The 45,184-nt window shown below is 68.9% G+C and carries 39 protein-coding genes; 20 read left to right on the top strand and 19 right to left on the bottom strand.

The genetic code is table 11. The annotated features are described in order from the left end of the window. Positions 1-405: hypothetical protein (locus LAO51_07500; protein ID MBZ5638589.1), on the top strand; the 405-nt coding region annotated here is incomplete at its 5' end. Between the two features lie 21 nt (positions 406-426). On the opposite strand, the gene LAO51_07495 is transcribed toward LAO51_07500, so the two are convergent. Further along, entirely contained in the window at positions 427-1,017 is a 591-nt protein-coding gene (locus LAO51_07495) for an RES family NAD+ phosphorylase (protein MBZ5638588.1), read from the bottom strand. Between the two features lie 360 nt (positions 1,018-1,377). After that, positions 1,378-2,268, bottom strand: a complete 891-nt coding sequence (locus LAO51_07490) for an alpha/beta hydrolase (protein MBZ5638587.1) — start codon at positions 2,266-2,268, stop codon at positions 1,378-1,380. A gap of 94 nt (positions 2,269-2,362) precedes the next feature. Between LAO51_07490 and LAO51_07485 the strand changes: the two genes are divergently transcribed. After that, on the top strand, positions 2,363-3,511 hold the full coding sequence (locus LAO51_07485; protein ID MBZ5638586.1) for a hypothetical protein: 1,149 nt from the start codon (positions 2,363-2,365) through the stop codon (positions 3,509-3,511). Positions 3,512-3,600: 89 nt separating this feature from the next. After that, positions 3,601-4,989, top strand: a complete 1,389-nt coding sequence (locus tag LAO51_07480; GenBank protein MBZ5638585.1) for a M23 family metallopeptidase — start codon at positions 3,601-3,603, stop codon at positions 4,987-4,989. A gap of 10 nt (positions 4,990-4,999) precedes the next feature. On the opposite strand, the gene LAO51_07475 is transcribed toward LAO51_07480, so the two are convergent. From LAO51_07475 to rfbB, 4 genes are all read right to left on the bottom strand, one after another. Then, the gene (locus LAO51_07475; protein MBZ5638584.1) at positions 5,000-6,313 is read right to left on the bottom strand and encodes a TonB family protein; all 1,314 of its coding nucleotides are present in this window, start codon (positions 6,311-6,313) and stop codon (positions 5,000-5,002) included. 231 nt (positions 6,314-6,544) lie between these two features. Beyond that, positions 6,545-6,880 (bottom strand): cupin domain-containing protein, encoded by a 336-nt coding sequence (locus LAO51_07470; protein ID MBZ5638583.1) that lies wholly within the window; start codon positions 6,878-6,880, stop codon positions 6,545-6,547. A gap of 40 nt (positions 6,881-6,920) precedes the next feature. Continuing rightward, the gene (rfbA, locus tag LAO51_07465) at positions 6,921-7,793 is read right to left on the bottom strand and encodes a glucose-1-phosphate thymidylyltransferase RfbA (GenBank protein MBZ5638582.1); all 873 of its coding nucleotides are present in this window, start codon (positions 7,791-7,793) and stop codon (positions 6,921-6,923) included. Continuing rightward, entirely contained in the window at positions 7,790-8,896 is a 1,107-nt protein-coding gene (gene rfbB / locus LAO51_07460) for a dTDP-glucose 4,6-dehydratase (GenBank protein MBZ5638581.1), read from the bottom strand. The genes rfbA and rfbB overlap by 4 nt, the downstream gene beginning before the upstream one ends. 162 nt (positions 8,897-9,058) lie before the next feature. Here rfbB and LAO51_07455 point away from each other — a divergent pair, with 162 nt between their 5' ends. The 4 genes from LAO51_07455 to LAO51_07440 all read left to right on the top strand — a co-directional run bounded on the left by LAO51_07455 (position 9,059) and on the right by LAO51_07440 (position 12,682). After that, entirely contained in the window at positions 9,059-10,162 is a 1,104-nt protein-coding gene (locus LAO51_07455) for an aminopeptidase (protein MBZ5638580.1), read from the top strand. A gap of 33 nt (positions 10,163-10,195) precedes the next feature. Beyond that, entirely contained in the window at positions 10,196-11,356 is a 1,161-nt protein-coding gene (alr, locus tag LAO51_07450) for an alanine racemase (protein ID MBZ5638579.1), read from the top strand. A gap of 111 nt (positions 11,357-11,467) precedes the next feature. Then, positions 11,468-11,950, top strand: coding sequence for a UPF0158 family protein (locus LAO51_07445; protein ID MBZ5638578.1), 483 nt, complete (start codon positions 11,468-11,470; stop codon positions 11,948-11,950). A gap of 435 nt (positions 11,951-12,385) precedes the next feature. Beyond that, positions 12,386-12,682, top strand: coding sequence for a DUF4143 domain-containing protein (locus LAO51_07440; GenBank protein ID MBZ5638577.1), 297 nt, complete (start codon positions 12,386-12,388; stop codon positions 12,680-12,682). A gap of 113 nt (positions 12,683-12,795) precedes the next feature. Here LAO51_07440 and LAO51_07435 read toward each other — a convergent pair whose 3' ends face one another. From LAO51_07435 to LAO51_07425, 3 genes are all read right to left on the bottom strand, one after another. Beyond that, positions 12,796-13,239 carry a bleomycin resistance family protein gene (locus tag LAO51_07435; protein ID MBZ5638576.1) on the bottom strand — a complete coding sequence of 148 codons (444 nt, stop codon included), beginning with the start codon at positions 13,237-13,239 and terminating at the stop codon, positions 12,796-12,798. Positions 13,240-13,469: 230 nt separating this feature from the next. Beyond that, positions 13,470-13,823, bottom strand: a complete 354-nt coding sequence (locus LAO51_07430; protein MBZ5638575.1) for a DUF86 domain-containing protein — start codon at positions 13,821-13,823, stop codon at positions 13,470-13,472. Continuing rightward, positions 13,804-14,115, bottom strand: coding sequence for a nucleotidyltransferase family protein (locus LAO51_07425; GenBank protein MBZ5638574.1), 312 nt, complete (start codon positions 14,113-14,115; stop codon positions 13,804-13,806). The genes LAO51_07430 and LAO51_07425 overlap by 20 nt, the downstream gene beginning before the upstream one ends. Before the next feature lie 400 nt (positions 14,116-14,515). Between LAO51_07425 and LAO51_07420 the strand changes: the two genes are divergently transcribed. The 3 genes from LAO51_07420 (at position 14,516) to LAO51_07410 (ending at position 16,390) form a co-directional block, all read left to right on the top strand. Next, positions 14,516-15,541, top strand: a complete 1,026-nt coding sequence (locus LAO51_07420) for a hypothetical protein (protein MBZ5638573.1) — start codon at positions 14,516-14,518, stop codon at positions 15,539-15,541. A gap of 370 nt (positions 15,542-15,911) precedes the next feature. After that, a complete protein-coding gene (locus tag LAO51_07415) occupies positions 15,912-16,193 on the top strand; it encodes a hypothetical protein (protein ID MBZ5638572.1) in 282 nt (93 codons plus the stop codon). Next, positions 16,190-16,390 (top strand): hypothetical protein, encoded by a 201-nt coding sequence (locus LAO51_07410; protein ID MBZ5638571.1) that lies wholly within the window; start codon positions 16,190-16,192, stop codon positions 16,388-16,390. Before LAO51_07415 ends, LAO51_07410 begins: the two co-directional genes overlap by 4 nt. Before the next feature lie 484 nt (positions 16,391-16,874). Here LAO51_07410 and LAO51_07405 read toward each other — a convergent pair whose 3' ends face one another. Next, positions 16,875-17,774 (bottom strand): hypothetical protein, encoded by a 900-nt coding sequence (locus LAO51_07405; GenBank protein MBZ5638570.1) that lies wholly within the window; start codon positions 17,772-17,774, stop codon positions 16,875-16,877. Between the two features lie 592 nt (positions 17,775-18,366). On the opposite strand from LAO51_07405, the gene LAO51_07400 reads away from it, so the two are divergent. The 3 genes from LAO51_07400 to LAO51_07390 all read left to right on the top strand — a co-directional run bounded on the left by LAO51_07400 (position 18,367) and on the right by LAO51_07390 (position 21,336). Further along, a complete protein-coding gene (locus LAO51_07400; GenBank protein ID MBZ5638569.1) occupies positions 18,367-19,335 on the top strand; it encodes a hypothetical protein in 969 nt (322 codons plus the stop codon). A gap of 101 nt (positions 19,336-19,436) precedes the next feature. Beyond that, complete coding sequence (locus tag LAO51_07395; protein ID MBZ5638568.1) at positions 19,437-20,282, top strand: type II secretion system protein GspG; 846 nt, start codon at positions 19,437-19,439, stop codon at positions 20,280-20,282. Between the two features lie 151 nt (positions 20,283-20,433). Continuing rightward, positions 20,434-21,336, top strand: coding sequence for a hypothetical protein (locus tag LAO51_07390; GenBank protein ID MBZ5638567.1), 903 nt, complete (start codon positions 20,434-20,436; stop codon positions 21,334-21,336). A gap of 337 nt (positions 21,337-21,673) precedes the next feature. On the opposite strand, the gene LAO51_07385 is transcribed toward LAO51_07390, so the two are convergent. From LAO51_07385 to dprA, 4 genes are all read right to left on the bottom strand, one after another. After that, complete coding sequence (locus tag LAO51_07385) at positions 21,674-23,335, bottom strand: ChbG/HpnK family deacetylase (protein ID MBZ5638566.1); 1,662 nt, start codon at positions 23,333-23,335, stop codon at positions 21,674-21,676. Then, the gene (locus LAO51_07380; GenBank protein MBZ5638565.1) at positions 23,332-24,963 is read right to left on the bottom strand and encodes a glycosyltransferase family 39 protein; all 1,632 of its coding nucleotides are present in this window, start codon (positions 24,961-24,963) and stop codon (positions 23,332-23,334) included. Before LAO51_07380 ends, LAO51_07385 begins: the two co-directional genes overlap by 4 nt. A 126-nt stretch (positions 24,964-25,089) precedes the next feature. Then, entirely contained in the window at positions 25,090-27,648 is a 2,559-nt protein-coding gene (gene topA, locus LAO51_07375; GenBank protein ID MBZ5638564.1) for a type I DNA topoisomerase, read from the bottom strand. 3 nt (positions 27,649-27,651) lie between these two features. Next, positions 27,652-28,791, bottom strand: coding sequence for a DNA-processing protein DprA (gene dprA / locus LAO51_07370; GenBank protein MBZ5638563.1), 1,140 nt, complete (start codon positions 28,789-28,791; stop codon positions 27,652-27,654). Between the two features lie 228 nt (positions 28,792-29,019). Between dprA and LAO51_07365 the strand changes: the two genes are divergently transcribed. The 3 genes from LAO51_07365 to LAO51_07355 are packed head-to-tail and all read left to right on the top strand — an operon-like array spanning position 29,020 to position 32,110. After that, the gene (locus LAO51_07365; GenBank protein MBZ5638562.1) at positions 29,020-29,418 is read left to right on the top strand and encodes a response regulator; all 399 of its coding nucleotides are present in this window, start codon (positions 29,020-29,022) and stop codon (positions 29,416-29,418) included. Next, entirely contained in the window at positions 29,418-30,656 is a 1,239-nt protein-coding gene (locus tag LAO51_07360; protein MBZ5638561.1) for a HEAT repeat domain-containing protein, read from the top strand. The genes LAO51_07365 and LAO51_07360 overlap by 1 nt, the downstream gene beginning before the upstream one ends. A 5-nt stretch (positions 30,657-30,661) precedes the next feature. Then, positions 30,662-32,110, top strand: a complete 1,449-nt coding sequence (locus tag LAO51_07355; GenBank protein ID MBZ5638560.1) for a glycosyltransferase — start codon at positions 30,662-30,664, stop codon at positions 32,108-32,110. Between the two features lie 34 nt (positions 32,111-32,144). Here LAO51_07355 and LAO51_07350 read toward each other — a convergent pair whose 3' ends face one another. The 5 genes from LAO51_07350 to LAO51_07330 form a co-directional block, all read right to left on the bottom strand. Next, positions 32,145-34,679 carry a sulfatase-like hydrolase/transferase gene (locus tag LAO51_07350; GenBank protein MBZ5638559.1) on the bottom strand — a complete coding sequence of 845 codons (2,535 nt, stop codon included), beginning with the start codon at positions 34,677-34,679 and terminating at the stop codon, positions 32,145-32,147. After that, on the bottom strand, positions 34,676-35,560 hold the full coding sequence (locus LAO51_07345) for a tetratricopeptide repeat protein (protein ID MBZ5638558.1): 885 nt from the start codon (positions 35,558-35,560) through the stop codon (positions 34,676-34,678). The genes LAO51_07350 and LAO51_07345 overlap by 4 nt, the downstream gene beginning before the upstream one ends. A gap of 5 nt (positions 35,561-35,565) precedes the next feature. Beyond that, positions 35,566-36,804, bottom strand: coding sequence for a YaiO family outer membrane beta-barrel protein (locus LAO51_07340; protein ID MBZ5638557.1), 1,239 nt, complete (start codon positions 36,802-36,804; stop codon positions 35,566-35,568). Between the two features lie 156 nt (positions 36,805-36,960). Then, the gene (locus LAO51_07335; GenBank protein ID MBZ5638556.1) at positions 36,961-38,868 is read right to left on the bottom strand and encodes a lipase maturation factor family protein; all 1,908 of its coding nucleotides are present in this window, start codon (positions 38,866-38,868) and stop codon (positions 36,961-36,963) included. 87 nt (positions 38,869-38,955) lie between these two features. Continuing rightward, on the bottom strand, positions 38,956-39,267 hold the full coding sequence (locus LAO51_07330; protein ID MBZ5638555.1) for a hypothetical protein: 312 nt from the start codon (positions 39,265-39,267) through the stop codon (positions 38,956-38,958). Between the two features lie 154 nt (positions 39,268-39,421). On the opposite strand from LAO51_07330, the gene LAO51_07325 reads away from it, so the two are divergent. The 4 genes from LAO51_07325 to lsrF form a co-directional block, all read left to right on the top strand. Then, complete coding sequence (locus tag LAO51_07325) at positions 39,422-40,546, top strand: N(4)-(beta-N-acetylglucosaminyl)-L-asparaginase (GenBank protein MBZ5638554.1); 1,125 nt, start codon at positions 39,422-39,424, stop codon at positions 40,544-40,546. Positions 40,547-40,577: 31 nt separating this feature from the next. After that, positions 40,578-43,532, top strand: coding sequence for a hypothetical protein (locus tag LAO51_07320; protein MBZ5638553.1), 2,955 nt, complete (start codon positions 40,578-40,580; stop codon positions 43,530-43,532). A 309-nt stretch (positions 43,533-43,841) separates the two neighbouring features. Further along, positions 43,842-44,408 carry a DUF421 domain-containing protein gene (locus LAO51_07315; GenBank protein ID MBZ5638552.1) on the top strand — a complete coding sequence of 189 codons (567 nt, stop codon included), beginning with the start codon at positions 43,842-43,844 and terminating at the stop codon, positions 44,406-44,408. Position 44,409: 1 nt separating this feature from the next. Further along, positions 44,410-45,184 (top strand): 3-hydroxy-5-phosphonooxypentane-2,4-dione thiolase (gene lsrF, locus LAO51_07310; protein MBZ5638551.1); only part of this gene is annotated, 775 nt, incomplete at its 3' end.

The raw sequence follows: 45,184 nt of genomic DNA, 5'->3' as shown, positions 1-45,184 counted from the left end.
ACGCAGAACGGCGACGGGCGGACCTTCAGGAGAGGAGACCTCGCGGACGAGATCATCCTGCACGGACCGGGCCAGAGGGTGGCCTACGTCACCGACCTCGGCTTCACACCCGAGAATTTCGAGGCCGTGGCCGCCTTGGCCCGGGACGCGGACCTCCTGGTCTGCGAGGCGGCGTTCCTGCACGAGGACGAGGCGCTGGCCCGAGCGCGGAAGCACCTGACCGCGCGGCAGTCCGGGGAGCTGGCCCGCGCGGCGGGTGCTTCGCGGCTCGCTCCGTTCCATCTCTCGCCGCGCTACCAGGGACGCGAGCAGGAGCTGCTCGACGAGGCCGCGAGCGCGTTCGGCGGCCCGGTCCTGGTCCTGACGTCGGAGGCGCTTCGGGAGGGAGCGCCTCCGGACCCTTGACCCGGGTGCTACCGTCTCCGCTCAGGTCCTAGGGAGCAGCCTCGGATCCGGCTCGAACGCGGTCACGCCAACGACCGCGAGCCGCCCCGCGTCCTCATGGAGCGGGTTGAGCAGGTAGTTCCTCTCGGACGGGATCACGGCCGACGGGACGCGGAGCACGGCCGAGCGCTTCTCCCTGAGCCACTTCGCGCCGAGCTGCTGCAGCCTGCGCGGCGCGGGGATGCTCCGCCAGTCGCGGGGGAGCGCCGCGACGGGAAGCTCCGCCACCTTCAGGCCATCGGGGATCTCGATCTCGATCGCCACGAGGTCCGGGGGAACTTGATCGACTCCGGCGTGGACCAGCACCTCCAGCGCGGCCAGCGAAAGGGTGGCCGACGTGTAGACGATCCGGGACCCCCTCTCGTGCCAGCGGCCGGCGACGAGGGTCCCGCCCTTCCCCCAGAGCGGCTCCGCGGAGTACGGCCTTCTGCAGAGCCGCCAGACGCGCACTAGCTGAAGATACCGTGGTTGATACGCTCCAGGACTTCCTCGACCTGACGTTCCCCGATCGCCGTGTCGAGGAGGCGGAGCGGCGGGGCGTCGCCGAGCGCGCGGTTCGGCTGGGTGAGCCATCCCTTGGCCTTGTCCAGCGACCCGAGGACGTCCGCGGCCACGAGCGTCACGTAGGCCAGGCGGTAGAGCCGGTCCGACTCGGCGGGGGCGAGCCGCCGCGCGACCTTCCTGCGGGCCAGCGTGCGCGGGGCCACGCCGAGGAGCCGCGTGACCTCGCCGGCGCGGACCGAGAGCACGCGGACGAGCGCCTCGAGAGCGGCGTAGGGAAGCCCCTTCCTTACCACGTCGAGCATCTCCCCGGCATCGGAGAAGCTCCGGTGGAACACCCGCCTGCCGCCGAGCAGGGCGGCGACCTTGCGGGTCTCCTCCGTCTGGAGTCTTGCCATATGGCAATAATATATCGCCAAATGGCCGCGGCCGCTAGCGCGGTCGGGCCGCCCGCGCCCTCGCGAGGAGTTCCCGCAGCGCGTCCACCACCTTCTCCGGCGCATCGCGCTGCATCATCTCCCCGCTCTCCTCGAGCACGACGAGCTTGCCGTTCGTGGAGAGCGCAGCCAGCCGCCGGCCCTCCTCGATCGCCTTCTTCTGGTACGTGGTGGCGTCGGCCGCGAGGATCGGGCTCGGCCGGGCGGCGCCGACGACGAGGAGCGGCAGCGAGCCGAGCGACGTGACGCGCGCCGCCTGCCCGGCCGATTCCCGGAGCAGCATCTCCTCTTCGGAGGCCATGGCTTGGAATCTCGCGGCCCGGCTCCGGTCGGCGGCGTACGGGGACGCGAGCATCTGCCGGGCCACGTGCTCATACTGCGCCCGCTGCGACTCCCGGAACGCGCGCACCTTCGCCCCCTCTTTTCCCGAGATCCACCCCAGGGGGAGCGGGTGGAGCAGGGCGAGGCCCGCGAGGAGATCCCGGTGAGCTCCCGCGAGGACGCAGGCGTCGAGGGCGCCCAGCGAGTGCCCCACGAGCAGATAGGGAGGATGCTCCCCGGCGGCGGCGAGGAGCTTCACGAGGTCCTCCCCCTCGCGCTTCGCGTCGCGCGGAAAGGGGCCGGGCTCGCTGGCGCCGTAACCGGCGCGCTCGTACTGGCACACTCGCGCGTCGTGCCGCAGGCCTTCCACCACGCGCGTCCATTCCCGCGGGTCGGCGCCCAGGCCCACGTCGATCACCACGGTCGGGGTGGCGGACCCGTCGCAGCTGATCCAGAGCCTGTGCCCCCCCGCGTCGACGAGACGTCCGTGCACCTCCAAGGCGCGGACATGTCCGCCGAGGACCGGGGCGGCCAGGAGGCCGATGACCAGGAAGGTTCTTCGCACGGCAGGCTCCCTCGATTCGGCTCGAGCCGGATTGAATTGTTCGCGAATCAGCCGCGTTCCGCAAGGTAGAATGGTCCTCGATGGGAGCCGCCTCGTGAAGAACACGCTGCGCTGGAGCTGGCCGATCCTGCTCGCGGTGCTGGTTCTCCTCGTGCCCTGGATGATCCACGACCTGCGGCCGAGCCGCGTCCTGGACGTCGCCGTGCTGGACAAGACGGTCCCGTTCGAGGACCGGATCGAGCACCGCTCGCTGTTCTGGCTCCTGAACTACCTGAAGATCGTCAAGCCGGACGGCGCCGGGTACGACCGCGACCGCGATTACCTCGGCTCGTTCCCCGGCCCGGTCCCCGGCGATCCTCCCGCGAGAACCGTCGATCTCACCTCCGAGCGAGCCCGCCGCGCCGACCTCGTCTACCTCGCCGACACGTATGGGGTGTACCGCAAGGACCTCGAGTCCGGCCCCGCGATGAAGGCCGCGCTGGAGCGGAGCCCGGCGATCTACGGCGGGCTCACGCTCGCCGAGGCCGAGGCGGCGCGCGCCGCGCTGGCCTCCGGAAAGACGTTGATCGCCGAGTTCAACACCCTCGGCAGCCCCACGGGCTCCGAGGCACGGGCAACCCTCGAGGGAGCCCTCGGGGTCCGCTGGACCCGGTGGATCGGCCGGTACTTCGGGAGGCTCGAGGATCGGGAGGAGGTTCCCGAGTGGCTCCGCCGCGACTACGAGCGTGAGTGGGGCCGGAGGTGGGAGTTCACGGGACCCGGCTACGTGCTGCTCCAGGACGACGACCACTGCGAGGTGCTGCGGGTAGGCGTCGAGTCGCCCCGTGTCGCCCTGAGGCTGGAGCACGTGAAGCCGTCCGATCCGGTCCTCGAAGACTCCTCGGACGGAACGTCCTATCCGTACTGGTTCGACGTCGTGGAGGCCGCCGCCGGCACGGAGGTGCTCGCGAGCTTCCGCTGGCACCTCGAGCCGGCCGGTCTCGCGCGGCTCGCAGCGCGAAAGCTCCCGCAGGTCTTCCCGGCGGTGACGCGGCGCAGGGCGCCGGGGCGCGGCGCCGCCTGGTACTTCGCCGGCGACTTCGCGGACAACCCGATGCCGGACGGGCCGGTGCCCTTCGCGGGATACCTCGCCGCCCGGCGATGGATCGAGGCGCTCAAGCTCTCCCCGTCCGAGCTCGAGTTCTACTGGCGCTTCTACGCGCCGATGATGGCCCGCCTGATCGAAGGCGTCCCGCGCCGTTGAGACTTCCGCGCCGAGGGGCTAGAGTCATCCGCCGGCAGCCGGCCGTGGAGGGATTCCCTTCCGAGGCCGCCCGCCGCGGGAGACCGTCCATGCATCGCAGCGAATCCGGCCGCGTCCTCGTCTACGCCCTGCTCCTGATCCTGCTCTTGGCGTTCCTGGGCCTCGTGGTCCTCGCCTCGTTCCGCGCGGGGCCGTCGCCCGCCGTGACGCTGACCAAGCCTGGGACGTCGATCGGGCGCAAGACGTCCGTGACGGTCACGGTGGCCGAGCCGGACCGCGGGCTCTCCCGTGTCCGCGTCGAGCTCGTCCAGGGGGATCGCGTCGAGAAGCTCGCCGACAAGTCGTATTCGCCTCGCCCCGCGTGGGCGTTCTGGGGCGGGAAGACCGACCGCGACGACCTGCGGCTCGAGATCGGCCGCGACGCGATCAAGGGGCTCAAGGCCGGGCCGGCCACCCTTAGGGTCACCGCCGAGCGCGCGCCGGCGTGGCTCCGTCACCCTTCCTCCACGACCGCGGAGGCTGCGTTCCAGGTCCGCCTGACGCCGCCGAGCCTCGGCGTGACGTCCACGTTCCACTACGCGAAGCAGGGCGGCTCGGAAGCCGTCGTGTACCGCGTCGGCGAGTCCAGCGTCAAGGACGGCGTCCGGGCCGGTGCGCTCTGGTTCCCCGGTTTCCCGCTCCCCGGCGGCGCCAAGCAGGACCGGTTCGCGCTGTTCGCGGTCCCCTACGATCTCGCGGACCCGTCGAAGGTGAAGCTGGTCGCGTCGGACGACGCCGGGAACGAGTCCGAAGTGTCGTTCATCGATCAGTTCACCCCGAGGAAGCCCCTCGGCGCGACATTCAACCTGAGCGATGCGTTCCTCAACAAGGTCGTCCCGGCGATCCTGTCGCAGACCCCGGACATGGCGGACAAGGGCGGCCTCCTCGAAAACTTCCTGGCGCTGAACGGCGACCTGCGAAGAACGGACGCCGCGGCTCTCGTCGAGCTGGGCTCGAAGTCGAAGCCGGAGTTCCTCTGGAGCCGGACGTTCCTCCCGATGATGAACGCGAAGGTGACCGCGCCCTTCGCCGAGCACCGCACCTACGTCTATCAGGGACGCACGGTGGACCACCAGGACCACCTCGGGTTCGACCTCGCGGCCACCAAGGCGGTGCCGGTTCCGGCCGGGAACGACGGCGTCGTGGTGCTCGCCCGGTTCTTCGGGATCTACGGGAACGCGGTGGTGGTGGACCACGGGTACGGCCTCGAGAGCCTGTACGGGCACCTCTCGTCCATCGACGTGAAGGAAGGGCAGGCGGTCAGGCGAGGAGACGTCCTCGGCCGGACAGGAGACACCGGCCTGGCCGGCGGAGACCATCTCCACTTCTCGATCCTGCTCGATGGCCAGCCGGTGAACCCGCAGGAGTGGTGGGACGGCCACTGGATCCACGACCGGATCGCGCGGAAGCTGGGGGGAGCGCTTCGCTTCCAGGACTGACCGGAGGGGCTCAGCGCATCGAGAACGCGACGACGGCCGGGTAGTAGGCCTCGACGGGCTCACCGGCGCTCTTCGCCGGCAGGAACTTCCAGCGCTTGACGCACTCGATGGCCGCCTGCTCGACGCCGTAGATCCGCAACTGCTCGAGCACCCCCGACGGGACGGTGCACGTGTCGCCCACGGTCCCGTCGGTCTTGACCTGGACCATCAGCATCACCTGGGTCTCGATCCGATCCTTCCGGGCCTCGGGGGGATACTTGGGGGAGTACTTCCGGTCCAGCTCCGGTAGCGCACCCTTCGGCAGCAGCTTCGGCGCCTTCTCCTCGGCCCAGTCCCCGCCGAACGCCATCTTGAGGACCTCGCCCACGTTCTCGGACTCCTCCTGGGGGGGCTTCAGGCTCATGAACTTGCACAGCTCCTGCGCCGACTCCTGGATCTTGCCCAGACGGGCGTAGGTCGCCGACAGCAGCCCGTGGAGCGGCCGCGAGTCGAGGGACATCTCCTGCATCTTCTGGATGAAGGCCAGGGTCTCGGCGTACTTCTCCTTGGAGTAGAGCGTCCGCGCGATCGCGAACGCTCCGTCGGCGGCCGCCTTGGCGTTGGTCTTCGGCGCGCGCGCGAGCATCTTGATCGCGTCGTCGCCGCGGCCGAGCTCCGCGTAGACGCTTCCCAGGGCCAGGTAAGGCGAGAGCGTCTCCGGCGCCGCGGCGATCGTGGCCTCGTAAGCCTGGATCGCGCCGTCGACGTCGCCGGCCCTCGCGAGGGCCAGGGCTCGCGCGCGAAGCGTCTTGTCCTGGCCGGGCTCGCGCTCCAGCTCCACCGCGAACTTCTTCGACGCCTCCACGTACTGGGCCTTCGCCTCCTCGGTCCTCCCCTCCTTGGAGAGTTCCTCCGCCCGCGCGAACGCGAGGTGCCCGAGGTGGAAGAAGACGTTCGGATACCTGGGCTCGAGCTGGAGCAGCTTGTTGAAATACCCTTCCGCCGGGTCGAACTGGCCGAGACGCAGCGAGGAGACGCCGGCGATGTACATCGCGTCGAAGTCCTCGGGCTTCCCCTCCAGGACCTTCTTCGACGAGTCCACCGCGGTCTGGTAGTCGCCCTTCCGGAATGCCTCCTTCGCAGCCTCGAGCACGGGATCCGGAGGCTGGGCGGGGGCGGCCGGAGCAGCCTGCGCTTGCGCGGGCTGCGCCGGCTGGGCGGGGACGGTCTGCGCCGGCTGAGGAGGCGCGGGCGGCTGATCGGGCGGGGTCGCCGGCGTCTGGGCGAGGGCGCCCGCGCACGCGACGAGGAACACCGCCAAGAGTACCGTCGAGTTGGGTCTCACGAATTCACGCTCCACGGGGCAGCGCGGGCTGCCGCACCGACTCCCCTCTTGGCATAATCTAGGACATCCGTTGCCGTTGGGCTAGCCCCCGGGGGCGTACCTGCTGAAGCAGGACCGCACGCCGAGTCCCGCTGCGATGTTCAGCGATTTCAGGTCGCCGACCCCGGTGAGAGTCGGGCGCTCCCGCTGCGCCGCGCGTGGACCGCCAGGCGTCCCGGCGCGCGCACGGGCTCACTCTTTCAGGAGCTCGATCGGAGCGGCCAGCGACACGAAAAGCAGGCAGCCTCCCGCCGTCTCCAGTCGGTGCGCGCTTCCACCCGGGTGGTGAACGTAGGTGCCGGCCTCCCGCAGGGCCCCCGCGTCCTGCACCGACCCCTCCACGACCAGGTAGTCTTCCCACTCGGTGTGCCTGTGCATCGGGTAGGACGCGCCGGGCTCGAGATGGAGGAGGAACGCCGAGCGGCCGCTGACCGGGTCGTAGTGGAGAGCCTTCCAGCGGACCCCCGCGAATGCCGTCTCGGACCAGGGCAGGGACGTGGGCGCGACGAAGACGCTCGGCTCGCTCATGGCCGCAGTATAGCGTGATCGCGCGCCCCGACGCCTCGACTCAAGACTCGTCCTCGACGAGCCGGAGGAGGTATTGACCGTACGCGTTGCCGCGCATCCCGGCGGCGATCTCCCGCACCCGGTCGGCGGCGATGAACCCCATCGTGTACGCGATTTCCTCGAGGCACGCCACCATCAGCCCCTGCCGCTCCTGGATCGTGTGGATGAAGTTCGACGCGTGGAGGAGCGATTCGGGAGTCCCGGTGTCGAGCCACGCGTACCCGCGGCCCATCCTCTCGACGCGCAGCGTCCCGGCCTCGAGGTAGACCCGGTTGACGTCGGTGATCTCCAGCTCGCCGCGCGGCGAAGGCTCGAGGGTGGCGGCGACCTCGAGCACGCGGTTGTCGTAGAAGTAGAGCCCGGTGACCGCCCAGGTGGAGCGGGGCCTCGCGGGCTTTTCCTCGAGGCTCACGGCCCGGCCCCCGCCGTCGAACTCGACGACCCCGTACCGCTCCGGGTCTCGGACCTGGTAGCCGAACACGGTCGCGCCGGTCTCCCGCTCCGCGGCGTTTCTCAGCAGCTCTCCCAGGCCGTGTCCGAAGAACACGTTGTCGCCCAGCGCGAGCGCGACCCGGTCGGAGCCGACGAACTCCCGGCCGATGATGAACGCCTGGGCGAGCCCTCCGGGGCGAGGCTGCGCGGCGTAAGCGAATCGGACGCCGATGGGGCTCCCATCCCCCAGGAGCCGCCTGAAAGCGTCCTGGTCCTGCGGCGTCGTGATGACGAGGATGTCCCGTATTCCCGCGAGCATCAGGGTCGAGATCGGGTAATACACCATCGGCTTGTCGTAGACGGGGACGAGCTGCTTCGAGACCGCCCGCGTCAGCGGGTGCAGCCGGGTGCCCGAGCCGCCGGCGAGGATGATCCCCTTCATGCCTTCCTCTCCCCACCGGGCGTCGTAGAGAGGCCGAGGCGCTCGCGCGCGTACCGGCCCGACTGGACCTTCTCGCACCAATCCCGGTGGGACAGGTACCAGCGGACGGTCTCCTCGATCCCCGACTCGAAGTCGTGCGCCGGTTTCCAGCCGAGCTCCTCGCGGATGAGGGTCGCATCGATCGCGTAGCGCCGGTCGTGCCCCGGGCGGTCCGGCACGAACGTCTTGAGCGATCGGTAGGTCGTGACGCCGCGCGAGGCGAGCGCGGCGTTCGAGGTCGGAGGGACCTCGCGGTCGAGGACCTCGCAGATCCGATCCACGATCTCCACGTTTCGCCGCTCGTTGCTTCCGCCGATGTTGTACTTCCCCCCCGGCCGGCCTTCCCGGAGCGCCAGGAGGATCCCCTCGCAGTGATCGAGCACGTACAACCAGTCGCGCACGTTCCCGCCGTCGCCATAGATGGGAAGCGGCTTGCCCTCGAGCGCGTTCAAGATCATCAGGGGGATGAGCTTCTCCGGAAACTGGAAGGGGCCGTAGTTGTTCGAGCAGTTCGTGATGATCGTGGCGAGGCCGTAGGTCTCGTGAAAGGCACGGACCAGGTGGTCCGCGGCGGCCTTCGACGCCGCGTACGGCGAATTGGGGTTGTACGGGGTCTCCTCCGTGAACAGCCCCTCGGGTCCGAGGCTCCCGTACACCTCGTCGGTGGAGACGTGCAGGAACCGGAACCGGCCGCGGCGGACCTCGTCGAGGGAGGCGGCATGGCGCCGCGACGCTTCGAGCAGCTCGAACGCTCCCACGATGTTCGTCTCGACGAACGGCCGCGGGCCGTCGATCGAGCGGTCCACGTGGCTCTCCGCCGCGAAGTTCACCACGGACGACGGGCCGTGGTCGCGAAACACCGAGGCCACCACTTCGCGATCCGCGATGTCCCCCAGCACGAACGCGAAGCTGGGATCGCCGGCGACCTCCGCCAGGCTCTCCAGGCTCCCCGCGTACGTGAGCTTGTCCAGCACGACGACGCGGTCGCCCGTCTGGCGCAGCGCGTGGCGGACGAAGTTCGAGCCGATGAAACCCGCGCCGCCCGTGACCAGCATCGTCTCCATCGCGCTCCCGTCCTCCCCGGATCGGACCACCCCAGACATCCTGCCGCCCGGGGGGATCATCTCAGATCGGGCAAGGACGAGCAACGGCGGGGCTGGCAACCCGACCCGTTACGGGGCTAGGATGGCCTCCGAAACCCGAAAACAGGCGGAGGGAGGGGAGCGATGGCGAAGGCGTTCGACCTCGAGAGGTTCCTCGTGGACGTGTTCGCACCGGAGGCGGGCGAGCGGGTCGCCGTGATGGTGGACGTGCCGACGTCGTCCTGTCCCGACGACTCCGATTGGGGCGACCGGCGTCGCATGGCGGAGGAATGGCGGGCGGGGCTCGAAAGGCTCGGGCGGAGGATCGGATTCGAAGTGCTCCCGCTGGTGTCGTACCCGGCGACCGGTTCGAACGGCGCGAGCCTGCCGGCCAACGCTGAGCTCGGCGGCAAGTCCGTCCCGATGGCGTCGCTCTTCGACGGCGTCACCCTCGTGCTGGCGCTGACGGAGTTCTCCGCCACCGCGCCGCTCATCGACGTCTCTAAGCGCCGGCCCGGCGCCGACGTGTTCCGGGCGGCCAGCATGCCCGGCATCATGAAGAGGATGGAAGAGACCTCGCTCGCCGCGGACTACGGCGAGGTCGCCCGCAGGTGCCGGATCCTGAAGGAGGCCTTCCTGACCGCCGACCGCGCGGAGGTCGAGTTCTCCACCGGCCACCGCTGCCTCTTCGATCTGCGCTTCCGCGTCTGCGAATCCGACGACGGCTACCTCCACCGCGACAAGAGCGACGACCTCCCGGTGATCAACCTTCCGTCAGGGGAGACGTTCGAGGTCCCGTACGAGGGGGAGAAGCCGGGGATCCCGTCGCGGACCGAAGGCGAGCTCCCCGTGGGCGAGGGGGGCGAAACCGTCGTGTTCCGCGTCCTTGGGAACCGGATCGTCGAGGTGATCGGCGCCGGCCCCGCTGCGGAGCGCCACCGCGCCTACTTCGCGACGGACCCGGCGCGCGGGAACATCGCGGAGCTGGCCTTCGGCTGCAACGAGCGGGCGGTCGTGACCGGCAACGTGCTCGAGGACGAGAAGGCGGGCTTCCACTGGGCCTTCGGGCGCAGCGACCACCTGGGCGGTGTCTGGGGCGTCGAAGCGTTCCTGAGCCCTCAGACGGTCGTCCACCAGGACATCGTCTACGCGCAGGGGAATCCGATCGGGATCGCCCGCGCCGATCTGGTCGCGGCGGACGGCAAGCGGATCACGGTGATCCGCGACGGCGCGTACGTCCTCTGGTAGGAGCGCCGGAGCCGCGCCGACGGGGAGAATCCCTTGCTGAACTGGGTGGAGGTCGACGCGCGGGCGCTTCGCGGCAACGTGTCGGAGTTCCGGCGACGTCTCGGGGCCGGGCCGCTGCTCGGCGCCGTCGTCAAGTCGAACGCGTACGGCCACGGAATCCTGGAGGCCGCGGCGATCGCGCGCGGCGCCGGAGCGGACTGGCTCTGCGTGAACGGCGTCGAGGAGGGGGTGCGCCTCCGGGACGCGGGGCACGACGCGCCGGTGCTGGTGATGGGGTACGTCGGGCTGGGCGACCTCGGAGAGGTGGTCGCCCGGGACCTCCGGCCGGTGGTGTACAACCTCGCCGCCGTGGGGGAGCTGGAGCGCTGCGCCGCTCGCCTCCGCCGCCGCGTGCGGGTGCACCTCAAGGCTGAAACCGGGACGAACCGGCAAGGCGTCCTCGAAGCGGACGTGCCGGAGTTCGTCCGCAGGGTTCGCGCATCGGAGTGGCTCGAGCTGGAGGGGTTGACCACCCACTTCGCGAACATCGAGGACACCACGGACCACTCCTTTGCCGAGGGACAGATCGCCGCGTTCCAGCGGGTCTCGGAAAGGGTGAGCGAGGCCGGCGGACCGGTCCCCATCCGCCATTCCGCCTGCTCCGCGGCCACGCTCCTGTTCAACCGGACCCACCTGGACCTGGCGAGGATCGGGATCTCGCTCTACGGCCTGTGGCCGTCGCGGGAAACCTACGTCTCCTGCCTCGAGCGGGGCAAGCCGTCCCTCGACCTGAGGCCGGTCCTCACCTGGAAGACCCGCGTCGCGCAGGTGAAGGACGTTCCGGAGGGAGGATACGTCGGCTACGGCTGCGCCTTCAGGGCCACGCGACCGACCCGGATCGCCGTCCTCCCCGTCGGCTACTTCGAGGGGTACGACCGGCGGCTGTCGGGAGTGGGCCATGCCCTCGTCCACGGGAAGCGCGCCCCGGTGCGCGGCCGGGTCTGCATGAACATGTGCATGGTGGACGTGACCGACGTCCCCGGCGTCGCGGTGGAGGACGAAGTCGTCCTCCTCGGGCGGCAGGGGGAAGAGCGGATCAGCGCCGAGCAGATCGCCTCCTGGTGCGGCACGATCTCCTACGAGATCGTCTCCCGGATCCACCCCTCCCTTCCCCGCCGGGTCTTGGACGACGCCCCGGACGCGGCGACCGCTTGATTTGCTATCCGGAGCGGGTTATATAACCCGGGTGTTCCCCGGTACGGAGGAGGGTCCTGTACACTGCCAAGGCGCGGAATCGCCCGGCGCGTGTCTCCAGGTAACGCCCCCATGAAGCGAAAGCCGATCAAGATCGACTGGGACGAGATCGAAGCCGCGTTCGACAACAAGCGCGAGGATCTCGTGTACTACCTCGACCTCGTCACGGGCCAGGTGGTCCTCGAGGGAGAAGGGGAAGAAGCGGACTTCGAGGACGACGAAGACCTCGTGGACGAGGACGGCAAGGAAGACGCGCCGGCCCGCGAGGGGACCACGCACCTCTACATCGAGCCGCCCGGAGAGGAAGACGAGATCGGCTGGATGGAGTACTTCGTGGAGGAGGCGGACGACCTGGACCCCGCGGTCCTGGCCAAGCTCCGGGAAGCCCTCGACCAGCCCGAGCCGCTGAACGCGTTCCGGGACGGGCTCCGCGCCGACCCCGCGGCGCGCGACCGTTGGTTCCTCTACCGGACGGAGAGGCTCCACGAGTCGGTCGACGCCTGGCTCGACGCCAACCACGTCCACGCCGCCGAGCCGCCTCCGTGGAGGGGATGAACGGGATCGCGCCACGGGGAGCAGCCGGTCGTCCGAATGCATGATCCTCGGCCCGAGATTCTCGTGGCCACATCTTCCGACTGTTACGCAAGCCAACGCCGCCGCCGTTTCGAGGTCGGCCCCGGGCCGGGAGGCGCGCCACCGGTTCGGCGCGATCGTCTCCGACCTTCCGCATGACAACTAATTCGTCATTTATCATGATATTTGACGACTATGGTGACAGGCGAAACCGATCCCTCGACCTGGGTTCCCCGCGCTCTCGATCTTCGCGCTCTTCTCGCGAAAGGGTCCCACTTCCTCCTGGGGCCGCGGCAGACCGGCAAGACGTCGCTGTGCCGGCCTTCAGCCGCTTCCTGAAGGTCGCGGCGCTTTGCAACGGCACCCTCGTGAACTTCACGAACGTGGCGAACGACGCGCGCCTTCGAGACCTATCTCATGCACGAGCTCGTGAGCCATCGCGACTACGTGTCCGGCGACGCGCTTTCCTACTGGCGTTCGACTTCGGGATTCGAGGTGGATTTCATCCTCGGAGAACACACCGCCGTCGAGGTCAAAGCGAAGCCCAACGTGTCGTCGCAGGACCTGAGATCGCTCCGTGCTCTCGCCGAGGAGAAGAAGCTGAAACGCTACCTCTGCGTGGGTCTCGATTCGAGGCCACGAAAGGTGGAGGCCGTCGTCGTGCTCCCGTTCCAAGAGTTCCTCGAGGCGCTGTGGAGCGGGGAGTACCGATGAGACGGCTGGCACTCGGCTGATGTCACGGGCGCCCTCTCGTCTCGCGGCGATTCCGTCAGCGATTCGGTGTCCGCGGGACATCGACCCCACCGTCCCATGCGCAAGGGCGGCCGTCAATCCCCGAGCCCCGCGCTCACCCGGAACATGTGCCCGTCGGGGTGGCGAAGGTGGAACTCGCGAACGCCCCACGGCTCGTTCGTCGGCGGCATCGTGACGACGTAGCCGAGCGACACGGCCGTCGCGTGCAGCTCGTCGAGGGATGGCACGGAATCGATCCACCAGCTCATCCAGACGCCGTCGGTCATGTCGTCGCCGGGCCATCGCGGCATGATCGTCCCGCGCGAGCCTTGCCCTCCGTGGCAGAGGAAGATCTGCGAATCCTCCGCGCAGACGCTCCCGAATTGGGCGTCGCCGTGGGCGCTGCGATCGCCCGCTCCTTCGATCATCCCGCCGTCGTTCCACGTGAACCCGCGCTTCCAGCCCAAGGACTCGAACCATGCGAGGCTCGTCGGAACGTCGCTGACGTTGAGAACCGGGGTGACTCCCTTAATCGCCATCGAGTTGGTCTCCTGCTCCATATTGTAACGCTGCCCGGGAGGGGCTCCGTTGGCGGCGCAAGGCGCCGTCCGGGTTCCGTTGGCCCTCCTGAGCCGACGCCAAGCCTCCCCGCGACGGAGTTCGCCTTCCATTGGGAAAGGCGCCCTCGGTATCGAATAGGTCTCGTTTATCCTCAAGCTGCGCGACTCGCCAGGACAGGCGACGTCAGGAGCCGTTTTCCGTCGGGCGATCAGTCCGGCGAGTCCCCGTACTGCTTCACGAGGCCCCGAATCTCCGCCAACAGCTCGGGGACTTTCCTGACCGCGACATCCCAGACGATGTCGTAGTCCACGCCGAAGTAGTCGTGGATGAGCCGATCCCGGATGCCGGCCATCGCGCGCCACTCGATTCCGGGACTTCCGCTCCGGATCGAATCCGGCACGTGCTTCGCGGCCTCGCCGATGATCTCCAGACTGCGGACCACCGCCCTCTTGAGCACCTCGTCCGCCAGGAACGCCTCCCTCGTGCGGCCGCCGATGCTCTCGGAGATGAAGTCCGCTTCGTCCAGGATGTGGCGAAGGTACTCAACCCCGGAAGGCGACATACTGAACCTCGCGGAGGATGCGGGGACCGATGTACGGGCTCAGGGACTCCGGTGTGACGAGTTCCACGCGCCTGCCCAGTAGGGACTCCAGGAAGAACCCCAGGCTCATGAAGCTGTCGAAGGTCTTTCGCCCGGGCTCGAACTCCACGAGAAGATCGACATCGCTTTCCTCGCGAGCGTCTCCCCTCCGGAACGAGCCGAATAGCCCGAGCCGGGAGACGCCGAGCGACCGCAGCGCCGTCTCCTCGGCTCGAAGCCGGGCGATGACCTCTTCCGGTCGCGCAACGGTCACTCGATGCTCCCCCCGCCGCGCCTGCTCTGAAATGGCGGACGGCCGCAATTACCGGCGGAGTCTATCACCCGGGTCCCACGCCGGCGAGTTCGAAGCGAGCATCTCACGAGGCCGAGGGCGCGACGAGCCGCCGGTTCATGCGCCATTCGCCAGGAAATGCGTACGGTTGAACCCGGGACACGAACCCTCGCGCGGGCGCCCCAGGAAGTTCGCGGTCCATCGGGAACTGCGACATCAGGGGTGTACAATCTCGTTGCGGCAAGATGACCGCATGCGAGGTCCGATCACGTGGACTTCACTGCGGCCGTGAGTTGCTCGCGGGCGGGCGAGCATCTCCTCTCGAGCAAATCGTCTCCTTGACCCCCAGGAGGGCCCCCATATGGTGTCCGAGGAGACTTCGGTGCTTAGATTCTTCGTGGCTGGGGCGATCGCACTCCTCTCGTTGAGCGCGACGACACCAGCCGACACAGGGCGTCCGCCCAAGACACTGGACCTCGTTTGGTCGTCGGGGGGACCGTGGACGGGAATCGCGGCGGACGACGCGACGGGCCGGATCTTCGCGCTCGATCCGCACGGCAGCTGTGTCGAGATCGACTTTGACGGGAAGACCGTCCGCACGATCCGGCTGCCGGGAGCCGGCGGCACGAAACTGCGACTCGCCAAGTTCGGCCCGGGTCAAGACGTCGCGTTCGTCCCGTTCCGCGTCTGGGGGAATCGTGACCTCAGCGTGTACGACTCGGCAGGGAAAGAGCTCTGGACGCATCCGACAGGCGCAGGGATCGATGACGTGTGGGCCGGCGACCTCGACGGCAATGGAGAGGACGAAGTCATCGTCGGATACAACGGCAAGACGGGGGTGCATGTCGTCGACAAGGCCGGCAAGATCCGCTGGACGTCGACCGCCGTCGGGGATGTGTGGAGTGTCTGCGCGGGGCACGTTTCGGACGACGGACGGCTTCAGCTCGTCACCTCCGCTTACGACGGGAAGGTCCACGTGTTTGGCCGAGACGGCACACCGCGTGAGATTCTAGATCCTGGCTGCTGGTCCCAGATGAACCGCATCGTCGAGCCGTCCGCGAGCCCGAGGCAGGCGACCATCGTCGTCGCCTGCCATCCCAGCGGACGAAACGCGACCATCAACGCCATCACCGGCGACGGAGCGAAACGATGGTCGTTGACGCTGCCCGGTGACGCGGAACCCGAGGTTGAGACCGCCTCGTTGGCGCCGGGACGCCCTTGGATCGCCATCGGGAACGGAAGTGGCAGCACTTACGTTCTCGACACGGGCTCGGGGGCGATCCTCGCGAGCCTGAGCGACCAGGAATACGTTTCCGAGCTCGCGTGGGCAGCGAAAGCAGGCAATCCGTCGCCCCTTCTGCTCGTCGCGACCGGCAGGGAAGTCAACGCATATCGGATGAATCCCTGAACGCGTCGCGCATCTTCCGACTCGGTCTTCTCGACTCTCGTTGGCGAATTCCCAGTTCGCGTGGGAGGCACGGCCGTGCCCCTTGACCCTGCGCCATACAGAACGTTCTTGGTCGCCTTCGGGAACCCGAACGGAGTTCGCCTTCCATCTACAAAGGCGAACACCGATCCGACGAGGCCCTTTCCCTACGTTTCGTTCTGTGCGCCTCCAGGAGTCACCTGCGAGAAGACCCAGGCCACCAGACGGCCGGGGGGAGACCGGCTCCCTTCTTCGACCATGCAGCGTTCAGGCCGTTGGGCGTTCGGGACGTACGTCCCAGGTACGAAACGAAGGACACCGACACGTGTCCATGGTCGACTACAATCCCAGCATGAACATCCGCTTCTACATCGACCCGGAAACCGGGCTTCCGCACATCGAGCGACACGGCGTGGATGGAGACGAGGTGGCGGACGTGCTGGCGAGGCCCCTCGAGGACCGGCCCGGCACGGAAGGCGCTCGAGTTGCGGTTGGCCGGACCCGAGCAGGGCGGTACCTTCGGGTGATCTATGTTCCCGATGCGACTCCGGGGGCGGTCTTCGTGATTACGGCCTATCAACTCGGATCGAAGTCCTTGCGCGCCCTGCGGCGGCGGCGTAGAAAGAAGGTATGAAACAAGCGACTTTCCCACCCGGGTGGGACGAAGAACGGGTTCGTCGGGTTCTCGAGCACTACGAGACCCAGTCGGACGAGGAAGCCGTCGCTGAAGACGAGGCGGCCTACGATTCGACCACGCACACGACGATGGAGGTGCCGATCGAACTCGTGCCGGCTGTGCGGGAACTCATCGCGAAGCGCCACGTTGGATAGATCTCAAGTCGAGGCCTGACGGCTGGAAGCGGCGTGCAGGCGCTGATCACCGCATCAGCCCGCTGCGGCGGAGGCGTGCCGGCGCCCGCGGGTGATGCCGAGCGTTGTTCGTCGACTTTCTGGCCCGGGCGCTCCGGTTCGCCTTCCATTAGGAAAGGCGACCTCTCCATAGATGGGGTCGTGTTTGTCCCCAGCCGCGCGCTCCGCGAGCGCTTCTGAATCCTCTCCGCCTGCGACTCGGCGACCGGCGAGAGGTTCTGGACCGTCACCGAGGCCGATCGCTCGGCCACCACGGTCCTCTTGCCCGAGGACTACTGACCGCGACGAACGAGGGTCGCTACACGGGTGCCGTCAAGGACTGCACCCGTTTTCTAATCTCCTTGATCCGGTGGCAGCGAGACACCTGCCTTGTAGATCGCAATCTCCCGCAGGACTCGCAGGAGGCGGGGGAGACGAAGAAGGCATGCCTCGTTCCTCGGTCGCTTCACTTCCCCTCCGCCGCTCTGCGGCGTGCGACCTTCTCCAGCAGCCCCTGATCCGCGAGGGCTGTCTGGAAATCGGTGGTCAGCGTCGCCATGTGGCGCCAGAACGCAGGGTCCCGCCGGCGGAAATCCTTCTTCACGGCTGCGACGGCGGGGTAGAGTTTCTTGACTACTCCATTGAACCGCTCGCGGTAGTCCGGGTCCGCCTTCATCAGATCGAAGTGGGCTGTCGAGCAACCGTCCCGGTGATTGGTCACGGTAAGCCCGCCGCCGCAGTAATGAAACGTCGCGGCGCACGCGTCTGGTAGGGAGGGACCCGCCGGCGCGCGGAAGAACGGCTCGGCGAGTGCGGCTCGATAGTCCGCCGTGAGAAGAGCCTCGGGAACCTCTCCGTCGATGGGTTCGTGACCCATCTGGGCGGCCTTCGCTGCGAGCCGCTCGAAAATACCCTTCCGGCAGAAGACGTCGCCGATCACCTGTCGCGCGTCGCCGAAGTCGGCGAATGCGCCGGCTCGCTCGACGACCTCCCACGTCGCGTCGGCGAACGCAGCCGGAAAGTCAGGCTCCTTCTTCAGCTCCTTCCATGCCAGCAGGAGCTCGTACTCGCGCCGCCCCCAGCGCCAAAGGCCTTCCGGAAGGGACGACGCCGTCTCGGGCCGTGCCGCGACAGACGGAAACGAGGGGACGATCGTGAACGCCTCCTCGGGAGGCGCGTCAGGCAGCCGATGGCCCACCCAGGTGGAGATCCTCGCGTCCCTCTCAGCGGGCGACAGACGGTCGAGGCATGTCGCGCCACGCTCCTTGCGGGTCGCGGCGCAGGCGACGCTCGCCAGGCAGCATGCGACAACGGCCAAGTTTCGAACGCTCTTCGGCCAGAGACGCTTCTCGCGATCCAGGTCCATGGCCACCTCCGCCGCGGGGGAACTGGATTACCGCTCGGGCTCGCCAGCTTGTCGAATCCTAACCCGCCAGGCTCCCCGGCGGTCAAGGCCCTACAGTCGATGCGGCAACGCCTCCGCGACGTGTTGTGCCGACGCTGGGTGCTGGCCCTACCGGCCCCCCGGCCAGTTGGAATTTGAGTTCGCCTTCCATCAGGAATTGCCAATCTGGATCTACGGGGTCTTGTTGGTCCCGGACCCGCATCAGCGTTCAGGCTGCCCCCCGGTCATCCGGCGGCGAGGAATTCCGGATCATCACGGAGGCCAACCGGTCGGCCACCATGGCCCTCAAGCGGGAGGATCGAACACGCGACCTCCAAATGTTGTGCGCGTGCAACGCCGACTCGGCGAAGTACCATTCGCCACCACCCTAAGAGCGTACCTTCGACGCAAGAATGTCGTTGCCAGCGCTTCGAGGAAGGTGACCAACGATGCCAGCGTTTCTCGCAAGACCACGATCAAGGGGACGGAGGAACGATACCGCATTCGTAATCTGCCTACCCCAGGATGCGCAACCTTATATTGAAGATGACTCGACCGTTGGAGAACCTGCAACATGAGGCGACTCGCAGTCGTGATCGCGTTCCTCGTGACTGGTTTGACGTTCGGCGCCGACGTCCTACTCGAGCTTCGATCCGGGAAGTCGCAGCTCCTCGTTCTCGAGCCAGTCGATCTCCATCTAGTCCTGGTGAACCACGGCACCGCGCCCGTGAGTGTCGCTCTCCAGACGGCCTCGCCGCCGCGACTCCGGATTCAAACTGACGATGGATGGTTCGACTGCAGGAGTAGCCTCGCGATTTGCTCAGGGGTCAGCACGGTCCCTTGGACCCGAATCGAGCCGGGCGCCGAAGTGGAGCTGGGTCCACTTCCACTCCTGTGTCCCAGCGCAGCAGTGGACGCCCGCGGTATCGTCAAGGAGTGGGTTGAAATCCCAGCGCAGTACCGGTTCCAGGCCGAATCTCGGCTAGCGGCTCCCGCACAATCGGCCGGCGAAACCTCGGCTCCAGACGACGCATTCACGGGAGTGCTCACCTCGAACACTGTCTCGATTGGCGTAAACGAGCCAAGCGGAGTGGATGCACAGGCCCTGGCGTGGTCACGCGAGCATAACGAGTCGCCGATGTCTTGGACAGCCGTCAAGCTGTTCCGGTCGTCACGCTACGCAGCGCTTGCCTTGCTGCCCTACATCGCCATCGCGAAATCAGACCCGAGCATCGTCGGAACGGTCATCGAGAGCGGTCGTTTCCTGGTAACCAGATCGGTTCCAGACCCCGACTCGCCCGACGGCTGCTCCAGCCTATCGGGGCCCGATCTGGCGCGTTGGCGCATCGATAACGCGCAACGCATCCTGCGAGAGCATCCGGATTTCCCTTATTCCGGGCAGCTTAGGCTTGCGATTGGCATCAACCAGATCGCCTGCGGCAAAGGTAGCGAGGGCCGCATGCTTCTTCGGCAAGTCGCGGGCCACTCAGATACGCGTGAAGGCGCCTGGGCGAGGAAGTTCCTCGGCGCCAACGGTTCGTAGCTGCGAATGACGACAGATCGGGACGATGGGGGCGCTGCCAAGGAACCGACCGGGGCGACTCCAGTCCAAGCCGGTGAGATCCTCTCGGAGGGTGAACGGACATGACGATGCGAGGCGCCGGGGCTGCTCTAGTCATCCTGGTCACGTCGACAGCGTATTCATCGAGTGGCGCGCCGGCGCCCGTCTCTTCGATTACTGTCGATCCTGTGGCACAGACCATGGGGACGATGAGGATCGTCAGCACCCTTCTGGTCGATCAGCAGCGACGGGAGGGTGTCTTTCCGCTCGCCGATAGTAGGTTCCATCGGGTTCAGGACGCACTCGGCCCCCAGCCGGGTATCCAGGCCGCGAAGCTAGCCCGCGATGGATGGGGCCATCCTCTATGGTATCGGGCGGTGCGGGGAACGCACCAGTTGATCAGCTACGGTGCGGACGGCAGCGCTGACCAGAATTACGACGACCAGAATCTGTATGCCGCTCGCTTTCAGCCCGTCGTCGACGCACCCGACCCTCGAAACGATCTCGTCCTCATCGATGCACGCTTCGTCAGGCGTCCGTTCGGTTCCCGAAGTCGAGAATTCGAAACGATCAACGCGATCAACGCAATCTTCATCGCGTCGGCCTCCTTCGCCATCGACAACAATCGTTACCCTGGTAGCGCGGCGGAGTTCAGACCGGTGTCGGAGCTCGCCGCCGAGCTGGCACCGACCTACATCCAGGACCTTCCATTGAATGACGGCTGGGGGCGCCCGCTCGTGTACGCGAGCCACGCGGGGACGTTCGTCCTCGCGAGCTTCGGCGAAAACGGCGTGCCGGAAGTGGCGTACTACACCGACCTTCCGTGCAACCTCCAGGCCTTCGGCGGAGAAGTCACGATTGATGAAGGCGGTGACGTCGTCCAGGTCTGCGGCGTCTTTGCGAACTGGCCGAGAGGCACCGAGCCGTGACGGGTTGTGGTCCGGACCGCCCATGACGCGCAGAACTTGTTGGTCCGCACTTGCCACGCTTTGTGCAGTGCTCGGCGCTGCGGCTGCCGGCCGGTCGTCCCGAGCATCGGACCAGGACCCAACACCTGTGTGCGACTGGCGTGCTGGTTCGTTGTTCGACGTCGTGACGTTCGGCCTGTACCTGTACCAAATCGGCCCCTTGGACAGCATCTGGGAGCAGTCGTTTCCCGCGCTCCTGCCGGATCGGGACCACAACTACCGCTGCATGCGGCAGCTCTTCGAAAACGGTCCTCGAATCATCCCTGGCCTAGAGGCCGAGTACGCGCAACAGGCGGCGGCGGTCAGCTGGGCCGTGATGCCTCTCCAGAAGACTGGCACCGATGTCGCGCCGGTCTTGGTGTTCCTTGAACCCGCGAAGGGCCGAGAATACTTGATCGGCAAGATCACCGAGCCGCGATGGTCCACCCACGACGTCGCGATCATGGCGGACAGCATCTGGCCGCGTCGATCCGATGCCGTCCGGCGCGTGCTGAGGCATCGACTGGCGAAGCGGCCACACGCCGCAGACGACACCTTCCGCGCCGTATTCCAACTTGTACGCTTCAGCAAACCCGAAGACTTCGAGTTCGTGCGTAGTTGTCTTGATTGGATAGCACCGAGCACGACGCCTCGGCTGCGATTCTCCTTGCTGAGCAAGAACGGAGAGATCGATGCGGTTGCCCAGGCTCTTGGATCGAACGTAGGCGCCAATTATGCACCTGCAGCGGATGCCTTGCTTCAGTGGGGGCATATCGATGTCGTTTGCGACCACCTCAAAGCCGAGTCGGATGCGAAGCGTGCAAACGGGATTGCGGAGCGGTACACGTCTTTCCGGCGCGGCGACTACTTCAACTTGCTTCCTGACGATGTGATCGCGGTCATTCAACGCGCCTCGCAGGCATGGCAGTGTCTGCCGCCCTCGATCAAACCGTCGCCCTTCAACGCGCCACGCGACACCACGAAGGATCGAGCGGCTCGATGGAGTCGCCCGCCGCTCGGCGGAGACGGCCGCTGATCGAACCGGCCTTCCCGGCTCTTCACGCTGCATCACTAGGAACGTTATGTGTCGCTTTCGAGAACCCGAACGGAGTTCGCCTTCCATCTACAAAGGCGAGCTTGTTCACTGCCAAGGGGAGGGATTCTCCTCCGCGAACGATTCACCGTAAGTCTCGCCTTATGAAGAGATGCCCCTACATCCTTTCGGCTAAGAGTTGCAAAGACACGACTGGCGCGGAGGACCGCCCCATCGGGCGTGATCCGCCGAAAGCGTCGGCGCCCGGGGACTTGGGAGGAGGATTGCGAACGGATTTCGCCTTTCGTGCCTGACTGCGAACTGTATGGAACCCTGTGGCTCAACCAGAGCGAGCCCGAGCCGCTCCCGATCGAGGGTCCGCTACCGCCGCACCCCGGCGGAAACTCACGATCTCGACCCCCGCGATCTCGAGCGCGGCCCGCAGCTCCTCCGATTCGAGGAGCGCACGCTCCAGGCTCCGTCCGTCGTGGTAGTCGTCGCCCGTCGCCAGCAGCGCGTCGTCCACCTCGCCGGGGTGGACGACCATCTCGTAGGTCTTTCCCGGCTCCATCTTCTCGATCGCCGCGCGAACGACGTCGAGGGTCGGCCGCCTGAGGAGCGCGTTGCCGAATCCGCGCGCCGGAGCTAGACCGCGCCCGAATCGCGCGACGTCGATGCGGCTCGCAAGCGAGAGCAACGCCCCCTTGAGGGCGGAGTGCATCCCGCCGCCTCGATACGGCCCGTCCATCGCGCGCAAGGTGACGCCGAGGGAGCGGGCCAATGGCGCCGCCACCCGAGAGAAGAGGCTGGGGAAGAGATGGACGTGCTGGTGGCTGTCGAGATGCGAGACGGCGACGCCCGCCCCTTTCACCGTGCCGACCTGCGCCCGCCACTCGGCCGCGATTTCCTCGACGGAGATCCGGCGGGAGAAGAGCCGCGCGAGGAAGCTCTCGGCCGTGTGGAACTCTCCCGACGCGCCGACGAGGCTCGGCACCTCGCGGGCCGGGAGGAGCGGCCGCCCGCGGGTCACGTTGAGGTGGACGCCGAAGTCGAATTCCGGGTGCGCCGCGGCCCACGAGATCGCCTCCGGCCCGTGCGGGGTGCCGAGGAGGATGGAGGCGCTGGTCCAGGCTCCCGAGGCCAGCCCCGCCTCGATCGCCCGGTTGATCCCGGGCGCGAGGCCGTAGTCGTCGGCGTGGATCACGAGCCGCGAGGGAGCGGTCCTCGACGGGGGGGGGCGATATCGTCCCGCGATCGATTGCGCCCTGATGCGGACCAGGTCGCGGAACATCCGGGAGGAGTCCACGACGAACGCGACCGTGCTGGGCTCGCTGTCGTAGCGGAACGCGACGGGTACCTCGACGATGCGCGCGCCGCGGTCGATGAGGGCGCGCAGCAGCTCCACGTCGAAGGAGAACCCGTCCATCTCCAGGAGACCCAGAACGGGCCGGACCACCTCCGTCCTGAACCCCTTGAGCCCCGCCTGCGTGTCCAGGATCCGCGGGACCGTCAGAACGCGGCAGAGGAGATTGAAGGCGCGCCCCATCACGTGCCGGGTGTAGAGGTAGTGAAAGAAGGACGGGCTCATCATGTAAGTGCTGTCGGGCAGCACGCGGCAGGCGATCGCGGCGTCGGCGCCGGCCTCGAGAGCGGCCACGATCCGCGAAGCGTTCTCCACCGGGTAGGCGAGGTCGCAGTCGGTGAAGAGTGCCAGCGGGGCCCTGGCGCGCAGGAGGCCGACCCGGATCGCGAACCCCTTCCCCCGGTTCCCCGCGAAGCGGATCCTCTCCACCGGCTCCCCGCGGTGGGCTTCAAGAAAGGCGTCGAGGAGCGCCGGAGTCCGGTCGTTCGACGCGTCGTCGACGATCAGGAGTTCCCACGGGTCCGGCTGCGCCTTCAGCCAGGCATGGATCTGGCCCAGGCTTCCCTCGAGGAACCTCTCCGCGTTGTAGACCGGCAGGATCAACGTCCGCGCCGGCGAGGCCCCGCCGTCCAGGCTCATCGGCCGCCCCCGACGCCCGCCGGTGTCAGGCGAACGGCGGAAACGGCCGGCCCGGCCAGCACCGTCGTGCCGACGAACGCCGGGTCGGCAAGGATGGTTCGGCGCTGATCGCTGTGGACGATCCAGATCCCGCCGGGCCGCGCCGCGACGCTTCGGCCCAGATCGCTCCTCGGGACCCGGGGCAAAGCCCGCTCGAGGTAGAAATCGAAGCCGTACCAATCCTTCGCGACGACGACCCCGGCGACGTCCGCCGCGACGCCGGCCCGCTCGAGATCGCGGACCATGGGGAGCGCCGAGTGCGTGCGCTCCAGCCGCGGGAGGGCCAGCATCACCACGATCAGCATCGCCACCGCCGCGCAGGCCGCGTGGGACGCGGCGAGCGCCGCGGCGGAGCGGCGCAACACCGACAGGAGCGCCCCGGCCGAACCCAGGACCAGCACAGCGGCGAACGCGATCGCGCCTTTCCTGGCGTCCGCCCAGTCCGGGTCACGGAGCGTGACCGCGACGGCGGCGGCGGAGAACAGCGCCACGGCGAGGCCGAGCCCGGCGGACACGAGCGCGTGCCTCGCGGGTCCCCGGGCCGCGCCGAGCGGGAGCGTGCGGTCCCAGTAGCCGCCGATCAGCAGCGCGGCGGGGGCGAACGCCGGGAGCACGTAGGTCGGCAACTTGCTCGCGGTCACCTCGAAGATCGCGACCACGGCGCCGAACCAGCAGAGCAGGAACAGAGGGCCGGCGTTCCGTCCAGGTCCGCGCTCCGCGCCCCAGGTCGAAGGCCGCGCGGCCGCGGCCAGGGCGGCGGGCAGCGCCCCCGACCACGGCAGGAGTCCGACAGCCAGGACGACGGCGTAATACAGAGGGAAGGACGGGTGCTCCGGGCTCACGAATCGCCCGACGTTCCCCTCTCCGATGAACGTCTCGAGCAGGAGGCCGCGGTGGGCGGAGAGCATGTACCCGTACCATGGAACGGCGGTCAGGATTGCACCCACGGCTCCCGCGAGGAGCGCTCTCGGCCGGAACAGGTCGGAGCGTCTGGCGAGCGCGGCGTAGAGGGCGACCGCGATTCCCGGAAGCAGGAACCCGACCGGCCCCTTGGTCAGCGCCGCGAGGCCGAAGGCCGCCCCGGCCATCCCCATCGCGAGCGCACGTCCCCGTGCCAGGTACCGCTCGACCGCCAGCATGCCCAGGGTGACGAAGAGGGACAGGGTCATGTCGGTGATCGCCGCCCGGGCGAGGAGCGCGTACTCGAGATTGGCCGAGAGCGCGAGAGCGGCGACGAGCGCTCCGCGCTCACCGAGCCTCCCGCGCCGTCCCACCCAGAACACCGTCAGAACCCCCGAGAGCCCCGCTAGCGCCGACCCGATCCGAGCGGCCGTCTCGGAGACTCCGATCGCATGGTACGCGGCGAGAATCATCCAGTAGAAAAGGATCGGCTTGTCGAACCAGGGCTGGCCGTGGAACACGGTGAAGGCCCACGTCCCGCTCCGGAGCATCTCCTGGGCAGGGACGGCGTAGTACGGCTCGTCCGGATCGAAGAGCCCCACCGATCCCAGGCCGAAGAAGAACAGCGGCACGGCCAGTCCGACGAGGGCAATCGTTCCGGGAAGGAGGAGGCCGAGTCCGGGCCGCACGGGCGCCTCGGCTCGAAGGTCGCGTCGATCCGGAGCTTCGACGGGCAATAACCGGTCCTCGGGGGCGAATTGCGACGCGGCGGACGGGGCCATGTTACCAGAGCCGCGCGCTGCGTGACCGGCGGGTCAGCCCTCGGCGGGAGCGGAGTACCCGCACCCTTCGGCGTCGCAGACGAGGCGGCGGCCGTCGCGCTTGCTCACCTTCTCGACGAGGTACGGCCGGCCGCACTGCGGGCAGGCGCCTGCCACAGGCCGGTTCCAGAGCACGAACCCGCAGTCCGGGTAGCGGTCGCAGCCGAAGAACACCTTGCCGCGCTTGCTCCGTCGCTCGACGACGTGGCCCTTGCCGCATTCGGGGCAGGTGACCCCGGTCTCCTTCATCTTTATGTAGCGGCACTTCGGGTAATTCGAGCAGGCGACGAACTCGCCGAAGCGACCCTGCTTCTTGGCGAGCTTCGAGCCGCAGCGAGGGCAGGCCTCGTCGAGGAGGACGTCCGGCTTCGCCTCGGCCTTTCCTTCGTGATTCACCCGGATCCGCCGTGTGTTTCGGCACTCCGGGTAGGCCGAGCATGCCAGGAAAGGTCCGAACCTGCCGCGCTTCAGCACCATCGGGCTGCCGCACTTCTCGCACGGCTCGGCCTCGGCCTCGACAGGCTCGGGCGCCGCGGCGGTGCGAGCGGCCTTCGCGGCCGCGGGGAGGGACGCACGGTCCTCGTCGCCGACCGCCTTGGTCCCGTTGGCCTCGCGGGTGTTCTTGCATTCGGGGTAGCCGGAGCAGGACAGGAACTGCCCGAACCTCCCCCACTTGAGCACCATCGGCTTGCCGCACTTGTCGCACGACACGTCGGTGGGGATCGCCTCCCGTTTCACGTCGCGCATCTCGACGCGGGCGCGGGCGAGGTCCCGCTCGAATTTCTCGCTGAACTCGCGGAGCGCGTCGGTCCAGCGGAGCCGGCCCTCCTCGATCTCGTCCAGCTCTTCTTCCATTCGCGCGGTGTAGCCGACGTCCACGATGTCGCCGAACGAGACCACGATGAGATCGTTGACCAGGAACCCCAGCTCGGTGGGGCTGAACCGCCCTCGCTCCTTCAGGACGTAGTCGCGGTCCATGATGGTCGAGAGGATGCTCGCGTAGGTCGAAGGACGTCCGATGCCGTTCTCTTCCAGCTCCCGCACCAGGGTCGCCTCGGTGAACCGTGGAGGCGGCTGGGTGAAGTGCTGGCGAGGAAGGAGAGACCGCGGGTCGAGCGGCTGTCCCTCGCGGAGCGGCGGGAGGCGGCGCTCTTCCTCGTCCGCTTCCTCGTCGGTCCGCTCCTTCCCCGCGACGTCCTCGTCCGCCGCCTCGTGATAGACGGCGAGCCAGCCCGGCGACTTCAGCACGGACCCGGTCGCCCTAAACGTGTAAGGACCGGCCTCGATGTCGGCTCGAGTCGTGTCGAATACCGCCGATTCCATCTGGGAGGCGACGAAGCGGTTCCAGATCAGCGTGTAGAGCTTCAGCTCGTCCCGGCCCAGGGACGCCTGCACCCGGTCCGGCGTGTGCTCGAGCGAGGTCGGGCGGATCGCCTCGTGCGCCTCTTGGGCCTGCTTGCCCGATCGGTACGTGCGCGGACGGTCGGGCAGGGCGTTCGGCCCGTACGTCGACGCGATGAAGCCGCGGACCGCGTCGATCGCCTCTTCGGAGACGCGAGTCGAGTCGGTCCTCATGTAGGTGATCAGGCCCACGGTCCCCGCGTCGCCGATCTCGCGCCCCTCGTAGAGACCCTGCGCGAGCCGCATGGTCTTCGCCACCGGGAAGCCGAACTGGCGGGCGGCATCCTGCTGGAGCTTCGAGGTGATGAAGGGGGGCGGCGGGTTCTTCCTCTTCTCCTGGGACTGGACCCGCGCGACCCGGAACGGGACCGGCGGCCCGCTCGACGGAACCGCCTCCAGCACGACCACGCCCGGGCCGGCTCCCTCCGGCGGAGCGGCCTCACGGAAGCTCCAGCCGAGGGCGGCGAGGGTCGCCGTGACGTCGTCCTTCGAGGCCAACTCGACCTTCTCGCCGTTTCGGGCCACGAGACGGGCCTGGAACAAAGGCGGCTCGCTGCCCTCGAGCTGGGCCAGGACGGACCAGTACTCCCGGGGGACGAACCCGCGGATCTCGCGCTCCCGCTCGCAGATGATCCGGAGCGCGACGCTCTGGACGCGGCCGGCGCTCAAGCCGCGCCGGACCTTGTCCCAGAGGAGGGGGCTGATCTTGTAGCCGACGAGCCGGTCCAATATCCGGCGGGCCTGCTGGGCGTCCACCTTGTTCGAGTCGATCTCCCTGGGGCTGTCGAACGCGCCGAGGACCGCCCGCTTGGTGATCTCGTTGAACATGACCCGATGGAATGGAGCCTCGGTCTCTCGCCGCAGCTCTTCCTTGAGATGCCAACAGATCGCTTCGCCCTCGCGGTCGGGGTCGGGGGCGAGGTAGACGGCGGTCGCCGTCTTCGCCGCTTTCTTGAGCTCGGCGAGGGTCTTCTTCTTCTCTGGGAGAACGGCGTAGGTCGGGGAAAAGTCTTTCTCGTCCACCCCGAGGGTCCGCTTCGGAAGGTCGCGCACGTGTCCCATGGACGCCTTGACGACGTATCCTTTACCCAGGAACTTGTTGATCGTCTTCGCCTTGGCGGGCGACTCGACGATGACCAGCGCTCGTCCCATGGTTCAGCCCTGCCTCCGGGGGCGGGCAAGATAGTACCGCCCCGGCAATTGTTCAACCGCGCCCCGGACCTCGAGGCCGAAGAGCGCGGTCTGGAGCCGCGCGATTCCGAAGGGAGCCCTGTCGGCCAGCGCATCCAATTGAACCGGCTCCGGATCGTCCAGGAGAGCCAAGACCGCAGCTTCGTCAGGGTCGAGGGACACCGGGGTGGGTTCGGGCTCGCACGACGGGGCAGCGACCCTCCCGCGGAGGGCCTCGGCGTACATAGGCGACAGCTCTTCCAGGACATCTCCGATCGAGTGGACGAGCTTTGCACCCTGTTGGATGAGCCGGTGGCACCCGGCCGACAGCTCCGAGGAAACCGGCCCCGGAACCGCCATGACCTCGCGGCCTTGCTCGAGCGCGTGTCCGGCGGTGCTGAGCGAGCCCGAGCGTTCGGCGGCTTCGACGACCACGACCGCGGCGGAGAGGCCGGCGATGAGCCGGTTTCTTCTGGGGAAGTTTTCGCCCTTGGGCTCCATATCCAGATGGAATTCGGAAATGATAGCGCCGTTGTCGGCGATCTTGTCGAACATCTCTACGTTCTCTGGCGGGTAGAGCCGCCGAAAGCCGGATCCCATGACCACGACCGTCCTAGCGCCTGCCTCGAGAGCACCTAGATGGGCGCAAGTGTCGATTCCCCTGGCGCCACCGGACACGATTTCCACACCTTGCAGCCCCAACCCCGAAGCGAGGCCCGTCGCGACCCTGCGCCCATACGCGGTCGCGCGGCGGGAACCGACGACCGCGATTCGAACCACCCCGGCGGTCAAGGCGCCCTTCAGGTAGAGCACGACCGGGCCGTCCGGAAGAGCCTCGAACTCAGCGGGATAGCCTGGATCCACCGGGGTCACGAGGCGGATCCCGAGCCGCTCGGCGTCTCGGATTTCCGCCTCGGCGCGCCCTCTCAGCCCCTTCCTTCCCGACGCGATCGTCTCGGCCTTCCCGTCGCGCAGCCCGAGCGCTCCCGCGAGGTGAGCGGGAGGTACTTTGAATGCGACCTCAGACGGGCCGCCGAACTCCCGGAGGGCTCGGCGGATCTGGAGGGGACCTAATCGTTGAAGGAGATTGACGGCGACCCAGGCGACGAGATCCTCGGGGACCATAAGCGCGGCTCTCCGAGGAGGCGACGTGTAGTATCGTGACCCGCGGGGCGGGGGTCAAGCAGGGCAGTTCCAACCAGGGGATCTCACGGCGGCGATTGCACAAATGTACCCAGAAACTATATTCAAGTTGTCAAGCATCGGCGATGTAGATATGTCTGGGGTATGCGTGTGCATAGTCAACATGTTCTCTGATTTCTGGCGGTGGAGCCCGGACTCCGCGGTCGGCCCATGAACGCCGGCGCGGTCAGGCCGCGAATCCTGGTCGCGGACGACGACCCCGTGGCGGCACGGTTCGTGGCCACGCTCCTCGCCGAGAAAGGGTACGAGGTCCTGGTGGCGGCTGATGGCGAGCATGCGTTCGAGATCGCAACGAGGCTCAGGCCGGACCTGATCGTGAGCGATCTCGTGATGCCTTACCGGGATGGATTCGACGTCGTCCGGGCGATCCGGGAACACGAGGCGATCGCGGACGTGCCGATCGTGATCGTCTCCATGAAGGACCGCGAGGAGGACATCGTCCGGGGCCTCGAGACCGGCGCGGACGACTACGTGGTGAAGCCCTTCAACGCCCGGGAGCTCCTCACGAGAGTCCGCAAGCTACTGGCCAGAGGAGGAGGGCGCGGCTGATGTACGGCGCGCTGACCGCTTCGATCCTGATCATCGGAGGGACCTTCCTCGTCCTGACGTTCGCGATCGTCGCGAATAAGGCATGGAGGGAGACCCGCGAGCGCTGGCGGCGGGCCCGCCGGCGCGCTCTCGAGCCGGCCATCCTGGCGTACGCGCACGGCGAGGGCCCGTCGGTGCTACCGGCCCTCGGCGGCAAGCTCCGCTTCCGCGACCGCCGCGTGGTCGAGGAGATCCTGCTGGACCATGCCCAACGCGTGCGCGGAGTCGAGCGCGAGCGGCTCGGTCGGGCTATCGACGAGCTGCGCTACGTGGATGGCTATCTCGCGGGGCTGGGAAGCCGGCGCTGGTGGCGCCGCGCCGATTCCGCCGAGAGGCTTGGGATCGCAGGCGCGACCCGCGCGACGAATCGTCTGGTGAAGGCGCTCTCCGACCCGGAGCCCGAGGTCCGGATCCGCGCGGCGAAAGCGCTCGGGCTCGTGGGCGGCCGGGCGGCCGTCGCGCCGCTGATTCACGCCCTGTCCGAGCCGAACCGCTGGTCCACGATCAGGATCGCCGACATCCTCGCCGGCATGAAGCAGGAGGTCGTGGACGAGCTCGTGGGCGAGTTCGAGGGAATGAACACGCATGCGAAACTCGCGGCGCTGGACATCCTCGGCCGGGTCCGGAGCCTCTCCGTGGTCGCGTGGCTCAGGCAGCGGCTCGAGGACGAGGAGCGGGACGTGCGTGCCCGAGCCTGCCACGCCCTGGGCGCGATCGGGGACCCGGACTGCGGCCCCGTTCTGCTGAACGCCGTCGCGGACACGGAATGGCCTGTGAGGGCCATGGCTGCCAAGGCGCTCGGCAGGATCCGCCACCTTCCCGCGATTCCCGCGCTCTCGGGCGCGATGCGGGACCGGGAGTGGTGGGTCCGAGCGAACTCCGCCGAAGCGCTGCGCCTCATGGGCCCGAGGGGAACCGAGGCCCTCGACCGCATGCTCGACGACCGGGACATCTATGCGCGCCACCAGGCGGTCCTGATGCTGGAAGAGTCCGGGATCCTCGACCGGCAGGTCGACCTCCTGGCGAAGTCCGGCGGGCCGGAGCGGGAGGCGGCGGAGTCGCTGATCCGGCGGTTCGTGCGCGTCGGGCAGATGGGGCGCCTCCGCGAGCTGCTCGAGACCCACCCCGATGCCCGGGTTCGGGAGGCGCTCGCCGGCATGCTCGGCCTGCCGGGGCCGCAGGCGGAGGGGGCGCGATGAGCTGGATGGGCTGGCTGACCTGGTGCGTCGTCGCCTTCAACGTCTTCGTCCTCGTCTACTTCCTGATCCTGAACAGCATCTACCTCGGCCTCTTCTTGCTGTCGCTCGCCGAGGTCATGCGGTTCGTCCGCCGAACGTTCTTCTCGGACTACCGGCAGATCATGCAGTCCGAGATGACCTGGCCGATCTCGATCCTGGTCGCGGCCCACAACGAGGAGAAGACCATCGTCGAGACGGTCCGCTCGCTGATGATGGTCAACTACGGCGAGTTCGAGATCGTCGTGATCAACGACGGGTCCACCGACGAGACCCTGAAGCGCCTCGTGCAGGCGTTCGAGCTGCGACGGATGGACCGGGTCTACCGCAGGTCGATCCCCACCGAGCCGGTGCACGGGGTGTTCGGCTCCCTCGCCCACGCGAACCTCACCGTCGTGGACAAGGAGAAGGGCGGGAAGTCCGACGCCCTGAACGCGGGGATCAACCTGTCCCGCTTCCCGCTGTTCTGCTCCATCGACGCGGACTCGATCATCGAGGACAACGCCCTGCTCCGGGTGGTGAAGCCGTTCATGGAGCGCCCGGCCGAGACCGTGGCGGCCGGAGGGATCGTCAGGATCGTCAACGGGTGCGAGGTCCGCGACGGGCGCGTGGTCCGCATCGAGCTGCCGGACCGGCCGCTCGCGATCTTCCAGGTGGTCGAGTACCTCCGGGCGTTCCTCACGGGCCGCGTCGGGTGGAGCGTGCTGCGCTCGCTCCTGATCATCTCCGGAGCCTTCGGTATCTACAAGAAGGACGAGGTCGTCGAGATCGGCGGCTACTCCAGGTACACCGACACCGAGGACCTCGAGCTGGTGGTCCGCCTCCACGAGCACATGCGGCGCAAGAAGCGGAAATACCGGGTGGTGTTCGTGCCGGACCCGGTCTGCTGGACCGAGGTCCCCGAGAGGATCCGGGTCCTGAACCGGCAACGGAACCGCTGGCACCGCGGCCTCGTCCGGACCCTGTGGACGCACAAGCGGATGCTGTTCAACCCGCGCTACGGCGCCATCGGGTTGTTCGCCTTCCCGTATTTCTTCCTCTTCGAGATGCTCGGGCCGTTCGTCGAGGTCCTCGGCTACGCCGCGGTGCTGCTCTCGTACCTCCTCGGCATCCTCAACCTGGAGTTCTTCCTGCTGTTCCTGGGCGTCGCGGTCCTCTACGGGATCTTCCTCTCCATCGCGGCGATTCTGCTCGAGGAGATCTCCTTCCGACGGTACCCGGGCTGGCTCGACCTGACGAAGCTGGTGGTGTTCGGCATCCTCGAGAACTTCGGGTACCGCCAGATGAACGCGGTGTTCAAGGTCAAGGCGTTCTGGGACGTCGTCCGGCGCCGCCGCGCCTGGGGCCGAATGGACCGCGCGGGATTCAGGTCCGGGCAGGCGCGGCAAGCGGCCCCGCAGCCTGGCCGGGCGAGATGAGGGCGCCCGACGAGATTCGGGTCACCGGGAAGCGCTACGGAGCTCGGGGAATCTCGTAGAACGCGTCGATGGAATCGACCGCGTCGCGGATGAGGCCGCGGCACTCGGCGCGCTCAGCGTCCGTGAGCGCGGGGGGCGTCCCGCCGGGATAGGTGGCGAGGTCGAAGAGGTCGTCGGCGTAGTTCACCGAATCGGCGATGTAGAGGCTTCGGCCGTTCGCGCGAAGAACGCCGAAGACGGGCCCGTAGCTGGACGCCACCAAGAAGCTGCCGAGGGCCCGGTCCTTCGAAGGCAGATCCTCGCGCCTCGACGCGAACAGCGATCGCCCGAGGATTCCGCTCCGGGTCTGCGGAGGGTGGCCGAGGAGCGCGTAGAGGCTCGGGGTGATGTCGGTCAGGAAGGAGAGGCCTCCGGGGTCGACGGCGACCCCGGAGCGAAGCGCCGTGGGCAGGTGGACGATCAGCGGGATCCGGAGGATCTCGGGGAAGATCGTATACGCATGCCCCCACCGACCCTCCTCGCCCAGCGAGTCTCCGTGATCGGACGTCAGGACGATGATGCTGTTCTCGTACAGGCCGAGGTCGCGCAGCGTCCGCAGGAACCCCCCGAACGCCGCGTCGACCCTCCGGACCCGCCAGGCATAGGGCGCGTGGAATCCGGGGTAGGACTCACCCGGCGGCACGGACGGGCCCTCCCGCGCGATCGTGGAAACGTGGAGGTCCTGCGGCTGGGCGTACGCGAAGACAGGCCGTCCGCCGGCCTCTCCCCCGCGCAGACGGGCCTCGAGGTCCGCGACGGAATGGCCGAGCCTCAGCGCATGGGTCAGGACCCCCCGGTCGAGCTCGACGATGTCGCGGGAGGGCTTCACCACGGCCCTCAGGACCGTGTCCAACGCGACGAAGCTGCGGTAGCCCTCCGCTTCGAGCAGCTTCTCCAGCGCGTTCATGGGATAGAAGGGAGTCACGTACTGCTGGTGCGGGATCATTCCGCCGACCCAGATCGAAGGCTCCGAGAGCCCCGTGCCGCCGTACCGGGTGAACGCGTTGGTGAAGACGACGCTCTCCCGCGCGAACTCCCCGATCGCGGGGGTGAACCCGACGGCGGGGTTGTAGGCGGACAGGTAGTCTCGCCGGAGCGAGTCGATCACGAAGACGAAGATATCCGGCTTCGGTGAAGGCGACGGCACGATGGAGGGAACGAAGCTCACGTCCCTCGGCTCGATGTGGACGCTCCGCGGGATGTTGGTGTGCGCCTGCAGGAACCGGTAGAATTCCGCGTCGTCCCGCGCCGCGCTCCGAGGCCGCGACAGCAGGTCGTGCGCCACCTTGAACGAGGGGTCGTGGCCGGCGTATCGAGCGAGGGACGCGGACAGGTCCGTGCCCGGGCCGCCGCCGAGCCAGGCCGCCACCCGCCCGCGCCCGGCTTCGAGACCCTTGTAGGCGCCGAGCGAGAGCACCGCGGCCGCCAGGAAGCCGAGGGTCGCCCACCGCCTCGTCGGGGCCGCGGGCGCGACCGTGTAGAACGCTGCGAAGACGAGCAACCAGACGAGCAGCGCGCCCACCTTCTGCAGCAGGTAGTTCCAGTCCATCGCGGCGGTTGAGGCGGCGAGCGCGAACCCGCCGACGGCCAGGGCCGCGACCCAGAGCCCGAAGGCGAATCGCGGAGTCCCGCGCCGCGGCGCCAGGGCGGAGACGAGCACCTCGAGTCCGCTCCCGGCGGCGCCCCCTCGCGCCGCGAAGATCCGGCACGCGACGCCGGCTTCGGCCGCGACGGTCGCGACGGCCACCGCGGTCGCGACCGCGGTCGCGGAGACCCCACGCAGGGAGATCGCGGAGAGGACGATGCTCCGCAGCACGGACGCCAGGAGGAGGACCGCGAAGAGAAGGAAGAATGCCAGCTCTACGAGCGCGGAGGAGGCGAAGACGGCGGCGATCGAGCGCATTAGGACCAGCGCGGTGAACGCCGCGAGCATCAGCATGACGTGGGAAGCGAGGCTCAGGAGAAGCGCTGCGCGGCACTCCGGAGCGCTGAGCCCGATGGCCGCGGGGTCCGCCCCGAAGCGGAGCTCGAAGATGGCTCCGTAGAGGCACGCGAGGAAGAGGCCGGACCACAAGGAGGCGTGGAACAGGCGCCGATCCTCGCCGTCCGACGCGCGCCCCCAGGCGATTCGCGTCCCGTGGCCCAGCACGTCGAGCGCGGCCAGCCAGACCGGCGGAACCAGCGCGACGAACGCCCACCCGAGGCTCGAGGCGTCGTTCGTCAGCGAGGCCAGGAGCGGGTGGAACAGGATCGTCACGCCGGCGATCGCCGAAGCGGCGAGGAATCCGACCGCCGCGACGCGGGTCGCGGGCCGTCGGACGTCTTCGCGCATCGTGAGCCCCGCCGCCGCGAGGGCTGCCCAGAACAGGTACGGGTGGAGCCTCGCGAACGTGTTGAGCGATGGCACGACGTCGGACTGGATCACCTGCACGTAGGTGAACGGGACGTAAGCCATCACGCAGTACGCGGCCGTGAGCAGCCAGAAGGCCCCGAACGCCAGGCGGGCCAAGACGAGCGCGGCGCGGCTCACGGCAGCCGCCCGGCGAGCTCCGCGCGCGCCTCGGCGTTCCCCGGCTGCAGCTCAAGGACCCGCGCGTACTCGCGGCGGGCTTCCTCCACCCTCCCCTGCCGCACGGACGTCTCCGCCAGCGCGAGGATCAGATCCGCGTATTCCGGGGACAGGCGGACGCCGCGCTCGAGGTGAACGCGGGCTTCGTCCGTCGCACCGTCGCGGAGGCTGGCGAGCCCGGCGACGAGCAGAGCATCGACGTTGTCGGGTGACCGCTTCAGGACTCGGAGCGCGGCTTCCTTCGCCGCGTCGACTCGACCCGCCCTGAGGTCGATGCGCGCCAGGCCCAGGCTCATGTCCGAATAGCCCGGCGCGAGCGCGAGCCCCCGCTCGTAAAGCTCACGGGCCTTGTCGCCGCGCCCCGATCGCTCGTAGGAGAGCGCGAGGTAGAGGATGGAATCCGGGTTGCTCGGATCGAGGTCGAGGCAGCGAGCCAAGGCGTCGCGCGCCTTCTCCTCGAGGCCCTGCGCCCGGTACGCGAGGCCGAGCGCCGGGCAGGCCTCGTCGGGGACGGGCGCCTTCACGAGGTACTCCTCCCAAAGGGCGGCTTCCTCCTTCGGGCGTCCCAGGTGGTGGTACACCGTCGCGAGCTGGTCGATGTAGATGTGGTTGGCGGGGTAGGCCTCGTGGAGCTTCCGGGCGGGATCGAGCGCCTTCTCGTAGTCGCCGTTCCGGACCCGCACCTTGGCCGACTCCGCCAGGCTCCGTGTCGCCTCGGCGGCGAGACCGGTGGCCGGAGCGGCCGGCGCCGCGGCGGGGGCCGTGCCCGTGAAGAGGCTCCAGTAGAAGAGGGCGAGGACGGCCGACGCTAAGACGATCTTGTAAGCGGGAGAGTCGAGCACGGGAGTCAGAAGGAGTAGTAAAGACCGGCGCCGATCGAGAGATGGCGGACTCCGCTGACGTGGTCAGGAACGCTGAGGTCGATCCGGTCCTCGTGGCTCCAGCCGGCCCGCAGGTCGAACTCGAACCGCCGCGGAAGCGGCAGGATCAGCTCGCCCGCGATCGTCCGCGACCGGAGGGTTTCGAGCTCGACCGCGCTGCGGATCTCGGGAGAGCGACCCCAGCCGAAGCGGAAGCCGTAGTAGCCGAGTCCGTTGCCGAAGTAGTTCCTCGCTCCCAGCGAATACGACCGCGACGCTCCCGCGACCCCCGGCGTGACGAAGACGCGGCCGGTGACGAGCCACGAGGCGTAGTACTTCCCCAGGGAGCCCACGTAGATGTTGGCGCTGGTGTTGGTGAAGTTGAGACGCCGGTAGCCCAGGGAGGCCTCCAGCCCCGCGGGCAGGCTCTGGTAGATGTCCCCGCCGAACCGGTACCTCGGGTAAAGGTCCGCGCTCGGCGAGTAGCCGGCGTCGAGCCAAGCGTAGGTGCCGCTCCTGATCGAGGGATAGGCCTCGATCTCCATCTGGTCGTCCTGTGAATCGAACCGCCACGCATGGGACCAGCGGCCGATCAGGGGGCCGTAGATGGTCCGCCGCTTGAGGTAGAGCTGGCTCTCGTTCCAAGGCGCCAGGTCCGGAGTGAAGTGATCGTAGGTGTGGTAGAGGCCGACCTGCCAGCGGACCAGAGCCTCACGGATCCTCCCGGAGAGATCCCTTGCCTCCGCGTTGCCCGGATCCAGGGCGAGCGCGCGCCGCAGCTCGCTTTCCGCTTCCTCCTGCCGCCCCACGGCGTCGAGCGCGCGGGCGCGGCACACCAGCAGGGTGGGGTCGTCGGGCTTCTTCTCGAGACCCCTCCGCGCCAGGCGCTCGGCCCGGTACGGGTTGCCCGACCAGATCTCCACACGGATGGCTGCCGGCAGGGCGTCGGCGTGCGTGGGATTCTGGTCGAGGACGGTCTCGAGCTCCTTCCTCGCCTCGTCGTACCGGCCCTCCCAGGAGAGGACGATCCCCAGCATCGTCCGGGCGTCGGTATCGTTCGGCGCCTGGGCCAGCTGGTCGCGCAGCAATCGGATCGCCGCGTCGCGCTGGCCGTGGGTCGCAAGCTCGCGGGCCTGCTCGGCCACCGTGGCCGCGGAGAGGCGCCCCGACGCGAGGAGCGCCGCGGCGAGCCACGCGCCCGCAAGGATCCGCTTGAACACGCTCATCGGCTACCGATCCTCTCCGCCCGACCATTTCCCCCGGTCAAGGCGCCGGAGGGTCCGTTCCGGCACCGCGCCAAGGTAGAAAACTAATGCTCCGCGTGCCAGGCGGTCAAGCGGGGGAGGCGGGCCGTCCGGAGATCGCGGCGGGATCAGGGTGGGTCACCACCCGGCCTGGCGTTCCCGAGCCGGGTCCCGGCGGGCCCGCACGGGGCAGTAGAGCCCCCTCTCCGAGCGGATCCACCAGTCGCCGGTCCGGCGGTGGGTCTCCCAGTCGGCGGGACGATAGTCGTAGAGGATCGCCCGCACCTGGCGGGGCGGCGCCGCGGGGAAGGGGTTCGCGGCGAGCAGGTCGAGCACCTCGGGAGACCCCTCGAGCAGCCGCTCCAGGAGCCCCTGCAGCCAGGGGCTCGCGCGGTAGTCGCCCAGCGCCGCGAACCACATCTGCCAGTCGAGCCTCGGCTGGTGCGGCGCGACGAACCGCGGCGGACGCGCGGGGTCCCCCGGCTTCCACCGGAACGCGTACGGGAGCCACGTGCTCCCGTCGTTGCTCCCCTCCACGACGATCTCCGGCCGCTCCGTGGTCATCGCGGCGAACAGACCGTACGCGTTGACCACGCGAAATGGCCCGAGCGCGCGGTCGAGCGACTGGATGGGCGCGGTCCACGGGAGACTCATCCGAAAGCGTCCGGACATCTCGACGAGGCTCGCGGGGACGATGACGATCGCGAGCAGCACCGACGCCCACGCGAGCGGCCGCCACCGACGCGCGGTCGGGCCGCCCCGCGGCAGGCGCTCGAGCCTCCCGCGGAGGAGCGACGGCCAGGCCGCGTCGTCGAGCAGGAGGAGCGCGAGCGAGGCGGTGAGCAGGTTGAAGAAGGCATAGTTCCCGGTGACCGCGATCAGCGCCTGCAGTCCCACGATGGACCCGAACGCCGCGATGCGCAGGCGCCGACGCCCGAAGATCAGGAACGGCACCGCCAGCTCGATCGCGAACATGGCCGCGCAGGACGCGCGCTGGAACCACCCGGGCAGGAGGTGGGCGTACCAGCCCACCCAGGTCGGAAGGGGCTGGGTCCAGTAGTGGTAGTCGAGCGCCGCGAGGCTCCGCCACGTCGGATCCCCGCTCGAGAGCTTGACGACGCCCGAGGAGAACAGGAGCCGGAACAGCAGCCATCGGAGCAGCGCCAGCGGCACGCGGGGAGGGGGATCGGGGCACGGGAACCGGTGCCAGGACCTCCACGGCGCCAGGAAGATCGCCAGGAATCCGGCCTCGAGGAGCAGCGCGTCCCACTGGAAGTTCAGGAACACCCGGCAGGCCACCACGAGCGAGAGGTAGCCCGCCCACGCGAGGAACAGCGCCGGCGCGGTCAGCACCCCCGCGATCACGAGGACCGAGACCGCCGCGCCTCCCCAGCAGAGGAAACACAGGAACGCATCGCTCGCGTCGACCCAGCAGAAGGTCGGCAGGAGCCAAAACCGCTCCGCCCCGTAGTGGCGGCTCACCGCGTCGAGGAACGGCGCGGCCGGCAGGATCCCCTCCGAGCCGACGAGGCCGCGGATCTGGGTGCCGAGGGAGACGAACGCGCACAGGTACGACACGCCGAGGAGCCGGAGGAACAGGTCGCGGGAGATCGCGTAGCGCGAGGGCTCCCGCCCCGAGCCGACGAGCAGCAGCGTGAGGCGCGAGAGCAGCGGACGGTGCGCCGCCACCCCCCGATACAGCCGCTCCGAGACCCCGCGGAACCCCGGTACGCGCCGGTACGCCCAGAGGGCCCCGCCGCGTCCCGGCACGCGGGCGAGCGCGCCGAACACGGCTTCGGCACCCGAGGTGACGCCGCCGTCGGTGTCGATGAGGTGGACCGCGTGCTCGAAGGACGTCCTCGGGATCTCGGGAAACCGGGAGGCGGCCTCCTGGTAGGGGGCGTAGTCCACCCGGTCGCCCGTCGCGCCGCGCCATCGTCCGATCCACCGGCGGCAGAAGCCGCAATCGCCGTCGAACACGAGGAGCGGCTTCGATCCGGGAGGTGTCGCCACGCGAAACGCGTGCGTCGGACCGTCCTGCGCCATGAGGGCCCTCCGGAGGAAGGCGTGCCTGAAACGGAAAGGGGCGGCACACGGCCGCCCCTCGGTTCGACTGACGGTGGGAGAGCGGGACTACTTCTTCTTCGCCGTCACCATGTGAACGGCGATGCTCTCAGCCACGCGCTGCTCCCCGGCCCGGGTGAAGTGGACGACGACATGGTCGCCGACCTTCGGCGTCCCCTCGACCTTGGTCTTGTCGGACCAGACGAAGCTCTCTTCCTTTCCCTTTGCGTCCTTGATCGCGAACGTCTTAGCGGCGTCGTCCCACTTCACGATCTCGCCCTTGGCCATGTGGTTCATGGTCTTCATGCCCTTCTCGGCGGCCAACGCCGGCACCGCCAGGGCGATCGCTACCACCACAAGGCACGCCACCAGTCTTCTCATCGTCAAGCCTCCTGGAGGGGATTTCCTGTCGGAGCCCTCCGCCGCCGGAGTCTAGTACCACCTCCCGAACCTCGCAAATCACCCGAAATCCCGCCGCCTTGACGCCGATCACCGCGGGGAAGAGACTTGCCGCCATTGCGAAAGGGAGCCGCCGATGAGCGCGAAGCTGACCCGCAGGGAGTTCGTCAGGACGGGAGCGGCCGCGGGAGCGGCGATCGCCGCGGTGCCGCTCCTGGCACAGGGACCCGCGGTCGTCGCGCCGCGCGGCCCCAAGCCGATCGTGATCGCTTCGGCCAACGGGAACCGGTTCAAGTACGGCGGGCCGCGCACCTGCGTCGAGGAGGCGTTCGCCAGGCTCGTGCGCGGCGAGGACGTCCTCGACGCGGTGCTCGGGGGGGTCAACCTCGTCGAGCTGGATCCGGAGGACATCTCCGTCGGCTACGGGGGACTCCCGAATGCCGACGGCGTCGTCCAGCTGGACGCGTCGTGCATGCACGGGCCGAAGCGGCAGGCCGGTGGGGTCGCGGCGCTCGAGGGGGTGCGGACCCCGTCCCTGGTCGCGAAGGCTGTGATGGTGCACACCGACCACCACCTCGTGGTCGGGAAGGACGCGCAGGCCTTCGCCAGGAGGATGGGGTTCAAGATCGAGGACGACCTGAACACCGACAGGTCGCGCGCCCTCTGGCTCGAGTGGAAGCGGCGCATCGATCCCGACCACTGGCTCGACCCCGACCGTCGCTCCGACGCGGCGGATCGCGCGAGGCGGCAGATGGTCGCCGAGGGGCTCGTGGACCCCGATCACGTCTACGGAACGATCAACTGCGACGCCCTGTCGTCCCAGGGGGAGATCGCGGGCGCCACCACGACCAGCGGTCTCGCGTGGAAGATCCCCGGGCGCGTCGGGGACTCGCCGATCCTCGGCGCCGGCCTCTACGTGGACGGCGAGGTGGGAGCGGCCGGCTCCACCGGCCGCGGCGAGGCCAACCTCTACCACCTGTCGTCGTTCTTCATCGTGGAATGCCTGCGTCGCGGGATGAACCCGAAGGACGCGGCGGTCGAGGCGCTCAAGCGCGTCCGGGCGGGGACCGTCGCGAAGCGCCTCCTGAACCCGCGCGGGCTTCCTGGCTTCAACCTCCAGTTCTACGTCCTCGACACGAAGGGGCAGTACGCCGGAGCGTCCTTCTACGCGGGCACCGCCGGGCAGTACGCGGTGTGCGACGAAAACGGGGCCAAGAACGTCGCGCTCGAGGTCATGTTCCCGGGGAGCCCCACGGAGTAGGCCGAACCCTCCGTGGAGAAGGAGGCTCGGAATGTCGCGCTCGAAGCTCCTGATCGCGCTCGCGGGATGCGTTCTCTCGGGCGCCGCCGCCGCCGCGGAGCCCTCGCTCCTTCCCTGGGCCACGTACGCGGAGGGCGTGCCCTCGCCCGAGCGCGCCACCGGCGTTCGGCCGGGAGCGCGCCCGCTGCGGCCCGAGGAGATCGCAGGCTACTTCGCCGCGCTCGCGGCGGCTTCCCCCCGCGCGAAGGTCCTGGAATACGCGCGCTCCCGCGAGGGAAGGCCGCTCCTGGCCCTCGCGGTGAGCGATGAGGCGACGATCGCCCGGCTCGACCCGTTCCGCGCGGAGCACGCGCGCCTCGCCGACCCCAGGGGAAGGAGGCCCGAGGACGACGCGCCGGCGATAGGGTCCGCCAAGGCGGTGGCGTGGATGGCGTACGCGATCCACGGCGACGAGCTGTCCAGCGCGGACGCCGCGGTCGCCCTCGCGTACTGGCTCGTGGCCGGCGAGGACGAACGGGCGAAGGCGCTCCGGCGCGACCTCGTGGTCCTGATCGACCCGTGTGAGAACCCGGACGGCCGCGCGCGCTTCCTGTCCATGACCGCCGCCTTCGCCCACGCGGCACCGAATCCCGACAGCGAGGACCTTTCCCACGCGGCGGTCTGGCCGTACGGGCGGGGCAACCACTACCTCTACGACCTGAACCGCGACTGGATCTCGATGGTGGAGCCCGAGAGCCGGCGGGCGGCGGCGATCGCGACCTGGAATCCGCAGCTCATGGTCGACAGCCACGAGATGGGACCGGACGACACGTACCTGTTCGCCCCCGCCCGCGCGCCGTTCAACCCGCTCAAGCCCGCGTACCTCGCGGGCTGGGCCGACCGTTTCGCCGCGGACCAGGCGCGCGCTCTCGACGCGCGCGGCTACGCCTACTACACCGGCGAGTGGAACGAGGAGTTCTTCCCGGGCTATGGCTCCTCCTGGGCGTCCTATCTGGGCGCGGTCGGCATCCTGTACGAGATGTCCGGCGTCGAGGGGACGCTGGTGCATCAGCGCTCCGGCACGGTCCGGACCTATACGGAGACCGTGGACCACCAGCTCACGAGCTCGATCGCGAACCTCGAGACCCTCGCGTCCCACCGGCAGGAGCTGCTGTCGCAGTTCCTCGCCGCGCGGCGCGAGGCGATCCTGAAGGGGGCCGAGGGGCCGCTCAAGGCGTGGATCCTCGCGCCCGGCCGGCACCCCGATCGCGCGGATCGTCTCGCGGCGCTCCTCCGCGACCAGGGGATCGAGGTGCTGCGGGCCGAATCGCCGGTGAAGGCCTCGGGTTTGCGCGACGCCTGGACGGGGAAGACGCTCGCGGCGGACCTCCCCGCGGGGACGTGGATGGTGCCGCTCGACCAGCCCGCCGAGCCGCTCGCCCGCGCGCTCCTCGACCCGCACGTTCCGATGGAGGCCGGGTTCTTCAAGGAGGAGCGCGAGTGGCTGGAGCGGGGCAAGGGATCCCGCCTCTACGACACCACCGCGTGGTCGCTCCCGCTCGATTTCGGGATCGACGCGTACTGGACCGGCGCGAAGCCCTCGGGCGACTGGAGGGACGCGAAGGCCGAGGAGCCTTCGGGATCGGTGGCCAGGACCGAGCCGGCGTTCGGATACCTGTTCGAGGGTACCTCCGACCGCTCGGTGGCCGCGCTCGCCGACCTCCTCGAGCGCGGCATCGCGGCCAGGATCGCGGAAAAGCCGTTCCGCGCCGGCGGCGCGGCGTACGACCGCGGCACGGTGCTGATCAAGCGGGAGGGGAACCCCGCCGACCTCGCGGCGACGCTGGAGCAGGTGGCTTCCCGGTGGCGGATCGCGGTCCGAGCGGCCGCGTCCGCGAAATCCGAGGAAGGCCCCGACCTGGGAGGGAACTACTTCCAACCGCTGATTCCGCCGCGGGCAGGGATCTGGACCGGAAACGGCGTGTCGTCCGGCTCGTACGGGAGTCTCTGGCGGCTGCTCGACGTGGAGGTTCCGCTCCGGTTCACGGGTCTCGACCTCTCCCGGTTCGGCCAGGTGGACCTCGCCCGGTTCAACGTCCTCGTGTTCCCCCCTGCGGGCTGGCGCGAAGGGGGGTACCGCGAGCGGGTCGGCAAGGACGGGATCGAGCGTCTGAAACGCTGGATCGAAGCGGGAGGGACCGCGATCGGGATCGGCGGCGGCGCCGATTTCCTCGCGGACAAGGAGACGGGCCTCACCCAGGCGAGACCGCGGCGGGAGGCCCTCGATCGGTTCCCGCCGGTGGTGCTCGGGCCGTCCGCGGAGACGGTCGAGGCCGCCGGGTTCTTCAAGGCCTCGGGCGAGCGCGCCGGCCCCACGGAAACGGCGAAGGAGTCCGGGAAGGACGCCGCGGCGAAGATCGAGGCCGCGCCGAAGCTCCCCATCCCCTCCTCGCCCTACGACGTGGCCCCGCTGCTCGGCCCGGGGGCGAAGCCGTTCGCGGAAGGGTTCCCGCAAGGAACGCCGGCCGGCGAGAAGCCGCGCGACCTCGCCGCCTGGCTCAAGCCGATCCTGCCGCCGGGGAAGGAGCGGCCGGAGGCGGCCGATCTCGAGCGCGCCGACGAGCGCCTGCGCCGGTTCATGCCTCACGGCGCGCTCCTCAGGGTGGACCTCGACCCCGAGGTCTGGCTGGACTGGGGCGTCGGGCGCGACGACCTCGCGGTGCTCCTCGAGTCGCGCGACGCGCTGGTGGCCGAGCCCCCGGTGCAGGTCGCCGCGCGATTCTCGTCGATTGACCGGCTTCACCTCGGCGGACTGCTCTGGCCCGAGGCCGCCGGGCGCCTCGCCAAGACCGCCTACGCCACCCGCGAGGGGGTCGGACGCGGACAGGTGATCCTGTTCCTCGACGACCCGGACTACCGCAGCTGGATGCTCGGGACGCGGCGCCTCCTGCTCAACGCGATCCTGTACGGGCCGGGCCTCGGCACCCGCTGGTCCAGCCCCTGGTAGGGATCACAAGCGCGGCTCGGGAGTCCGGCGGCTGGCTCACGCCGGCGCCAGAGTCCGGCGACGGTTCCTCGGCGGCCGGCCTCGGCGCGACCCACATCGGCCGCCCGCGCGCCTCGCAAGCGCTCGGGGGCCCTATCCCCTGCGCGCTCGGCGCGCGGCCGGCCGTGTGGGGCCCCACGCCTCCGGCCGGTCTCGCCTGCGGACCGCCGCCGGACTCCGGCGGCCGGCGGCGAACGAAACGGCTCGTGGAAGGGCCGGAGCGTGCGATGCTTGAGCGGGACGCCGGGAGGGTGAGCCATGGACAGCACGATGCTCAAGGACATGTTCGTCATGGGGCTGCCGCTCGCCGAGAAGGTCGCGCGGCCGATCGTCGTCTACTTCTTCCTGGTGGCGGGCCTCAGGCTCGCGGGGAAGCGGGAGCTGGCGCAGCTCAACCCGTTCGACCTCGTGGTCCTGCTCCTCCTGTCCAACACGGTGCAGAACTCGATCATCGGGAACGACAACTCGGTCACCGGCGGCCTCGTGGGAGCGGCGACGCTGCTCCTGTTGAACTGGTTCGTGGTGCGGTTCCTGTTCAAGCACGAGCGGCTGGAGCGCCTGGTCGAGGGGGAGGAGACCGTCCTGCTCGAAGAAGGACGGCTTCTTGAAGACCGGTGCGAGAAGGAAGTGATCACGCGCGCCGAGCTGGAGGAGGCCGCGCACAAGCAGGGGTTCGGTTCGCTCGACGAGGTGGAGCGCGCCGTGCTCGAGCCCGGCGGCGGGCTGACCTTCGTCGCGAAGAAGCCGGAGCCCGAGGAGTCGCGCCACCGGGAGGTCGTGGCGCGCCTCGACGACCTGCAGCGGGAGATCCAGGGGCTGCGCGCCGCACTGCGCTAGAATGAGCCGCCTTCCAGGAGAACACGCCATGGACTGGGGACTCGCCAACCGGATGGCCCGCATCCTGAAGCCCGACACCGGCCGCACCGTGATGCTCGCGGTGGACCACGGCTACTTCCTCGGGCCGACCGGCGGCCTCGAGGAGCCCGGGAAGACCATCGTCCCGCTCCTCCCGTACGCCGACTCGCTCATGCTGACCCGCGGCGTGCTGCGCGGGTGCGTGCCGCCGCAGTCGGACGTCCCGATCGTGCTTCGGATCTCGGGGGGCACGAGCATCCTGCGCGAGCTGTCCCAGGAGGGGCTGACGGTCGCGTTCGAGGACGCGATTCGCCTCAACGTCGCCGCGATCACGATGTCGATCTTCGTCGGAACGGAGGGGGAGCGCGAGACGCTCCTGAATCTCTCCAAAGCGGTGGACGCCGGGGAAAAGTACGGCATCCCGGTGCTCGCGGTGACCGCAGTGGGCAAGGACATGGTGCGCGACGCGAGGTACCTCGGCCTCGCCTGCCGGATCGCGGCGGAGCTGGGCGCGCACATGGTCAAGACCTACCACTGCGAGGGGTTCGCGGAGCTGGTGCGGAGCACGCCCGTCCCGGTGGTGATCGCCGGCGGGAAGAAGCTCCCCGAGCGCGACGCGATCGAGCTGGCGTGGAAGGCGGTGCGCGACGGCGCGCGGGGCTGCAGGGCCAGGCAGCCCAAAAGGATCACAAAAGGCAGGTGCAGTCTTATCACGCTAAATCGCTCCCGGCCCCTGCCCTTGGCCAAAACAAAGGACT

The sequence above is a fragment of the Terriglobia bacterium genome (assembly GCA_020073205.1).
Lineage (GTDB): Bacteria > Acidobacteriota > Polarisedimenticolia > Polarisedimenticolales > JAIQFR01 > JAIQFR01.
This window is presented reverse-complemented; position numbering and strand designations above follow the sequence as displayed.

Excerpts from the sequence above, each read along its gene's own strand:
- LAO51_07400 (MBZ5638569.1), top strand. The coding sequence starts at position 18,367 with ATGAGGCGACTCGCAGTCGTGATCGCGTTCCTCGTGACTGGTTTGACG.
- LAO51_07355 (MBZ5638560.1), top strand. The coding sequence starts at position 30,662 with ATGGGCTGGCTGACCTGGTGCGTCGTCGCCTTCAACGTCTTCGTCCTC.
- LAO51_07395 (MBZ5638568.1), top strand. The coding sequence starts at position 19,437 with ATGACGATGCGAGGCGCCGGGGCTGCTCTAGTCATCCTGGTCACGTCG.
- LAO51_07385 (MBZ5638566.1), bottom strand. The coding sequence starts at position 23,335 with ATGAGCCTGGACGGCGGGGCCTCGCCGGCGCGGACGTTGATCCTGCCG.
- LAO51_07430 (MBZ5638575.1), bottom strand. The coding sequence starts at position 13,823 with ATGTCGCCTTCCGGGGTTGAGTACCTTCGCCACATCCTGGACGAAGCG.
- topA (MBZ5638564.1), bottom strand. The coding sequence starts at position 27,648 with ATGGGACGAGCGCTGGTCATCGTCGAGTCGCCCGCCAAGGCGAAGACG.
- LAO51_07455 (MBZ5638580.1), top strand. The coding sequence starts at position 9,059 with ATGGCGAAGGCGTTCGACCTCGAGAGGTTCCTCGTGGACGTGTTCGCA.
- LAO51_07445 (MBZ5638578.1), top strand. The coding sequence starts at position 11,468 with ATGAAGCGAAAGCCGATCAAGATCGACTGGGACGAGATCGAAGCCGCG.
- LAO51_07415 (MBZ5638572.1), top strand. The coding sequence starts at position 15,912 with ATGAACATCCGCTTCTACATCGACCCGGAAACCGGGCTTCCGCACATC.
- rfbA (MBZ5638582.1), bottom strand. The coding sequence starts at position 7,793 with ATGAAGGGGATCATCCTCGCCGGCGGCTCGGGCACCCGGCTGCACCCG.
- LAO51_07405 (MBZ5638570.1), bottom strand. The coding sequence starts at position 17,774 with ATGGACCTGGATCGCGAGAAGCGTCTCTGGCCGAAGAGCGTTCGAAAC.
- LAO51_07480 (MBZ5638585.1), top strand. The coding sequence starts at position 3,601 with ATGCATCGCAGCGAATCCGGCCGCGTCCTCGTCTACGCCCTGCTCCTG.
- LAO51_07440 (MBZ5638577.1), top strand. The coding sequence starts at position 12,386 with ATGCACGAGCTCGTGAGCCATCGCGACTACGTGTCCGGCGACGCGCTT.
- dprA (MBZ5638563.1), bottom strand. The coding sequence starts at position 28,791 with ATGGTCCCCGAGGATCTCGTCGCCTGGGTCGCCGTCAATCTCCTTCAA.
- LAO51_07335 (MBZ5638556.1), bottom strand. The coding sequence starts at position 38,868 with ATGGCGCAGGACGGTCCGACGCACGCGTTTCGCGTGGCGACACCTCCC.
- LAO51_07365 (MBZ5638562.1), top strand. The coding sequence starts at position 29,020 with ATGAACGCCGGCGCGGTCAGGCCGCGAATCCTGGTCGCGGACGACGAC.
- LAO51_07470 (MBZ5638583.1), bottom strand. The coding sequence starts at position 6,880 with ATGAGCGAGCCGAGCGTCTTCGTCGCGCCCACGTCCCTGCCCTGGTCC.
- LAO51_07325 (MBZ5638554.1), top strand. The coding sequence starts at position 39,422 with ATGAGCGCGAAGCTGACCCGCAGGGAGTTCGTCAGGACGGGAGCGGCC.
- LAO51_07315 (MBZ5638552.1), top strand. The coding sequence starts at position 43,842 with ATGCTCAAGGACATGTTCGTCATGGGGCTGCCGCTCGCCGAGAAGGTC.
- LAO51_07435 (MBZ5638576.1), bottom strand. The coding sequence starts at position 13,239 with ATGGCGATTAAGGGAGTCACCCCGGTTCTCAACGTCAGCGACGTTCCG.
- LAO51_07360 (MBZ5638561.1), top strand. The coding sequence starts at position 29,418 with ATGTACGGCGCGCTGACCGCTTCGATCCTGATCATCGGAGGGACCTTC.
- LAO51_07320 (MBZ5638553.1), top strand. The coding sequence starts at position 40,578 with ATGTCGCGCTCGAAGCTCCTGATCGCGCTCGCGGGATGCGTTCTCTCG.
- LAO51_07330 (MBZ5638555.1), bottom strand. The coding sequence starts at position 39,267 with ATGAGAAGACTGGTGGCGTGCCTTGTGGTGGTAGCGATCGCCCTGGCG.
- rfbB (MBZ5638581.1), bottom strand. The coding sequence starts at position 8,896 with ATGGAGACGATGCTGGTCACGGGCGGCGCGGGTTTCATCGGCTCGAAC.
- LAO51_07340 (MBZ5638557.1), bottom strand. The coding sequence starts at position 36,804 with ATGAGCGTGTTCAAGCGGATCCTTGCGGGCGCGTGGCTCGCCGCGGCG.
- LAO51_07410 (MBZ5638571.1), top strand. The coding sequence starts at position 16,190 with ATGAAACAAGCGACTTTCCCACCCGGGTGGGACGAAGAACGGGTTCGT.
- LAO51_07495 (MBZ5638588.1), bottom strand. The coding sequence starts at position 1,017 with ATGGCTCACCCAGCCGAACCGCGCGCTCGGCGACGCCCCGCCGCTCCG.